This is a genomic window from Glycomyces albidus (assembly GCF_009451885.1).
Lineage (GTDB): Bacteria > Actinomycetota > Actinomycetes > Mycobacteriales > Micromonosporaceae > Glycomyces > Glycomyces albidus.
In genome coordinates this window covers 1-48,622 of the sequence record NZ_WIAO01000036.1, presented here as the reverse complement: position 1 = coordinate 48,622, position 48,622 = coordinate 1, and the positions used below count along the sequence as shown (strand labels likewise).

The following is a 48,622-nucleotide window of genomic DNA, read 5'->3' as shown; positions in this document are numbered from 1 at the left end:
ACCGTCAACGCCTACATTCGACCCTCGGCTACAAGACCCCCGCCGAGACCCTGGCCGAGTATTACGCTCGCGCCGCCTGAAACCCAACCGTTATGAGATCCGCGTCCAAGATCCTTGCTACACCTCAGTCAGCCTCTCCAGCATCTAGCGCTTGATCCGCGCCTCCCGCCTATCTGTTCGGCCGTCGACGGTGCGATGCCATCTTGCAGTTGCGGCAGCCATCGACCATCGCGATGGCCCGAGCGCGGAAATCGCGCTCAGCAGCCTCGTACGACCCGAATGGCTCGTTGTACTCGCGGACATCGAGCCACACCTGGAGGTGAAGCAAGGCATCGCAGCAGTAGTACCCGATGCCCTCGTCTTGGTAGTGCCAAAACAGCGCAAGGATGCCCGACAGTGCATCGGTGAACTCGCACTCCCCGGCCAAATACCTGGCGGCAATCTCCCCAACCCGTCGCTCGAGCACCGCTTTCAACGGCTCGATCCCGCACCCGAGCTGCTCCGCCACCACCGGAATGAGGTCCCGGATCTCAAGGCGCTCCTCACGATCGAGCCCGGCGAGATCCCGCAGAGCTGGCGAGTCAAGCCCGCGAACCAGCGCGTGCGCCGCCTCCATCGGCATATCGACCCCGGAATCGAAGCCGTGCAAGAAATCCTCGAACACACGCATCAACCGCTGCACGAACCAAGAATGCCTGGATGCCGACGCCATGGCGACCTGTTTCCGCCGCACCAACCGGGGCCCGCAACGCCGGTTCAGAGGTACGCCAAACCTCGGAGCGTCTGAGGGGATAAGACAAGGAGAGCAGTCCTCAACCTGAGGACCGCTCTTCTATCGAATGTCGGTATCTGTGAGCTTGCAACGACCTACTTGGACCCAGCGCCACAGGTCAGCGCTGACACAATCCGGCTCCCGGACCTGTTCAGGAACCTCACCCGAAATCCTGACCCACACCCTATCTCCGAACAGCCCAAGCCCCGCTCAACGAACGGCAAGCCTTGGGCGCTTGACCGCCGCCTCACCAGCGCCGACCGTGCCGCCATCGTGAGCGAGTACCAAGCAGGCGAACTCCAGAAGACCCTCGCAAAGAAGTACGGCATCAGCCTCTCCAGCGTTAAACGCCTGATCAGGGAAGCACGGTCCACAAATCTTCTTGCCGCGTTCGCGGGGCTCTGATGGGATGGCATGCAGGGCGCCGCTACCTCCGCGGCCCGAAACGGAGTCGCCATGCCGCAGCACCACCTCGCCCCGACCGCACTCGAGTCCATCGCAATGACAGCACTGGCCGAATACGACCTGCCCGAACCGCTCCACGTAGTGCCGATCCGAGTCCTGAACAACAGCGTCCACGAGGTGATCGCCGGTGACGACAGTCGATACGAACTGCGCCTCCACCGGCCCGGGGCCCGGCGCAGCGACCACACCCTCGCCGAACTGACCTTCCTTGCCGATGTCCATGCGCCCTTGGCAGCCGAGCGCGTCACGGTTCCCACACCGGTTCCCGCCGCCGACGGTCGACTCCTCGTCTCCCTCACACTGCCGCAGGAAGCGGGCGGCAGCGCGCCAGTGGAAGCGCACTGCGATCTGCTCACCTGGGTCGACGGCAAAGTACGCCGCCCCGGCGGCGGGCTCGGCGTCCGCGGTGTCTATCAGTTCGGCCGGGCCCTCGCTCACCTCCACCGTGTTGCCGAGAACTACACGCCCCCAGCCGGGTTCACCCTGCCGACTTGGGACGCCGCAGCGATGTTCACCGCCGAGCACTCGCCCTACAACTCCGGGCCAATCGACAAGTTCCTCAGCGGCGAGGACCTAGCCCTGTTCGAAACGGTCGCTGAACAGACTGCCGCCATCTTCACTGAACTCGGCAACGACAGCGAGTCCTTCGGACTGATCCACAACGATTTCATCCTCGGCAACTGCCATCCCGTTCGACGCCGCCCCCACAGCTGGGACATCGGTGTCCTGGACTTCGACGAGTGCGGCTGGGGCCACTACCTCTACGACCTTGCACCCCTGATGGGCAACCTGAGCGACTACGCCCACTTCGAGAAGCTCATGCATGCGTTCCTCACCGGATACCGCATCGCCCGGCCACTGCCAGAAGACCTCGAGACCCATCTGCCTGTTCTCATGGCCGCCCGCCATGCGAGCCACTGCCTGTGGGCAGCCGGCCTCGCGCGCCGCCCCGGTGTGCAGGAACTCGACACTACCGCCCACATCATCTACCGCATGACCGAAATCCGCCGCTGCCTCGCCCTCGGCCAGCGATAGATACCGACCAGCTGGAACACTCGACAGCAGCCACCGAGCTATACCGACCCGACAGAAGAGGCACCCAAGCATGGAAAGAGCGGTCACCGCATATGACCGCTTTAGGCCTCTATGTCTTATTCTGTGGAGCTGGCAACGGCCTACTTGAACCCCTCACCCCAGCTCAAGAAGCACATCATCCAGCTTCGCGGACTGTCATTCCGGAGCCATCCAAATCCTGACCGCACGAATCGCAGTACCACCAGCGACATGGCCTGGCGCTGAACCGCCGCCTGTCCGAGTCAACACGGGCAAGCATAATCGCCGAATACCGAGCTGGAGCCCGCCAGCAAACCCTGGCGGACCGCCACAGCATCAGCCTCTCCAGTGTCAAGCGCCTAGTTCATGCCATGCGGCTATGGGTTGATTTGGCACGCGGCCGATAATTCTCGCAGCTGCATGAGCATCGCTGAATCGAACCCGGAGTACTCGTCTATCCACCAGGGCAGATCGACTCCCTGCGGGGGTTTCTTGAGGTCGATGCCATGGAACTCTACCCAGCCCTTGTTTCCGCCGGAAAGCTCAAACTTAAGTACCCCTCCGCTAAATTCCGATCCCCTGAAATGGAAGTCGACCTTCTTGCAGAGTGAATTCACCCTGAATGTCCCGCCGTGGAACTCTGCTCCCCATGCGGAGAAGTGCCCGTTCTCAATACTGCCCAGATCAAAATCGACTAGGCCACCGTAAAACTCTAGCGCATCGAACGCGAACGTGACACCTCTGGTTCTCACAGATTTGAATCTGATTTCAGAGCTATGTATCTTCGCACCCGAGAACGAGATTTTTCCGCCAGGCAAGCTGAAGGTCTCATCGAATTCAATTACTGTTCCCGAAATTTTGCAATGTGAAAAATCAATAACGGATTCACGGGCAGAGCTATTTCTGAATATCAATTGCGAGTCGGTCAAGTTTGTATGAGAGAGATTCAGCTTGTCGATATGTGAAATAGAGAACTCGTATCTGAGGCCCGTCCAGTTTTCGATGGCGCCAGCGAGGGGATCTAGTCTTTTTCGAATTTCCGAAATTGCGAACTTTTGAAGTCGGTAGGAGGAGCTGGATTCCAAATCAGCGTCCGTACTGGTCGGACTTACATCGCCTTCCGAGGGAGAGGTGCTGGTGTGCAAGGGTTTCTGAATGAATGCGCACAACAGGTCGACGCACATCTGTCGCTGCTCGGGCCAATCATCTGCCAAAGATGCGAGTGCGATGATGCCTGCGGTCTGCGACATCTCGGCCTCTTCTCCAAGTTGCGCGCTTGCTTCTCTAAACCGATCATGCATCAGTCTTGTGTCTTCGCGCCGTTCTTCTCGTTCACCGAGCTGCTGGCGACGGTACGTCACAACAAGCGCAACTACTCCACCGATCCCACCGGTAACGAGAAGGGAGACCTTGATCAATTCCAGGCGAGCGGACTCACCTGAGATCGGAGGTAGTGAAGGTCCGCCCGCCACGGACCACAAGATTCCTCCGGTAACTACTGCACTCCCAGCAGCGAGGGTCAATACGAGCAGCACGTGGGCCAGCAAGGGGCGCTGAGTCCACTGAGCGTTGATCCATCGCAAGGAAGCCCTCACCCGCTTGAGGAGTGAATTCGGCTCATGCTTTCCCATATGCAATGTCTACAGCACCAGCAGGAGGATTCACTGGCCGGGCTGAAAGATCTACTCAACCAGGTCGGTCGGCCGCTCCAGACCCTGGCCGCTGGACCGCCGTCCACCCACGCTGTCACTGGAGGTGGACCAGACAAGCGTATGTGAGAGGTCGTCGCAGAGAGGCAGGGCATTGACCTCTCGTGCGGAGCATCCTGGCTGGCGTTGTGGGAGTTGGAAGGCCGACCCTTCGCGGTTTCGGAGCCGATCTAGCCCTTGCCAGGAGCTACCGACAGCACTCACACTTGGTGCATGACTTTGGAAGTCGGATTGTGGCGTGCGGATGAGAACGGTCTGACCCGGCTGTCTTCAAGCCGGGTCACGCTCGAATCGAAACTTGAAGACTACATCGAAGCCGATCCCGACATCCTCGGTCAACGCTTGATGCTCATCGGCCGCCAGGTGCCTACCGCCTACGGCGGCTCCATCGACCTGCTGGCCGTCGATGCCGAGGGAGCGGTGCACGTCCTCGAGCTAAAGCGGGACAAGACACCTCGCAATGTAGTTGCTCAGGTTCTCGACTACGGTTCCTGGGTATCAGAGCTGGACCACGCCCATATCGTCGAACTCTTCGACGCGTACCGTCCAGGAATCGCGTTTGACGAAGCCTTCGCAGAGCGTTTCGAAGGTGAGCCCCCGGACCAGCTCAACTCTGCTCAGGTGTTCACCATCGTCGCTGCATGGGTTGACCCCTCTACCGAGCGGATCGTGCGCTTCCTCAATGAGACCTTCAGCGTTCCCGTCAACGTCGTGTTCTTTCGCCACTTCGAAGACAACGGCACTTCGTACCTGGCCCGGACCTGGCTGGTGGCAGGTGAGGCCGCATCGGCTCCTCCCCACAACAAGACACAGCGCACGAAGGAGCCATGGAACGGACGGGACTGGTACGTGTCCTTCGGGGCGGGCGGCGACAGTCGCTCCTGGGACGACGCCCGCAAGTACGGGTTCGTCTCCGCTGGTAGCAGCCCGTGGTACTCAAAGACCCTCAAGGGCCTCCCGATCGGCGCGCGGATCTTCACCTGCATCCCCAAAACCGGATACGTCGGCGTTGGCATTGTCACCGGCGAGGCTGCACGGTTCGACGAAGCAGTGGTCTTCGTCGACGGCCAAGAGCAGAAGCTCGCCGGGCTCCCTCTTGCCGGCGGCTACCGTCACAACTCGGCAGGCGACACCGACGATGAGGCCGAGTATGTGGTTCCCGTCGACTGGAAGAAGACCGTCCCAGCCAGCCAAGCGATCTGGCGAACCGGCATGTTCGCGAACCAGAACTCGGCATGCCGATTGAGCAAACGGTTCACCATCGAAACAGTCGCTGCAGCGTTCGGCGTAGCTGCAGACGATCCGCTCTGACGGTGGTATCCCCAGGCTGCATGCCATCGATATCGCATCGCCGTTTGTGTCCTGGTCAAAATTCAGCGTCGCGAGTTCAAGCGAGTACCAGTCGCCGGCCTCGGTGAACCGGTGCGGCATTGAAGGGCGTCAGGAGCGCCATCGCGGCCGCATACCAAGCTGGCGCCCGCTGGCAGGTCCTCGCCGACCGATACGGGGTCAGCCTCTCCAGCATCAAGCGTTTGAACCGCGCCTCCCGCTTATCTGCTCGGCCGTCGACGGTGCGAGGCGATGGTGCAGGCACGGCAGCCGTCGACCATTGCGAGGGCCCGAGTGCGGAAGTCGCGTTCAGCGGGCTCGGCCGACCCGAAGGTCTCGTCATACTCGCGGACATCGAGCCACACCTGGAGATGTAGCAAGGCGTCGCAGCAGTAGGGCCCGATCCCCTTATCCTGGTAGCGCCAGAACAGCGCGAGGATCCCTGACAGCGCATCGGTGAACTCGCGCTCGCCGGCCAAGTACGCGGCGGCGATCTCCCGGACCCGCTGCTCGAACACCGCTTGCAACGGCTCGATCGCGAACCCCAGCTGCGCTGCCGTCGCAGTGACGAGATCCCGGATCTCAAGGCGCTCCTCGCGATCGAGCCCCGCGAGATCCCGTAGCGCTGGCGAGTCAAGCCCGCGCACCAGCGCGTGCGCCGCCTCCATGGGCACATCGACCCCCGAGTCGAAGCCGTACACGAAATCCTCGAAGACACGCATCAACCGCTGCACGAACCAAGAATGCCTGGACGCCGACGCCATGGCGACCTGGTTTCCGCCGTACCGACCGGGCCGGCAGCCCCGATTCAGAGGTGCTTCCAACCTCGGATCGTCTGAGGGGCTAAAGACAAGAAGAGCAGTCCTCAACATGAGGACCGCTCTTCTATCGAATGTCGGTATCTGTGGAGCTTAGGGGATTCGAACCCCTGACCTTTTCCATGCCATGGAAACGCGCTACCAACTGCGCCAAAGCCCCTTGATTGGCGTTCCAGAGGCGGTTAGACCTTGGAACCGGGACTAGTTTACACAGTGTTGGTCGGCGGTCCCAGGGTGGGGCGCGAGACCGGGGTCACGCTCGTGAGCTGGGGGGTTTGGTTCGCGTAGATGCGGGACTTCGGTCGGGGTGCGCCGGCACGGTCCGAAGTCCCGCATCCTGCTAGTCCCAGCTGAGGCCCGGCGCGTAGCGGCGGGGGCGGAGTTTGGCGATGAGTTGGGCGGCGACGTCGAAGAGGCGGCCGGTGGAGCCGGGCGGGCCGACGAGCTGGACCGTGGCGGGTGCGCCGTCGGAGCGCATGCCGACCGGGACGACCAGGGCCGGGAGGCCCGCGAGGCTGAACGGCGCGGTGAACGCGGCCGCGGAGGCCAGGTGGGTGACATTGGTGCGCAGCGGCTCCAGCGACCACTCCTTGGCCGCGGGCGGCGCCGAGGGCAGGCCCGGGGTGATGAGGACGTCGTAGTCCTCCAGGTCGAACCAGTCCTCGAGGTGGCGGCGGACGCGGTTGCCGTCGCCGAGGACGCCGCCGAACAGGCCGCGCAGGTAGGTGCGTTCGCCGACGGACACCAGGCGCTTGGTGCGCCGCTGGAGGCCGTCAGGGCCGCATTTGAGGCTGCGGAGGTACGCGGCGCACGTCCAGGCCCCCGAGGAGGCCGGCGTGAGCCGCGCGCCGAAGCGCGGCTTGGCGCGGAACGTGTCGTGGCCGAGGTCGGTGAGCGAGCGGACGGCCTTGAGCAGCCACTTCGTGGCGTCGTCGTCGACGCGGGCCGGCAGCGGGGCGATGTTCGTGGCGGCGATCCGCAGGCGGCCGGGGTCGCCGGTCGAGCGGGGCGCGCGGTGGGTGAGGGCCGCGTACGCGAGCGCCGCATCGTCGACCGTGGTGGCCATGACGCCGACGTGGCCGCCGAGCCAGTGGTCGGGGTCCGAGTTGATGTCCGCGGGGACGTGCTCGGGGCTGTAGGCGACGATCCCGCAGGCCGCGGCGGCGGTGCGGACGCCGCCCGCGGAGCCGGGGCCGTCGAGGCCGATGCCGATCGGGGCCGCGCCGGTGGCGACCGCGAGGGCGGTGCCGCCGGAGGGCCCGCCGATGCCGCGGTCGGGCCGCCACGGGTTGCCCGGGACGTTCCCGTCGTCGTCGGTGGCGGGCCACAGCCCGAGTTCGGAGGAGCGCCCGAACGCGACGACGACCGCGCCGGCGCCGCGGATGCGCTGCACCGCACGGTGGTCGGTGTCCGCTATCGGGAGGACCGCCGCGTTCGAGCCGAGCCGCGGGGCGTGCCCGGTGACCGGGAGCTGCTCGCAGACCACGACCGGGACGCCGGCGGCGGGCAGCGAGTCGCGGTTCTCGATCTCGTCGACGGCCGCGGCCTCGGCGAGCGACTCGATCTTGCGGACGCCGGTGAGGGCGGCGTCGGCCTCGCGGTGGTCCTCGATGCGGCGCAGGTGGTGGTCGACGACGAACGCCGCGTCCGCGTCGCCGCGCCGGACCGCCTTCGCTATCTGCTGCGCGGTGGTTCCCGACCAGCTCACTGATCGTCCTTTCTCGCGGGGGACTGGGGATCGAACTGGAGGACGATCGGGTCAGCCGAGCGCCTGGCGCAGGTCGGCCAGGAGGTCGTCGGCGTCCTCGATGCCGACCGACAGGCGGACGAGGTCGGCGGGGACCTCGAGGGCGCTGCCGGCGACCGAGGCGTGGGTCATCCGCCCCGGGTGCTCGATGAGGGATTCGACGCCGCCGAGGGACTCCCCGAGCGTGAACACCTCCGTGCGGGCGCACAGGTCGACCGCGGCCTGCTCGCCGTCTTTGTGGCGGAACGAGATCATGCCGCCGTACCGCTTCATCTGCTTGCCCGCGACGTCGTGGCCGGGGTGGCCCGCGAGCCCCGGGTAGCGGACCTCGGCGACCTTGGCGTGGCCGGAGAGGAACTCCGCGAGGATCTCGGCGTTGTCGCAGTGGCGGTCCATGCGGACGCCGAGGGTCCTGATCCCGCGCAGGGTCAGGAACGCGTCGAACGGTCCGGCGACGGCCCCCATCGCGTTGTGGTGGAAGGCGATCTTCTCGGCCAGTTCCTCGTCGCGGACGACGACGGCGCCGCCGACGACGTCGGAGTGCCCGCCGATGTACTTGGTGGTCGAGTGGACGACGACATCGGCGCCGAGCGCGAGCGGCTGCTGGAGGTACGGGCTCGCGAACGTGTTGTCGACGACGACGAGCGCGCCGTGGCGGTGCGCGAGCTCGGCGATCTGCTCGATGTCGGCGATGTTGAGCAGCGGGTTGGTGGGCGTCTCGATCCACACCAGCTTCGTGCCCTCGCACATGCAGGCGGTGACGGCCGCGAGGTCGGTGAGCGGGGCGGCGGTGTAGCGCAGGCCCCAGCGGGTCGCGACCTTGTCGAACAGGCGGAACGTGCCGCCGTAGGCGTCGTCGGGGATGATGACGTGGTCGCCGGGCGCCAGGAGCGCGCGGAGGATCGTGTCCTCGGCGGCGAGGCCGGACGCGAACGCGAACCCATGGGTGCCGCCCTCGATCGAGGCCAGGCAGGTCTCCAGGGCGGTCCGGGTCGGGTTGCCGGAACGGGAGTACTCGTAGCCGCCGCGCAGGCCGCCGACCCCGTCCTGCTTGTACGTGGAGGTCGCGTAGATCGGCGGTACGACCGCGCCCGTCAGCGGATCCGGCTCCTGCCCGGCGTGGATGGCGCGTGTGGAAAACCCGTGACCGTCATGCATGTCCCTAAGCTAGCCGACGCGAGTACCACTGGCTATGGATAGGCGCGCTATCGTGCAGACGACACTTACCACTTCCTTGCTTAGGAGATGCCTCATGGGCTTCGACGAAGTACACAAGATGGACATCACCGGCGACGGTGTCGACGAGACGGTCGGCGTGCGCCGCAACGAGGACGGCTCGGTCGAGTACCACGTGGACGTCGACGACGACGGCACCGCCGACCTGCTCGCGGTCGACAAGGACGGCGACGGGGTCATCGACCACGTCCTCATCGACCACGACGGCGACGGCAAGTACGACACCGCCGTCGTCGACGCCGACGGCGACGGCGAACTCGACGCCGTGGCCGAGAAGTAGACGACCCCTCGGCAGGAACGCCCTACTGACTTCGCACCGCGGGCGGCTCGGCAGTACGCCCGTCGGCGCACCGCAGGCTTCACGACCGGCGGCCGGCGAACGCCGCCGACCGGTCGGGGGTTCGCGGACACCGTCATGGCCGATCGGAAGCGGTATGTCCGCCTTCGGCCGTTCGCCGGTGTGCTGCGCCGATGCCGAGCCGTCCGCGGTCGCGCTCGGGGTCGCGTTCGCGTTCAGGTCCGCGTCGGACCCCCGCGTCATAGTCGAGACCGGGGGCGCCTGCGGATCGAGGAATCCTCGTTTCCGGCCGCCCGCCGGTCCCGGCCCGGCTCAGCTCTTGGCGGCGGCGCGTTCGGCGTCGGAGCGCTCGACGCAGAACTCGTTGCCCTCCGGGTCGAGGAGGGTGACCCAGCCGGAGCCGTCCTCGCGGCGGTGGTCCTCGTAGAGGGTCGCGCCGAGCGCGAGGAGCCGCTCGACCTCCTCGTCGCGGGTGGTGTCGGGGGAGATGTCGAGGTGGAGGCGGTTCTTGACGGTCTTGCCTTCCGGAACATCGATGAACAGCAGGCCGGGCTGCCCGCCGCCCGGGCCGATGTAGTTCTCCTCCTCCTCAGGCGAGTTCGGGAACTCGGGGTTCTCGACGTACCCGGTGACCTGCTTCCAGAACTGGCAGAGGGCGTAGCCGTCGCGGGCGTCGAACGTGACTTGATTGATCCTTGAAACCATCGGCCTACGCTATCGGTCGCGCTCGACACGTGGCGATCGTTATTCGCGCGTGACAGACTTGCCTGATGAGCATCACGCACCCGGTCCTGAAGCACCCCATCGAAGGCTCCCCGGGCCCCGAGGCGCAGTTCGCCTACTTCGGCATGGGCTGCTTCTGGGGCGCCGAGCGGCTGTTCTGGCGCGTCCCCGGCGTGTGGACGACCTCCGTCGGCTACATGGGCGGCAACACCGAGAAGCCCTCGTACGAAGAGGTCTGCACCGGCCTGACCGGCCACGCCGAGGTCGTGCGGGTCGTCTACGAGCCGGGGAAGGTCGACTACGACGACCTCCTCAAGGTCTTCTGGGAGAACCACGACCCGACGCAGGGCATGCGGCAGGGCAACGACATCGGCACCCAGTACCGGTCCGTCGTCTACACCACGACCCCGGAGCAGCAGGCCGCCGCCGAAGCGAGCAAGGAGGCGTTCGAGCCGGTCGTGCGCGGCGCCGGACTCGGCCCCATCACCACCGCGATCCTCCCCGCCGGCCCGTACTGGCTCGCCGAGGACTACCACCAGCAGTACCTGCACCACAACCCGAACGGGTACTGCAACCACGGGCCCAACGGCCTGTCCTGCCCGGTCGGCGTCGTGAAGGCGCAGACCGAGGTCGAACCGCCCCGCGCCCGCTGACGCGGCTCCCCGCCGCGGGCGTGCGCCGCCGGTAGGCTGCCCCGGAGTCGTCCTGTTCCGGCCGACCGCACCGCCCCGGGGAGCCGCAATGAACCGGACCGCCGTCCTGCTGTTCACCCGCGACCTGCGCGTCCATGACAACCCGACGCTGGCCGCCGCATGCCGCCTCGCCGACCGGGTCGTCCCGCTGTACGTGGACGACCCGGGGCGGGCCTCGAACCCGAACCAGCGTCGGTTCATGCTCGAATCCCTGGACGATCTCCGGGTGTCACTGCGCGCCGCCGGCGGGGACCTCGTCGTCCGCCGCGGCGCCACCGCGGCGCAGGTCGCAGCCGTGGGCGAGGCGACCGGCGCCGATCTCGTCGTCTGCGCCTCCGACGCCGGGAGGTTCGCCGCCGGCCTGCGCGAACGCCTCGCCGACGTCGCCGAACTCCGCGTCGCGCCCGGCCCGGCCGTAGTCGAGCCGGGCCGGCTCCTGCCTTCCGGCGGCGGCGACCACTACCGGGTCTTCACCCCGTACTGGCGGGCCTGGTCGCAGGCTCGATGGAGGGGCGTCGAACCCGAACCCGAGCGCCTGCGCACCCCCAACCTCCCCGACTCGGACGAACTCCCGCCCGCCGATGCCACCGCGACGCACCTGCCGCCGGGCGGCGAGCGCGCCGCGCTCGCGCGCCTGGACGCGTGGGCGCCCGGCTCGGACGACTACCCCGACCGGCACGACGACCTCGCCGGCGACCGGACTTCGCGCCTCAGCCCTTACCTCGCCCTCGGCTGCCTGTCGGCCCGCGAACTCGCGGCCGACCCGCGTCTGCCCGAAGCCCTGGTCCGGCAGTTGTGCTGGCGCGACTTCCATCTCCAAGTCCTGGCCGCGTTCCCGTCGCTCACCGACGTCCCGTACCGGCGCGGGGCCCGCGACGACTGGGAGTCCGACCCGGCCGCGCTCGAGGCGTGGCGGCGGGGCGAGACCGGCGTCGGCATCGTCGACGCCGGGATGCGTCAGCTCCTGGCCGAGGGCTGGATGCACAACCGGGCCCGGCTCATCACCGCCGGATACCTCGTCAAGACGCTCGGGCTCGACTGGCGCGCGGGCGCGGCCTGGTTCGCGCGCCACCTGGTCGACCTCGACGAGGCGAACAACTGGGGGAACTGGCAGTGGACCGCCGGGACCGGCAACGACACCCGGCCGAACCGCGGGTTCAACCACGAGCGGCAGGCGGCCCGATTCGACCCCGACGGGGCCTACCGTCGCCGCTGGGCGCCGTCGTGAGGCGGCGCCTCCCGGCCGGAGCCGGCCGCTTTCATCGCCTCGGTGCTGACTTCGAGGAAGCGGGCGACGACCATCCGCTCCTCGGCGGTGAACCCCGCCCACGATTGCGCGAACGCGATCGCCAGCGGCGTGAACAGGTGCCGGTTCGCCTCCACGGCCGCCTCGGGCACGTTCAGCGCCACCCGGCGGCGGTCCCCGGCGGGGCGCGAGCGCTCGACGTGTCCGAGGGTCTCGAGCCGGTCGATGAGCGCCGTCGTGGCCGAGGGGCTCAGTCCCAGCTCCCGCGCGAGCGCGCCCGGTGACATCGGCTCGCCGCGCCGTGCGGCGTCCATGACCACCAAGAGCGCGTTGACGTCGGTGCGGTGGAGCCCGTGCACGGCCCCGAACCGCTCGGCGTACCGGTCGGACTCGACGGTGAGGGTCTGGAGGAGCCGGGTGAGGTCCAGGTCGGTCGGCGCGTCGTCACCGCCGGTGTCGCTGGTCATGGGCGAGGTTCCTGTCCGTGTCGGTGGTCGACCTGTATCTTACTATTTCGATCATCGAAATATATGTCGATGGAAGCACCTGCTGCTGGACGAGGAGACCGCATGGCCCCCGAACGACCGCAACCCGTCAGCCGACTGCGCTGGCTCCTCCCCGCGCTGCTCGCGCTCGCCTGGCTCGCCGTGGGCGGCCTCGCCGGGCCGTTCGCCGGGAAGCTCAGCGAGGTCGCCGTCAACGACGGCTCCGCGTTCCTCCCGTCCTCAGCGGAATCCACCGAGGTCAGAGAGGCGCAGGCGGCCTTCGACGACACCGAGGCGACCCCGGCGGTCATCGTGGCCGAACGCAGCGGCGGCCTCGGTGAAGCCGACCTCGCCTACCTCGCGGCCGCGAGCGCCGCCCTCGCCGAACTCGAGTTCAACGCCGGCCCGCCGATCCCGCCGCAGCTCTCCGGGGAGACCCCTCCCGAAGCGGCGCAGACGGTCGTCCTCATCGACGCCGCCGCCGACGAATCCGAGGCCGTCGCATCGATCCGCTCGCTCCTCGACGAGGGCCGCCCGGACGGGCTGGACGTGCTCGTCACCGGCCAGGCCGCACTCGGCGCCGACCTCGGCGAGGCCTTCGGCGGCGTCGACGGCCTCCTCCTGCTCGTGGCCGCCGCCGTCGTCGCCGTGATCCTCGTCCTCGTGTACCGCTCCCCCCTGCTGCCGGTCCTCGTCCTGCTCACCTGCGGGTTCGCACTCGCGGCAGCGAGCGCCGCCGTCTACGCGCTCGCCGACGCCGGCGCGATCGACCTGAACGGGCAGAGCCAGGGCATCCTGTTCATCCTCGTCTTCGGCGCCGCCACGGACTACGCGCTGCTCCTGGTGTCCCGCTACCGCGAGGAGCTGGCCCGGGAGGTCCCCGGCGGCCGGGCCGACCGGTTCACCGCGGTCCGCCGCGCCCTGCGCGCCACGATCGAGCCGATCGCCGCATCGGCGGGCACGGTGGTCCTGGGCGTGCTGTGCCTGCTGTTCAGCGAGCTCGAGTCGAACCGGGGCCTCGGCCCGGTGGCGGCCATCGGGATCGGCGCGGCGTTCCTCGCCGCGGTGACGTTCCTGCCGGCGGTGCTGGCGCTGTTCGGGCGGGCCGCGTTCTGGCCGCGCCGCAGCGGCGGCGCCCGCCGCTCGCGCCTGTGGTCGAACGCGGCCGGGCTGGTCGCGCGCCGCCCGCGCGCCGTGTGGGCGACGACGGCCGCGGGCCTGGTCGTCCTCGCGGCGTTCATGGTGCAGCTCCGCGCCGACGGCACCGCCCAGACCGAGGTGTTCCTCACCGACGTCGACTCGGTGGCCGGTCAGGAGGTCCTCGCGGAGCACTTCCCGGGCGGCTCGGGCGCGCCCGCGGTGATCGTCGCGAACGAGTCGCGGCTCGACGCGGTGCTCGCCGCCGCCGACGTGGACGGGGTCGCCGCGGCCGCCCCGGCCGTCGACGAGTCGGGCGAGGTCCGGGTCGTGGACGGGCTCGTGGAGATCGAGGCGGTCCTCGAGGACGCGCCGGACAGCGACGCCGCCATGGCCGCCGTGGAGCGCCTGAGGGAGTCGGTCCACGCCGTCGACGGCGCCGACGCCCTCGTCGGCGGCCCGACCGCGATCCAGCTCGACACCCTGGCGACCTCCGAGCGGGACCGGGCGGTGATCATCCCGATCGTGCTCGCGGTGATCCTCCTGGTGCTCATGGCCCTGCTGCGGTCCATTGTGGCGCCGCTGCTGCTGACCGCGACGGTGGTGCTCTCCTTCGGCGCCACCATGGGCGTCTCGGCGCTGGTGTTCAACCATCTCCTCGGGTTCCCCGGCGCCGATCCGACGGTCGTCCTCTTCGGATTCGTGTTCCTCGTGGCCCTCGGCATCGACTACAACATCTTCCTGATGACGCGCGTCCGCGAGGAGTCCGGGCGGATCGGCACGAAGGCGGGGACGCTGCGCGGCCTGGTCGCCACCGGCGGGGTCATCACCTCGGCGGGGGTGGTCCTCGCGGCGACGTTCTCGGCGCTCGCGGTCCTGCCGATCCTGTTCCTCGCCCAGATCGCGTTCGTCGTGGCCTTCGGGGTGCTCCTCGACACCGTCGTGGTCCGCTCCCTGCTGGTCCCGGCGCTCACCGTCGACATCGGCAGGGCCGTCTGGCGCCCCTCGAAGCTGGCCCGGGTAAGGCCCCTCAGCCGAAAGTAAGGGGCCTGAGGGCCCGGCGGCCCCGAACTAAGGAAGGCGAGGGCCGCTTCGACGCGGACGCCCGATGCGTTGCCCCGGGCCTCAGCCGGAGCATTGGTGTCAGGCCGGAAACGCCGGCCACCGACACCGAAGGAACGAAGATGAACGACTTCGACCTGCACTACCTGCACTACGCCCGCTCCGAGGAGCTCCGCAAGGAGGCCGAGAACGAGCGCCAGGCGCGCCGCATCCTCAAGGCCGCGAAGGAGACCCGCCGCGGCGGCAGCCACGTCCGCCACAGCGGCGTCGCCGACCGCGTCGTCCGCGCGCTGGGCCTGCGGCACGGCGACGAGACCCGGGGGGAGGACGCCGGCTCCGGCTCCTCCCCCCGAAAAGAGCGGGCCTCCGTGTCCTAAGGGCGTGTCATGATTGCAGACATGCCGCGCCTAGGTTCCGACCTCCCGCTCTTCGCCCGCGACACCGAGCTCGCGACGCTGCGCGACGCGCTCGACGCCGCCAAGCAGGGCCGGCCGGCCACGGTCCTGGTCTCAGGGGACGCGGGGGTCGGGAAGACCCGGCTCCTCCACGAGTTCAACGACAACGCCGGTGACGGTGTCCTCACCGTCACCGGCCACTGCCTCGACACGGCCGACTCGGCCCTCCCCTACCTGCCCTTCGCCGAGATCGTCGGCGCCCTCGCGCGCGAGCACCCCGACCTCGCGACCGCCCACCCCGGCCTCCGTCCGCTCCTCCCCGGCCACCCCGGCACGGCCGAAGGGGACCTCGGGCGGCTCGGCCTCTTCGAGGCGTTCCACGCCGCCCTCGCTGACCTCGCCGCCGACTGCACCGTCGTCATCACCCTCGAAGACCTCCACTGGGCCGACCGCTCCAGCCGCGACCTCCTCGCCTTCCTCACCTCCCGCCTCACCGGCCAGCGCCTCCTCATCCTCGGCTCCTACCGCGCCGACGCCGTCCACCGCGGCCACCCCCTCCGGCCGCTCCTGGCCGAACTGGTGCGCCTCCCGGCCGTCCAGCGCCTCCAGATCGACCCGTTCGACGCCCAGCACGCCGCCGACTTCGTGCGCGAACTCAACACCGGGCTCGACGACGTCTCCGTCGCCAAGATCGCCGCGGCCTCCGAGGGGAACGCGTTCCTCGCCGAAGAACTCGCCTCCGCCGAGACCCACACGGTCACCTTCGAGCTCGCTGAGGTTCTCCTCTCGCGCCTCGAGCGACTCCCGGACGCCGCCCGCGGCGTCGTCCGCCTCGCGTCGGTCCTCGGCCGCCGGTTCACCTACCGCCGCTTGAACGCCGCCGCCTGGTCGATGCTCGACGAGACCGGCCTGCGCCACGAGCGCGAACTCGACGAGGCCCTGCGCGCCGCGATCTCGCACGGCATCATCGTCCAGAAGAGCCCCGACACGTACGCGTTCCGGCACGCCCTCCTCGGCGAGGCCGTCTACTCCGACCTCCTTCCCGGCGAACGCATCCGGTACCACCAGAAGATCGCCGAATCCCTCGCCGGCGACAACGGCAAGGGCGCCGAGGCCGAACTCGCCCACCACGCGTACGAGTCCGGCGACCTGCGCTGCGCGCTCGCGGCGTCGGTGCGCGCCGCCGAAGAGGCCGTCGAACTCGCCGCGCCCGCCGAAGCCCTCCTCCACCTCGAACGGGCCCTCGCCCTGTTCGAGCGCGTCCCCGCCGCGCAGCGGCCCGAAGGCGTCAGCGAGCTGCGGCTCACCCTCCGCGCCGCCGCGAACGCCGAGGCGTCCGGCGAGATCAAACGCGCCCAGTCGTACTCGGCCGCCGCGGTGCGCCTCGCCGACGCCTCCGGCGACCCCATCCTCGGCGCCTCGACCCGCCGCAAGTACGCCAAGCACCTGCTCACCATCGAAGGCGACGAAGCCGAAGCCCAGCGAGTCGCCTGGGAGGCTTGGGAACTGGTCAAGGACGAGCCGCCGCGCGCGGTCAAGGCCTGGGCGCAGGCCGTCGTCGCCCGCACCTGCTGGGCCAACCGGAAGCACCAGGACGCCTCGACCTGGGCGGCCCGCGCCATCGCGACGGCCGACACGGTGATCGAGTCGGGCGAACCCGACGAGCGCGGCGGGGCCCGCGCGGCGAAGGCCGACGCGATCCTGACCGAGAGCATGGCCGCGTTCCGGTTCGGCGGCCTGTCGGTCGAGCGCACCATCGCCCGCAGCGCCGAGGCGCTCGACCTGGTCCGGGGCCTCACCTGGCACGAGGTGGAGCTGCGCGCGCACTTCAACCAGGGCCTGGTCCTGGTCGAGCACGCCCGGGTCCCCGAGGCGCTCGAGCACTTCGACCGCGGCATGGAGCGGGCCCGGCGCACCGGCGACAAATGGAGCACCTGGGGCCTCGAGATCGCCGTCCGGCAGGTCATCTGCAACTACATGCTCGGCCGCTGGGACGAGGTCGACGCGAACGGCGAGATGGCCTCCAGCGTCCTGCCCGGCGTCGTGCTCACGCGCCTCGCCGCCGCCGTCCTGCTCGTGGACGTCGCCCGCGGCCGGTTCGAGACGGCCGACCGGCGCCTGGACTACCTCGCCGACCGGTGGCAGATCGACGGCCAGGTCCTCGCCCTCTCCTCGCTGTGCGGCGCGGAACTCGACCGCTGGCGCGGGCGCCCGGCCGACGCGGTCCGCCGCGTCGAGCGCGCCACCGAGTGGATGAGCCGCATGCGAGGCTACTACCTCGCCGGGGTGTCGGTGTGCGCGGCGGGCATCGGCGCCGCCGCCGACCTCGCCCGCGAACGGCGCCAGGACGGCGATGCCGCCGGCGCGAAGGACGCGGTCGCCGCGGGTGAGCGCCTCGTCGAGCGCGCTCGCTTCTTCCTGGAGCACGGCCAGCCGCTCTCCGGCACGCTCGGACCCGAGGGCCGGGCCTGGGTCGCCCAGCTCGACGCCGAGGAGTCGCGCCTCTACGGCGACGGCGACCCGGCACTGTGGCGGGCGGCCGCCGACGCGTTCGACTACCGCAGGGCCCTCGCGGCCGACGCGGGCGAGGACGCGCCGAAGACCGACCCGGTCCCGAAGCTGAGCGAGCAGGAGCGGCTCGACCTCGCGCTCGCCGACCCGCTCGCTGCGGGGGTGCTCGCGATGGTCGAAGGCGACCGCGACGCCGCTCCGGCCCTGGACTGGGCCGAGCCGTACCGGCAGGCGTACGCGCGCTGGCGGCTCGCCGAGGCGCTGCTCGCCGCCCCGGGCGCGGACGCGCGGGTGCAGGCCGCGGAGGCGCTGTTCGCGGCGAAGCGGACCGCGATCGAGCTCGGTGCCGAGCCGCTGCTCAAGGAGGTGTGCGCGCTGGCCGAGCGGGCCCGCCTCGATGCCGCGATGCCGACGTCGAGCCCGTTGACGCCGAGGGAGCTCTCGGTGCTGCGCCTGGTCGCGCGGGGCCTGACGAACCGGCAGATCGGCGCCCAGCTGTTCATCTCGGAGAAGACCGTGAGTGTGCACTTGTCGCGGGCGATGGCGAAGCTCGAGGTCGCCGGCCGCGCCGCCGCGGTGAACGCCGCCCACCTCCGCGGCTACCTCGCGGAAACGGGCTGAGACCGCGCCCTGGGGCGGTCATGGCCGGGCCGCCCGGGGACTGGGACGAGTACGACACCGAGCTTGATGCGGTGTGCGGGTAGGCATGGGGGAGGACCCGGGTCCGCTCCGTGAAGCCGGCCGAGCCGCGGGGACGCAGTGCGTGAAGGCGGCCCGCGCGGGTCGGCCCGGCAGCGCTCGAATCGGGGACCGGCGGGACCGGGACCGATCGGGGTGGGGCGGTGCGGCCGAGTTGCGGCCGCCGCCGCCGGTTTCGATACCCCGGGTTGACTCCGGCGGGCCGCATAGTCCCAAAGGTGTATGCGGGTTGTCTCCTCCGGCCCGATGCCGCGGCCGGGCCGCGCCGCGAACATTGCGTGCATGAAGCGGCGTAAAGCACTGAAGTGGACCCTCATCGGTGTCGGCGGCGGCGTGGGCGTGATCGCCCTCGGCGGGGCCGGGAGCCTCGCGTACCTCTACTCCGACGCGAGACTCGACACCGCCGGGAAGGTCGACTTCGCCAACCCCCTCGGCATCCCCCCGCTCGCCGAATCCTCTCCCGACCCCTCGGGCGCCCGCGTGTTCAACCTCGAGATCAAGGCCGGCGCCACCGCGCTCAAACCGGGCCGGGAGACCGAGACCTGGGGGATCAACGGGGACTTCCTCGGTCCGACCATCCGCGCGAAACGCGGCGAGGAGATCGCCTTCTCCGTCTACAACGGACTCGACGAGGGCACCTCGATCCACTGGCACGGCATGCACCTGCCCGCGGTCATGGACGGCGGACCGCACCAGGAGATGGAACCCGGCGGCGACTGGACTCCCCAGTGGACGATCAACCAGCCGGCGGCGACCCTCTGGTACCACCCGCACCCGCACGGCCGCACCGGCGCCCACGTCTACCGCGGCCTCGCCGGGATGTTCATCGTCGACGACGAGGAGTCCGAGGCGCTCCCGCTGCCCTCCGAGTACGGCGTCGACGACGTGCCGATGATCGTCCAGGACCGGAACTTCGACGGCGACAACCAGTTCAAGGACGGCGGCTCGTTCCTGAGCACGCAGGGCATCCTCGGCGAGGAGATCACCGTCAACGGCACCCTCGGCCCCTACTTCGACGTCACGACCCGCCTGGTGCGGCTGCGGCTGCTCAACGGCTCGGTCTCGCGCCTGTACAACTTCGGATTCGCCGACGACCGCCCGTTCTCGCTCATCGCCACCGACGGCGGCCTGCTGCCGACCGCGTGGGAGACGAACCGGCTCCAGCTCTCCCCCGGCGAGCGCGCCGAGATCGTCGTCGCGTTCGAGCCCGGCGAGACCGCCGTCCTCCGCTCCCACCCGGCCGACGAGGGCTACACGGCACCGCTCGGGCGCTTCAACGGCGCCGACGACCGCCTCGACATCTGCGAGTTCCGGGCCGCCGAGACGCTCGCCGACGAGACGTCGATCCCCGAGGCCATGGGCACCGCGCCCGACCTCGACCCGTCGGAGGCCGCCGAGGAGCGCTCGTTCTCACTCTCGGGCTTCAGCCAGATCAACGGCGAGTCGATGGACCTCGGGCGCATCGACTTCGGCGTCCGCGAAGGCACCGTCGAGGTGTGGGAGGTGAGCAACGCGGACGGCTACATGCACAACTTCCACGTGCACGACGTCCAGTTCCAGGTGCTCTCGGTCGACGGCGCCGAGCCCCCGGAGCGGCTGCGCGGCTGGAAGGACACGATCCAGCTCGTCCCGCAGCGCAAGTACCGGCTGGCGCTGCGGTTCGCCGACTACACCGACCCGAACCTGCCGTACATGTACCACTGCCACATCCTCGCCCACGAGGACACGGGAATGATGGGCCAGTTCGTGGTCCTCGGCGAGGGCGAGGCGATCGGGCAGGTCCCGGGGCCGGTCCACTCCCACGGCTGACAGTCGTCCCCGCGACCGGGGTGCGCGGCCCGGGCGGGAGCGCGGAGCAGCCGCCGGCCCGGACCGCGACACAGGACAGGCGGCGCCGGTCCGGCCGCATCCGTAGGCACCACGGGGCCGGGCCGACGCCGCCGCAACGACTTCGGGGAAAGGGAAAGGGATCGGGGGGAGCGGGCCTCGGAATCAGGTTGCGCCCGAGGCGGTCTCGTCCGCTAGAGGCTGGAGTTGGCGATGTGCTTGGCGATCGCGGGCAGGTCGACGTTCTCGGTGAACTCGAAGCGCACCTTGCCGAGCCCGGAGAACCACAGGTCCAGTTCGCCGTCGTTGTCCATGAGGCCGTCGGTCTCCACCGAGTACGCCTGGATCCGGTTGTAGGGCAGGGACGCGTAGTCCTTCTTGCGGCCAGTGATGCCCTGGACGTTCACGGCGATGACGCGCTTGTCGGTGAAGACCACGAAGTCGCGCACGCCTTCGAAGGTCAGCACCACCGACTCGCCGTCGGCGAGCAGCGGGGCGACCTCGTCGCGGAACGCGGGGTCGTCGGTGACTTTGAGCTTGAACACTGAACCGTTGTCGAAATCGATCATGCGGGCAGGATATAGCCTGCGCCCCAAGCGTGCGTCAACGCGGATACTCCTGCGCCGCAAGGGCCGTCGCCTGCGCTACGACCACTTTGAGCGACCGGCCGAGCGCGGCGGCCGCCGCGGCGGCGTCCTCGTACTCGACCGAGGCGTTGACGACCTCGCCGCCCTCGAGCGCGATCTTCACCCCGATCGCATGACCGTCCACATCGACCCGAGTGTACCGGCGTTCGAGCGCGTACTTGTCGATCTCGTAGGAGCGCATGCCGATCGTGGTGGTGTGCCGCACGAGCGCCGAGCGCACCGCGGCGACGGCGTCGGCCCGGCAGAGCACGTGGACCGTGTGCGCCGGGCGGCCCTTCTTCATGAGGATCGGCGTCAGCCACGCGTCGGAGGCCCCCGCATCGAGCAGCGCCGCGAGGGCCGAAGGCCACAGGCGCGGATCGAGGTCGTCGACATTCGTCTCGATCACGACAGGCGTGCCCGACGGAGCACTCTGGCGGGCATCGGATTCGAAGTGCGGACCGTGGTGACGTCCTTGCGCTCCAGCGGCATCGGACTGTTGTCCGTCAGCTCGGGCTGCGGAGTCGCTGGGGCTGCGGTGGTCATGATCGACATCGCGGTCGCGGTCGCGGTCGTGGTCGTGCCCGTGGCCGTCGGCGTGTCCGCGTTCAGGAGCCGGTGCGCCCGCACCCCCGCGATGGACGTGCGCCGCGCGGCGGGGCGCCTCGATCTCGCGGCCGACCACGATCCGCAGCAGGTTCGCCCGCTCCTGCGGGTCGCGGCCGCCCGCGCCGGCGCCGACGCGCTCCACGACCATCTCCGGCAGCGGCCCGTACCCGGTCGCCGCGGCCGCGATGATCGCCGCGCCCGTCGGCGTGCACGCCTCGTACGGCACCGCCCCGACGACCGGCGCGCCCGCGTCGGCGAGCACCCGCAGCACCGCCGGAGCCGGCAGCGGGATCGACCCGTGCGAACCCCGCGTCGTACCGCCCCCCACCGTCACCGTCGAAGCGGTCAACCGGGCGACCCCCAGCGACGCCAGTCCCGCGGCCGCGCCCACGATGTCCGCGATCGAGTCGAGCGCGCCGACCTCGTGGAAGTGCACGTCCTCGGCGTCGATCCCGTGCGCCGCGGCCTCCGCCGCCGCCAGCCGCGCGAACGCGTCCAGCGCCAGCCTCCGGGCCTCCTCGTCGAGCGGCGCGCCCTCGAGCATCCCCCGGATCGACCGCCAGCGCCGGTCGTTCGCGGCCGCCCCGAACTCGACGTCGACCTTCACGGCCGCCAGGCCGTGCCGTGCGGTGCGCCCGGCGCGCAGCCGGATCGGCTCGGTCCCGAGCGCGTCGACCGCGTCCTGCATGAGCGCCAAGGGGACCCCGGCGTCGACGAGGGCGCCGAGGAGCATGTCGCCGCTGGCTCCCGCCGAGCAGTCGAGCCACGCGATCGTCATCGCGCCGCCTTGGCGCCCAGGATCCGTGCCGCGGCCATCGCGGCACCGAACCCGTTGTCGATGTTCACCACGGTCACGCCGGGCGAGCACGAGTTCAGCATCGTCAGCAGCGGTGCGAGCCCGCCGAACGCGGCCCCGTACCCGACCGACGTCGGCACCGCGATCACCGGCGCGGACACCAGGCCGGCGACGACGCTCGGCAGGGCCCCGTCCATCCCGGCCACCACGATCACGCAGACCGCCTCCCGCAGTTCGGGGAGCTTGTCGAGGAGCCGGTGCAGCCCGGCCACGCCGACGTCGGCCACCAGCCGGGCGTCGAGGCCGTTCGCGAGGGCAGTGATCTCCGCCTCATGGGCGACCGGCAGATCCGAGGTCCCGGCACAGACGACCGCGAGCGGCCCGGACTCGGGCTCGGGGAAGGCCCCGACCGCGCACACGCCCGCGCGGACGAGCACCTCGTCGCCCAACGCGTCGAGGACCGCCGCCTCGCAGGCCGCGTCGCAGCGGGTCGCGACCGCGACGCGCCCCGGGTGGGCCTGACGCAGCGCCGCGAGCGCCTCGACGACCTGCTCAGGGGTCTTGCCCGCCGCGTACACGGCTTCGGCCGTCCCCGTCCGGGCCGGCCGTCCCACGTCGATCTTCGCCCACCCCAGGTCCCGGTAGGCCCCCTCCTCGTAATGCACGCCCCTATCCTCCCTCCCGCCCGTCACCGGCCGCCACCCGAACCGGCCGGGCCGCGCGACCCCCCGATCCCGGTCCGGCCGGCCGCGTCCAGGGAACAGGGCGTCGGACAACGGTCACCGAGCGTTCACCGGAACCCGGGCGTGTTCACCGCCGACATGTGCGCCTGTCACCGTTGTGCGGCCGCCGCGTCGTCCCCACCGTCTATCGTTCAAAGGGTGTCCCAGCCGCTGATCGCCGCCCACCGCGGCGCGAACGAATTCCTTCCGGAGCACTCCCTCGCCGCGTTCCGACAGGCGATCGTGGAGGGCGCCGACGCGTTCGAGTTCGACATCCGCCTCACCGCCGACGGGCACCTCGTCCTGCACCACGACCGGACGATCAAACGCACCTCCGACGGCAAAGGAGCGGTGGCCGACCTCACACTCGCCCAGTTGCGGGAGTACAACTTCGCGCACCGCTTCCCCCACTGCGCCGGCAACCCCGAAGCCGAGCGGATCCCGACCCTCGAGGACCTCTTCGGCCTCGTCGTCGACTCCGGCAAGCACATCCGGCTCCTCATCGAGGCCAAGCACCCGTGCAAGTTCGGGCCGCGCCTCGAGCTGCGGCTCTGGGAGACCCTGCGGCGCTGGCCCGGCCTGGACGTCACCGTCATGTCGTTCTCGCGCGCCGCGCTCAAGACCTGGCGCGGCCTGGACTCGGACACGCCTCTGGTGTGGATCTTCGAGTACCCGTTCCGCCGTCCCCCCGAGGGCGTGCAGGTGCTCAGCTCCCGGGTCGACTACATCGACTCGACCCCGGACTTCGTCGAACGCAGCCACGAGGCCGGGTACGAGGTGTACACCTGGACGGTCAACGACGCCGACACCGCGCACCGCATGGCCGGCCTCGAAGTCGACCTGATCTTCACGGACCGGCCGGCGGCCATCCGGCAGACCCTCACCGGCTGACACGCGCCCCGCGCCGCCGAACCCCTCTGTCGAGCCGTCGCACGGGAAGTCCGTCCCGCCGCGTCCCCGCTGCACGAAACTGAGGACAGGCCGGTCAAGCAGGGACATATCCCACGGGCGCCCAAGACCCGTAATGCTGGCGTCGCGCCTTTGTAAAAGGTAGGTTGCTGTATAGCCTCCGACCGGTAGCGAGGAAGGAAGGGGACCGCGATGCCAGCTGCGATACCGGCGCCCGAGCGGCTGCGCGTCCCCCACCAGTCCGGGGCGCCCGGCCAGGTGCGCCGGTGGCTGCGCGAGTCGCTCCCCGACCTCCCCGACGAAGCCCGCGACGACCTCCTCGTGTGCGCGACCGAGCTCGTCTCGAACGCCGTCCGCCACGCCCGGCCGCTTCCCGGCAACGAGGTCTGCGTCGCGTACGCCCTCGGGCCCTCGGACGTCGAGGTCCGCGTCATCGACGGCGGCTCCCGCACCCGCCCGCACGTCTGCTCGGTCAACCTCGACTCCGCCCACGGCCGCGGCATGTTCATAGTGTCCAAACTGTCCACCGACTGGGGGGCCCGGACGCTCGGCGACGGCACCCAGGAGGTCTGGGCGAGGATCCCCCTCCGCTGACGCGGCTCGGCGTCCGATCGCATGGCGGTCGGGCCCTCCTGGCGCGCTCGCCGCCGGAGTTCCGCGATGCCGCTCCCGCACGCGCCGGCCGGAAATCGATCGGCGCCAGTGCGATCGGGGCGCCGCGACGGGGCCTGCGATCGCGCACGCGGCCTTCCGAAGCCGTGCGGCTCCCGTTCCCGCCCGCCGTGGAACCGGTGCCGCCGGCGACCGCCGACCGGTGCCGCGAGCCCCGCCACCGTACGCTGGGCGGGTGTCGAACCGTCCGCTCTTCATCGACCTCGCCTTCTACGCCGCGGCCGCGGTCTTCGCGGGCGCCACCGCCCTGTGGACCACCCTCGAACCGCACTCGCAGTGGGGCGCCGTCGCCTTCGGCGGCTACCTGCCCGCCGCGATCTGCGCGGGCGTGCTGCTCACCCAGACCGGGACGGTGTGGCGCGGGCGGGCGCTCGTCGCGGCGGGCACCGCGGCCGCCGTCACCGCGATCCCGCTGGTGTTCATGGCCGTCGACCGCGCGAGCGGCGTCACCGGACGCGCCCAGGAAGAGGTCCTCGTCGTCGAATCCTCCGGCGAGCGACTCCTCGACACCGGCAGCCCGTACCTCCACGCGGACGCCATCGCAGCGCTCGCCGAGCCGCTGCTCGGCTACAACCCGTACCAGCCCGGCATGGCCGTCTTTGGGCTGCCCGCGGCGGTCTTCGGCGGGCACTGGTGGACGGACGCGCGGATCTGGTTCCTCCTCGCGGCCGCGGCCTGCGCCGCCGCGGCGGTGAACCTGCTGCGCCGCCGCCCAGGCGAACTGGGCGCCGGCAAGGGCCCGCTGCTGCGCGCCTTCCAGGCCACGTTCGTGTTCCCGGTGTGCGCCTTGACGTTCGCGACCGGCGGCGACGACATGCCCGTGGTCGCGCTGATCGTCCTCGCCCTCGCGTTCGCCCACCGCGACCGCCCGCTCGCCGCCGGCCTGGCCGTCGGCGCCGCGGCGGCGCTGAAGCTCTTCGCATGGCCCGCGGCCGTCGTCATCGGCTTCCTCATGTACGCCTCGCATTCGTCGCCGGAGCCGCGACACGGCGGCCTGCCCCGCTATCTCGCGGGCTTCGCGCTCCCCGTCGCGGTCACGATGCTGCCGGTCCTCGCCGTCGACGCGCGCGGGTTCTTCGACAACGTCATCGCCTTCGGGCTCGGCCGCGGTGTGGTCGCCTCGCCCGCGCAGTCGCCGCTGCCCGGGTTCCTCATCGCGAACCACGTCCCCGGCGGCGAGCTCATCGCACCCGGGCTGCTCGGCCTGGCCGCGCTCGTGATCGCGGGGCTGCTGTGGACGCGGCCGCCGGCGTCCGCCGCGTCGGCGGCCCTGTGGTGCGCGGCCGGACTGTCGACCGCGTTCCTGCTCATGCCGTCGACGCGCTTCGGGTACCTGCTGTACCCGGTGGTGCTCCTCGGCTGGTGGCTGCCGCTGCGCGACGCCATCGCCGGATCGGCCCACGGGACGCTGTTCGCGGGCGTCGCGAACGAGGCGGTCGACGAACTCGAGCACGAGACCGGCCCCGGACCGTCGCTCGCGGTGGAGTGGTGGCGCTGACGAATGGCGGCGCTGACGCGCGGCTAGACCGCCATGTCGACGAAGCGCGACAGGTGCAGCTGGGCCGCCACGGTGATCGTGTCCGTGGCGCCGTTGCGGTGCTTGGCGACGATGAAGTCGGCCTCGCCGGCGCGCGGGGACTCCTTGTCGTAGTAGTCCTCGCGGTGCAGGAGGATGACGACGTCCGCGTCCTGCTCGAGCGAACCGGATTCGCGGAGGTCGGAGAGCTGCGGGCGCTTGTCGGTGCGCTGCTCGGGCCCGCGGTTGAGCTGGGCGACCGCGATCACCGGGCACTGCACCTCCTTGGCCAGGAGCTTGAGCCCGCGGCTGATCTCGGAGACCTCCTGCTGGCGCGACTCGACCTTCTTCGGCGAGGTCATGAGCTGCAGGTAGTCGACGACGATGAGCTTGAGGTCGTGGCGCTGCTTGAGGCGGCGGGCCTTGGCCCGGATCTCCATCATGGTCATCGACGCGGTGTCGTCGACGAACAGCGGCGCCTCGGAGATGTCGCCCATGCGCTTGGCCAGGCGGGTCCAGTCGTCGTCGGACAGGTCGCCCGAGCGCAGGACGTGCATGGGCACGCGCGTCTCGGCGCTCAGCAGCCGCATGACGATCTCGAGCTTGCTCATCTCGAGGCTGAACAGGGCGGCGGCGTGCCGGTGGTGGAGCGAGGCGTGCCGCATGAAGTCCATTGCGGCCGTGGACTTCCCGGCGCCCGGGCGGCCGGCGACGATGATGAGCTGGCCGGCCTGGAGCCCCGAGAGGAGCCGGTCGAGGTCGGCGAACCCGGTGGGGATGCCGGTCATGACGCCCTGGTTCGCGCCGATGGCCTCGATCTCGTCCATCGCCGGCTGGAGGAGGTCGGACAGGACCGCGAAGTCCTCGCTCTGGCGGTTGTCGGTGACCTCGTAGACGGCCTGCTGCGCCAGGTCGACGAGGTCGTCGATGTCGCGGCCGCCCTGGCCCCCGCCGTACCCGTACTGGACGACCTTGGTGCCGGCCTCGATGAGGCGGCGCAGGATCGCCTTCTCCTTGACGATCTTCGCGTAGTACCCGGCGTTCGCGGCCGTGGGCACCGTGTTGAGCAGATCGTGGAGGTAGGGGCCGCCGCCGATCTTGGCGAGGTCGCCGGTGTCGGCGAGCGCCGCCGCGATCGTGACGGCGTCGGCGGGCTCGCCGTTGCCGAACTTCTCGATGACGGCGTCGAAGATCATGCCGTGGGAGGGCTTGTAGAAGTCGCCCGGGCCGAGGATCTCGATGACGTCGGCGATCGCGTCCTTGCTCATGAGCATGCCGCCGAGGACCGACATCTCCGCCTGGAGGTCCTGGGGCGGGGTGCGCTCGTAGGTGCGCGCGGCGCCGCCGAAGGGGTCCTCCGGAGGCGTGTCGAAATAGGAGCCGTTGGCGCCGTTGGGGCCCCGCTGCGAACCGTTGGAGCCGCGCGAGAAGACGCCGTCCGTCGACACGTCGGTCATGTCCTCCACCCCCTCGGTCACCGTGCGTTCATGGAGACAGTACCGCCCGCATACGACAGAAGGGCGGCGTCAATGACGCTATGTCGCGCCGGGCACGGTTGCAAACGACCCTGTGGACAACCTGTGGACAAGGCTGTGGACAACCTGTGGATAACTAGGTGCGGGCCTGTGGACAACCTGTGGACAAAGACGCGAAGTCGGCTCGGATCCGGTGCGGGAGCTGCGGATACGTCATCCACCGGCTGTGGATGGAAATCCGTTCGTGCCAACTTGGCACTAGAGTTGGGAGCGGACCCCGGCACGGATCAGAAGAGAGACCGGCTCATGACCGCTCCGCAGCGCCCCGAACGCAGGCCCCGCCTCGACCCCGAAGGGGACGACCGGCCAGGCGAGCGCGCGTTCACGCCGACGTTGCTGGTGACCCTCGCCTGGTACGCGGTGCCCGCGCTCGTCTACCTGACGTGGGTGCTGTGGCAGCCGCCGGTCGACGCGAACTGCGCCGACACCGGCTGCACGGCCGCCGCACGCATCGGCGCGGCCGTCTCGGGCGGCTGGGCCTGGACGCTCTCGTCGCTGACCGCGAGCCTCCTTGTGGCCGTGCTGCTCCGGCTCCCGCGCGCGGGCTGGCGCGCCGGCGTGGCCGGCTCGGCCGCCGCGATCCTCGGCGCCGGCCTGGTGACCGTGACACTGCGGACCGCCGGATGGGTGATCTGAGCGGACCGTGCGGACACGGCGAAGGCCCGCGACCGGTCACCGGTCGCGGGCCTTCGCTCCCGCCTGCTACTCGCGGCGGTACGCCCCTACTTCTTGCGGCGCTTCGCCGGGGTGACCTGAAGCTTGAACTTCGCGGTCACCTCCGGGTGCAGCTTCACCGTGACGTCGTAGGTGCCGACCGACTTGATGGTCGACGCGAGCTCGACGCGGCGGCGGTCGATCTTCGGGCCGCCGGCCTCGTCGACGGCCTTGACGATGTCGGCCGCGGTGATGGAGCCGAACAGGCGGTCGCCGTCGCCGGTGCGGGCGACGATGTGGGCGTCCGTCTGCTTGAGCTGCTCCGCCACCGAGCGGGCCTTGTCCAGGTCGTGGATCTGGCGGGAGGCACGCGCACGCTGGATCGCGTCGACCTCCTTCTGACCGCCCTTGGTCCACGCGATCGCAAAGCCCTGCGGCAGCAGGTAGTTGCGGCCGTAACCGGGCTTGACCTCGACCACGTCACCGGCCGAACCGAGGTTGGGCACCTCATGAGTCAGGATGATCTTCATGTTGCTCATGTCGCGCTCCTTCCTTAGCGGGTCTGGCTGGTGTACGGGAGCAGGGCCATCTCGCGGGCGTTCTTGACGGCCGCGGCGATCTGGCGCTGCTGCTGGGTGGTCACGCCGGTTACACGGCGGGCACGGATCTTGCCGCGGTCGGAGATGAACTTCCGCAGCAGCGCCGTGTCCTTGTAGTCGACGTAGGTGATGCCCTCTTTTTCAAGCGGGTTGGGCTTCTTCTTCGGCTTCCGCAGGGGAGCCGATTTCGGGTTGGCCATGTGTCTGTCTTGCCTCTTACTCGAGATCGTTCCGAGCGGCGCCGCCTGACGGCGGCCGCCCGGTTAGAACGGCGGGTCCTCGTCGAAGCCGCCGGCACTGGCGCCACCGCCGGCCGGGGCCGCCGAGGCCCAGGGGTCGTCGGGCATCGACGCGCCGGCGCTGGCGCCGCCGCCGCCCCCGAAGGAGCGGCCGCCGCCTCCGCCGCCGGCCGAGCCGGACCGGTTGAGCTTCGCGGTGGAGAACCGCAGCGCGGGGCCCACTTCCTCGACGTCGAGCTCGTACACAGTGCGCTTCTCGCCCTCGCGGGTCTCGTAGCTGCGCTGCTTGAGCCTGCCCTGCACGATCACGCGGGTACCGCGCGAAAGCGACTCGGCGACGTTCTCGGCGTACTGGCGCCAGACGCTGCAGGTGAGGAACAGCGCCTCACCGTCTTTCCACTGGTTCGACTCCTTGTCGAACGTGCGCGGGGTCGATGCGATGCGGAACTTCGCGACGGCGGCACCGGACGGCGTGTAACGCAGTTCGGGGTCGTCGACGAGGTTGCCGATAACCGTGATGACTGTCTCTCCTGCCATGACCTATCTCCTTGACGGTCTCGCAGTTGCAGGGTCGGGTTACCGAAGCTCCGGTCGCAGCACCTTGGTCCGCAGCACCGACTCGCTGAGCCGGAGCTGACGGTCCATCTCCGCGACGGGACCGGGCTCGGACTGCAGGTCGACGACGGCGTAGACGCCCTCGTTGCTCTTGTTGATCTCGTAGGCGAGACGGCGACGGCCCCAGACGTCGATCTTGTCGACGGCTCCCCCGGCGTCCTTGACGCCCTTGAGGAACTTCTCCAGCGTCGGGCCGACCTGGCCTTCCTCGATGTTGGGTTCGAGGATCACCATGAGTTCATAGTGCCGCAAGATCGCTCCACCTCCTTCGGTCTCAATCGGCTGCGGTCTCTCCGCAGCAGGAGGAATCACTTGCGCGCTGCCCAGTGGGCAACCTGGCAATCGTACCTGCTTACAGGCGGTGCGGCCGGGCCGCTCCGCCTGTGGTGTGACGGTACCCGCCGGGTGCGACAGCGGCGGCGGCGACACCGCCCCGAAACGGTCCGGGCGTCCGGTTCGGGGGAGGGCCGCGCCGGGCCCGGTCCGCGGCGCGGGCCGCGCTAAGTTGGGAGGCGTGACATCGGAGTTCCACTACACCGACCTGCTTCCCACCGGTCCGGACACCACTGAGTACCGCCTGCTCACCGAGGACGGGGTGAACACGGTCGAAGCCGCCGGGCGGCGGTTCCTCACCGTGGAGCCCGAGGTCCTCACGCAGCTCGCCGCCGAAGCCGTCAAGGACATCTCGCACTTCCTGCGCCCCGCGCACCTGGCCCAGCTCCGCTCCATCCTCGACGACCCCGAGGCCAGCGGCAACGACCGGTTCGTGGCGATGGACCTGCTCAAGAACGCGAACATCGCCTCCGGCATGGTCCTGCCGATGTGCCAGGACACCGGCACCGCGATCGTCATGGGCAAGCGCGGCCGCCACGTCCTCACCGACGGCCGCGACGCCGAGCACCTCTCGCGCGGCGTGTGGCAGGCCTACCGCGACCTCAACCTGCGCTACAGCCAGATGGCCCCGCTGACCATGTGGGACGAGAAGAACACCGGCTCGAACCTGCCCGCGCAGATCGACCTGTACGCCGAGGGCGACGACGCGTACAAGTTCCAGTTCATCGCCAAGGGCGGCGGCTCCGCCAACAAGTCGTTCCTGTTCCAGGAGACGAAGGCGATCCTCAACCCGGACGCGATGATGCGCTTCCTCGAGGAGAAGCTCCGCCAGATCGGCACCGCCGCGTGCCCGCCGTACCACCTGGCGATCGTCATCGGCGGCACCAGCGCCGAGTACGCGCTCAAGACCGCGAAGTACGCCTCCACGAAGTACCTCGACTCGATGCCGACCGAGGGCTCCCCGCTCGGGCACGGCTTCCGCGACGTCGGCCTGGAGCAGGAGGTCCTCGAGCTCACCCGCCGGTTCGGGATCGGCGCCCAGTTCGGCGGCAAGTACTTCTGCCACGACGTGCGCGTGATCCGGCTGCCGCGCCACGGCGCGTCCCTGCCCGTGGCGATCGCCGTCTCGTGCTCGGCCGACCGCCAGGCCATGGCGAAGATCACCGCCGAGGGCGTGTTCCTGGAGCAGCTCGAGCGCGACCCGAGCAAGTACGTGCCCGAGGTCCGCGAGGACGACCTCGAGGACGACGTGGTGCGCATCGACCTGAACCGGCCCATGGCCGAGATCCGCGCCGAACTCTCGAAGTACCCGGTGAAGACCCGCGTGTCCCTGACCGGGACGCTCGTCGTCGCCCGCGACATCGCGCACGCGAAGATCAAGGAGCGCCTCGACGCCGGCGAGCCGATGCCGCAGTACCTGAAGGACCACGCGGTCTACTACGCCGGACCCGCGAAGACCCCCGAGGGGTACGCCTCCGGGTCGTTCGGCCCCACGACCGCGGGCCGCATGGACTCGTACGTCGACCAGTTCCAGGCCGCGGGCGGCTCGTTCGTGATGCTCGCCAAGGGGAACCGCTCGCAGCGCGTCACCGACGCGTGCAAGGAGCACGGCGGGTTCTACCTCGGCTCGATCGGCGGCCCCGCCGCGAAGCTCGCGCAGGAGAACATCAAGGCCATGGAGGTCCTGGAGTACCCCGAGCTCGGCATGGAGGCGGTCTGGAAGATCGAGGTCGAGGACTTCCCGGCGTTCATCGTCGTCGACGACAAGGGCAACGACTTCTACGAGGCCACCCGCAAGCCGGTCCTGACCGTGGGCCGCCGCCGGCACATCACCGTCACGTAGGCCTTCGGACGCGAGGCCGCCGACCCTTGGGTCGGCGGCCTTTGCCGTTGCGCCCCTCGGCACCGGGTGGGCGCTGGGACTGCGCACGACGTTTGTCCGGATCGGTGCGAACGGACAGAACCGATCGGCCGCACGGCGAAATCGCGGGGCGGGAGCTGTCGCCGATGTCCGTCCGCGAGCGGTTTCGGGGGTTGCCTCGCCGCTCCCGAAGGCCCGCAAACCCACTGGTAGGCCGCAATCCGGGAGAACCGCGGGGACCGCGGGGCCGCGCCGTCGCGGATACGCTCCCATCACCGCTACCGACCGGTAGACCTCCCTCACCCCGGAACCCGCGATGATCGAGCACTTCTCCCACGGCTACACCACCCTCCCGGTGGCGTTCCTGGTCTCCATGACCGGATCCGCCCTCGGCCTCCTCCTCGCCCGGCACGCCCGCCGCCACGACCGGCTCCGCCGCCGGGCCCTCTGGCTCAGCGTCGCCGCGTTCGCCATCGGCGGCACCGGCATCTGGGTCATGCACTTCGTCGCCATGCTCGGCTTCGCGGTCCGCGACGCCGCGATCCTCTACGAGCCGTGGACGACCGCCCTCAGCGCCCTGATCGCCGTCGCGGTCGTCGCCTGCGGCCTCTTCGCGATCGGGCTCGGCCGCTACACGCCGCCCAAGCTCGCGGCCGCCGGCGCGCTCACCGGCCTCGGCGTGGCCGCCATGCACTACACGGGCATGGCCGCCGTCAGCGCCGACGTCGAGCTCGACTACCACCCCGGGTACGTCGCCGCCTCCGTCGCGATCGCGATCGCCGCGGCGACGACCGCGCTGTGGCTCTCGTGGCGGCTCCAGCGCGCGTCCTCGATGTGGCTGGCCTCGGCGGTCATGGCGCTCGCGGTGAACCTCATGCACTACACCGGGATGCTCGGCGTGCGGACCGGCGGCGAGGCCGGGGAGCCGCCGACCGGCGTCGACGCCGTCGACCTGGTCTTCCCGATGGCCGCACTGACCGCGCTCGTGCTCCTCTTCCTGGTGTTCACCGTCGTCATGGTCCCCACCGACGAGGAGATGCGCGCCGACCGGCACCTCGCCTCGCTCCAGCGCCGCACGACCGACCGCCCGGTCGCCGGGCGCAGGCCACCGCGCTACTGACGGCGCGGACCGGCCCCGCCTCGCGGCGGGACCGGTCCGCTTGCGGGGAAGCAGCCGTCAGCCGACGGTGTTCGCGAACCGGTAGCCGTTCGTGGCGTCCCAGTTGATCGACCAGGTCATGGCCCCGCCCAGGCCCGGGTAGGCCTGGTCGGGCACGAAGTTCCCGCAGTTCTGGCGGGTCTCCAGGCAGCGGATCGCGTCGTTGACCATCGCCGGGTCCACATACCCGGAGCCGGCGGCGCTCGGGACGGCCGGCAGGCCGAGGCCGACCTGGCTCGGGTCGAGCCCGGCCTCGAGCTGGATGCACGCCTGCGCGGTCAGGAAGTCGATGTCGCCCTGGGCGTACACCTGGCCGTCGCAGCCGAGCATGGTGCCCGAGTTGTAGTACTGCATGTTGACGATCGTCAGGATGTCCTTGGTGTTCACCGCGAGCCGGTAGTACCCGGCCGAAGTGGACTGGAAGTCGATCGTCTGCGGCGCCATCGTGTAGGTGAAGCCGGGCTTGGCGGCGCTGATCTGGCGCAGCGCGGTCTCGATCGCGCCGGCGTCGATCCCGTGCTCGAGGTCGATGTCGACGCCGTCGAAGCCGTACTCGTTCATGAGCGCGACCACGGAGTTCGCGAAGGCCGCGGCGGTCGCCGCGCTGTTGATGGTGACGTTGCCGCGCTCGCCGCCGACCGAGACGATCACCTCGCGGCCCTGGGCCTGGATCGCGTCGATGTCGGCCTTGAACTCGGCCTCGGTGTACCCGGCGTTCGCGAGGCTCGAGTCGAGCGCGAAGTCGACCTGGCCCGGCGTCGCGGTCGACTCGGCGAAGGCCACGGCGATGATGTCGTACGCGGCGGGGACCTCGTTCAGCTCCATGACGCCGGAGCCGTTGTCGAAGTTGTGCCAGTAGCCGGTGAGCAGGCGGTCGCCGTTGCCGGGGCCGCCGGTGGGCGGGTCGGTCGGCTCCTCGGTGGTGGGCGGCTCCGCCCCGTCGCAGGCGCCGAGGTCCTCCCAGACGCCCCACTGGCCGGTGGTGCCGGGGGTCTCGCCGGTGGTCCACCACTTGGCGCGGTACTCGCGGTCCTGGTGGCTGACGCGGTCGCCGCCGACGTAGACCGCGCTCCTCTGCCACGGCGCGCCTTCGCATGCGGCGACGGCGGACGCGCCGCCGGCGAAGGCGACCGGCAGGGCCGCGGCGCCCGCCGCGGCGAGGGTGGCGGCGGCGATGACCGCCGCGGTGCGTAGGCGTCGCAAGGGACCTCCATATATTTAAAGATTCCTAAATGTATCCCTCTCATCGTGTCGGTCGTCACGGTGCTTGTCAAGGGTTCCGGGCACGGAAAAATCCGACTCGCCCGGTTTGCGGACCGCTTGACGGTGGCCCGCAACCGAACGAGTCGGATTCCTTACTGTTCGCTATGCCGCGCCGCGCCGGCGCCGGGTCTCGGCCTGCGCCTGGAGGCGGCGCTCGCGCTTGCCGCGCGCGAGCTCGGTCTCGAGCGCGTCGAGCGGGCCGGCGAAGCCGTCGGCGAACCGTTCGAGCCACGCGCGCACGCGATCGAGCCCGGCGTCGTCCACGCCGTAGATCCGGCGGGTCCCCTCGGCGCGCACGGTGACCAGCCCGGCCTCGCGCAGCACCTTGAGGTGCTGGGAGACCGCCGGCTGCGAGATCGCCCCGCGCCCGCCGGAGAGCAGTCCGTTCAGGGCCCCGACGATCGCCCCCGCGGGCCGCTCCCCCTCGCCGAGGAGCTCCATGATCCGGCGGCGCACCGGGTCGCCGAGCGCGTCGAACGCGGCGTCGGTGCTCACGCTTCCGGGGACTCCTCCGGCAGCGTCGTGTAGAACCCGACGACGGCCTCCGCGGCGGCCTGGGCCGCCTCGGGGTCGTCGCCGTCGGCGATGGCCGCCTCGGCCCAGGCCCCGGCGAGGAGGCGCGCGTAGGCGACGCCCTCCGGGCTGACCATGAACGCCTCGAACGCGGCCGGGTCGAGCGGGACGCCGGTCGCGAGGTGGACGCCGAGGCCGTGGATGGCGCCGTCCCAGCCGACGCCGACCGCGCCGGGGCCGAACTGGCGCCACATCTCGGGGTCCACGGGCGCCTCGTGGACGAGCTCCAGAGAGGTGCCGCCCTCCAGCTTGCTCAGGCGCACCTCCAGCCACGACATCCCGCCGCCGAACTCCCAGGTGACGGCGAGGGAGTCGGGGGCGTCGCAGCGTTCGACGACGCCGCCGGCGTTCCCCTCGAACTGGTAGCGGCCGCCGACTTCGAGGTCGCCGCTGACGGGCAGGAACCACCGCGGCAGCCGTTCGGCGCTGGTGAGGGCGTCCCAGACGTCGGCCTGGTCGGCGCGGTAGGCGCGCCTGGCGACGAGCACTTTGGTCGGTTCGCCGTCGCGCTCGCCGGTGCGGATCTCGCGCGTCACCAGGCCGGCGGACGCGATCGGATCGGTGGGATCGGTCATGGCACCTCCTTGTATAAGTTGCTACTTATATTACGAGGCGGAGAGGGGCGCGTCAACCGAACCGGGAGATCCGGCCGTGAACGCGAACCGGCGCCGCCCGGGGGCGACGCCGTGCCGAAGCGCTCAGCGCTCCACGTAGCCGAGCAGGTCCTGCCTGGTCAGCACCCCGACCGGTTTCCCCTCGGCGAACACCATGAGCGCGTCCCGGTCCTGCAGGGCCGCCACGGCCCGCTCGACCTGCTCGCCCGAGCCGATCGTCGGCAGCGGCTCGCCGATGTGCCGCTCGATCGGGTCGTGCAGCGTCGCCTTCCCCCCGAACAGGGCGTCCATCAGGTCCCGCTCCGCGACCGCCCCCGCGACCTCGCCCGACGTCACCGGCGGCTCGGCCTTGAGCACCGGCATCTGGCTCACCCCGAACTGGCGCATGATGTCGATCGCCTCGCGCACCGTGTCCTGCGGGTGCACGTGGACGAGCTCGGGGATCTCCCCGCCCTTGCCCGCCAGCACCTCGCCGACCGTGGTCTCCCCGGAGGCGCCCAGGAACCCGTACTCGGTCATCCACGCGTCGTTGAAGATCTTCGACAGGTAGCCGCGCCCGCCGTCGGGCAGGATCACCACGATCACGTCGCCGGGGTCGGCCTCGCGGGCCACCGCGAGCGCCCCGACCACGGCCATCCCGGCCGAGCCGCCCACCAGCAGGCCCTCCTCGCGGGCGAGCCGGCGCGTCATCGCGAACGACTCGGCGTCGGTGACCTCCACGATCCGGTCGGCGATCCCCCGGTCGTAGTTCGCCGGCCAGAAGTCCTCGCCCACGCCCTCGACCAGGTAGGGGCGGCCCGTCCCGCCCGAGTACACCGACCCCTCCGGGTCGGCGCCCACGACCTGGACGCGCCCGCCCGAGACCTCCTTGAGGTACCTGCCGATCCCGGTGATCGTCCCGCCCGTGCCGACGCCCGCGACCAGGTGCGTGATCTTTCCGTCGGTCTGCTTCCACAGCTCGGGGCCGGTCTGCGCGTAATGCGACGCCGGGTTCGCCGGGTTCGAGTACTGGTCGGGCTTCCACGCCCCCTCGATCTCGTCGATGAGCCGGTCCGAGACCTTGTAATAGGAGCGCGGGTCTTCCGGGTCGACCGCGGTCGGGCAGACCACGACCTCCGCGCCGTACGCCTTCAGGACGTTCCGCTTGTCCTCGGAGACCTTGTCGGGGCACACGAACACGCAGCGGTAGCCGCGCTGCTGCGCCACCATCGCCAGGCCCACGCCGGTGTTCCCGCTGGTGGGCTCGACGATCGTGCCGCCGGGCCGGAGCGCCCCGGAGGCCTCGGCCTCGTCGATCATGCGCTGGGCGATGCGGTCCTTGATGGACCCGCCGGGGTTGAGGTACTCGATCTTGGCGAGCACGGTCGCGGCCACGCCCTCGGTGACCGAGTTGAGCTTCACCAGTGGGGTGTTGCCGATGAGGTCCAGGACGGATTCGAAGTACTGCATGCACTCAGCCTAGGCCCGAAACCGGAGCGGAGGCCGGAGGCCGGAAGGCGCGGAGCATCGGCTCCTCGATGGGGAGCGAACCGCCGACGGTCCCGGTGTACGCGACATCGGGGTAGGGCTCGGGCATCACGAACCGCTCACAGCTGCCGAGGTGAGCGGCGCGGGGCCGTGCGCGGCGGGCATGCGCATGCCGGGCGACGAGCGAAGTCACAGCGCCCCAGACCCGAGGGAAGGCGGCGCCTCGCCGACGACCAGCGTGATCGAGCCGTCGTTCGGGGACATCGAAGCCGCGGCCTCCGGCGGTGTGCGGAACCGCGATGCGCGTGCGGCGGCCGCCGCACGGACACCCTGACGCCCTTTGTCGCAGGGTGCCGCATCGTGCACGGCGGTCGCGATCGCGAACGCCGGTCCCGCAGCGTGGATACGATCGGCGGTGGTGGCGCCCGGACCGGACCGACCGGCGAAAATCAGGGCGCAGAACCTCTTACGCAGCAGCACCATCTACGAACCAGGGAGACACAGGCATGAGCACCGCCGACATCGGCGTGGTCGGGCTGGCCGTCATGGGCTCGAACCTCGCCAGGAACTTCGCCCGGCACGGCTTCACCGTCGCCGTCTACAACCGCACGTACGCCAAGACCGCCGAGCTGATCGACTCGCACGGCGACGAAGGCCACTTCGTGCCGTCCGAGGAGCTCGCCGACTTCGTCGCCTCCCTCAAACGCCCCCGCAAGGCCATGATCATGGTCCAGGCCGGCAACGCCACCGACGCCGTCATCGACCAGCTCGCCGCCCTCATGGAACCCGGCGACATGATCATCGACGGCGGCAACGCCCACTTCGAGAACACCCGCCGCCGCGAAGCCGCCCTCCGCGACAAGGGACTCCACTTCGTCGGCACCGGCGTCTCCGGCGGTGAGGAAGGCGCCCTCCTCGGCCCCGCGATCATGCCCGGCGGCTCCGAGGAGTCCTACGAGTCCCTCGGCCCGATCCTCGAGGCCATCGCCGCCAAGGCCCCCGACGGCACCCCCTGCTGCACCCGCCTCGGCCCCGACGGCGCCGGGCACTTCGTCAAGATGGTGCACAACGGCATCGAGTACTCCGACATGCAGCTCATCGGCGAGGCGTACGACCTCCTGCGCCGCGGCATCGGCATCGAACCCGCCGACCTCGCCAAGATCTTCGCCGAATGGAACGCCGGCGACCTCGACTCCTACCTCATCGAAGTCACCGCCGAAGTCCTCGGCCACACCGACGCCGCCACCGGCAAGCCCCTCGTCGACGTCATCGTCGACCAGGCCGGCCAGAAGGGCACCGGACGCTGGACCGTCCAGAACGCCCTCGACCTCGGCGTCCCCGTCACCGGCATCGCCGAAGCCACCTTCGCCCGCGCCCTCTCCTCCGGCGTGAAGCAGCGCGAAGGCGCCGTCGACATCCTCACCGGACCCACGCTCAAGGCCGAGTTCCCCGACACCTTCGTCGACGACGTCCGCCAGGCCCTCTACGCCTCCAAGATCGTCGCCTACGCGCAGGGCTTCGACCAGATCGCCGCCGCCTCCGCCGAATACGACTGGGGCATCGACCTCGGCTCCTGCTCGGCCCTGTGGCGCGCCGGCTGCATCATCCGGGCCCGCTTCCTCGACCGCATCACCGAGGCCTGGCGCTCCGACCCCGAACTCCCGACCCTCCTGGCCGCGCCCGAGTTCACCAAGATCGTCACCGACGCCCAGGACGCCTGGCGCCGCGTCGTCGCCACCGCAGCCCTCGCCGGCATCCCCACGCCGGGCTTCTCCTCGGCGCTGGCGTACTACGACGGCCTGCGCTCCCGCCGCCTCCCGGCGGCCCTCATCCAGGGCCAGCGGGACTTCTTCGGCGCGCACACCTACAAGCGCGTCGACCGCGACGGCACCTTCCACACCGACTGGTCGGGCGACCGCACCGAGCACGAGGTCTAAAGGCCCCTAGCGCGAAACGGCGCCCCCGCTCGAACGAGCGGGGGCGCCGCCGCGTGCAGGCGCGGAATCCGGCGCCGCTTCACGGGACGGTCGCGGCGCGCGGTTCAGGCCCCGGTCGCGAACCAGGGGCCGTAGGACCCGCCCAGATTGACCGGCTCGGCGGGGACGTCGCCGTCGCGCAGGCGCTTGACGAGCGACACGAGCAGCCCCGGTTCGAGCATCCCGTCCGAGGAGCCGCACTCCTCGACCGGCAGCCACCGGAAGCGGAGGTCCTTCTCGTACCCGACGTCGACGAGCATCCGCGGCTCGAACCGCTCGACGCGCAGAAACAGGTACCAGTTCTTCTGCACCAGCAGCCGCCGGTGCAGGAAGCAGACGTAGACGCCGAACCCGACCGGGCCCGCGAGGGCGGCGGGATCGACGGCGAGCGCGGTCTCCTCGTACAGCTCGCGCGCGGCCGCGGACGCGGGATCCTCGCCGGCCTCGATGCCGCCGCCGGGCGTGAACCAGCGTTCGACGCCTTCGCGGCAGCGGTCGCCGCCGATGTGGAGGACCGTGTCGTCCGGGGCGAGGAGGATGACGCGGGCCGATTCCCGGTACTTGGCGCCGGTCGCCGACTCGATGCCCGTCGGGCCGGCGCTCACCGGACGGAGGTGTCGGCGGTGCGGCTGCCGGCGGGCTGGAGGCGGAGCGGCTCGGCGGGGACGTCGCCGGCGATGAGGCGCTTGATGAGGTGCAGGAGCGGGTCGAAGGGGACGTCGTGGCCCTCGGCGGCGGCGAGCTCGTCGATGGCCGCCCACCGGAACTCGAGGTCCTGCTCGTAGGCGTCGCCGCCGGAGACGCGCGCCTCGAACCGTTCGACACGGGTGAAGAACAGGTAGTTGTCCTGGGTGAAGATCTCGCCGTCGCGGGCGCGGCTGAAGGACCGGCGGGCCACCGGACCGGTTACGTCCTCAGGCGCGACGCGCAGGCCGGTCTCCTCGAACAGCTCGCGCACGGCGGCGTCGAGGGGGGTCTCGCCGGGGTCGATGCCGCCGCCGGGCAGGAACCAGCGGGCGGGGCGTTCCGCGGTCGCGGACCGGCCGATGAACAGGACCGCGTCCTGTTCGTCGATCACGATGCACCGCGCGCCGTACCGGTCGATTCGGGTGGGTTCGTTCGTCGCGCTCACCGGTCAAGTATGGGGGCACGCTCGGTAGTCGTCCAGCCCCTATCGGTGTCCCACGTCCAAGCGCCCCACGGGATCCGAAGCGGCGCAGGCGGTCTCGGACCGTCCAGGAGGTCCTTGAGCAGGGCGGCCGGGCCGGCGGGGAACACGAGCGCGTCGACCGCCTCGACCTCGGCGACGCTCATCCACCGCGCCGCCGTGAACTCGCGCCGCTCGATCGCTTCCAGTCCGTCGCGGACCGGCTCGAAATGCGGCACCCGCACGAAGAAGTACGCGTCCTCCGAGTCGATCACCAGGTCGGGTCCGTCAGACCAGATGCCGGCGGTCTCGGCGACGACCGGCCCGAGGCCGCCGGTGAGCCGCAGCCCGGTCTCCTCGAACACCTCGCGGACCGCGCCGGCCTCCAGGCTCTCGCCCGCCTCGAGGCCGCCGCCGGGCGTCACGTAGTACTCCACGCCAGGACCCATGTAGTCGCGGCTGTGGAACAGCAGCACCCGCTCGTCCTCGTCCACGAGCAGCACCCGCGCGCACCGGCGCCGCACGATCCTCGGTTCCGCGCCCATCCCCCGAGTATGGGGCCCCGCCGCGGGCCCGGCAACACCGAAGCCTCCGGCGGGAGTCGGGGGCACCAAAACCGCTCCGGAGGGAGTCAGTCGATGATGTCGTTGACCGATGGCGCGTTCACTGCGCGTTTCAGCCATGCCTTCAGCAGTGCGAGGTCCTTGCAGTCCTCGATCCGGCGGCGCTGGCCCGTGCTCATGTGGAGCCCGCGCGCCTCGATGACCAGGAGCAGGGACTCGGCCGCGTTCTTGACCTCGCCTTTGGCTTCGCCTCTGGCCTCGCCTCTGGCCTCGCCCCTGGCTTCGCGGTCGGCCAGCAGCTTGCTCTCGTACGGGTACGTTTCCTTCTGCACCAGTGCCTCCAGGATCGAGCGGGGCCCCTCTTCGAGGTGGCTCAGCATGTAATCAGCGTAACGTGCGGCGACGTCGACAGGGAGCGCTGCGAGCTCCTCGCTCGCCGCCGAGACCAGTCGGGCGATGTCGGCGGAGCCGCCGTGGACGATGGTGCCGAGCACCATCTGCTCGGCGAGTTCACCGGTGCCGGTGACCGTCGTCAGTTTCGGGTAGTTGTCGGGTCCGAGCACCAGTGGCCGGAAGACGAATCCGGGGTGCCCGGTGTCGATCGGCTCGGCGGCCCAGTCGGCGACCGAGGAGCTCGGGCAGACGACGACCAGCGCGACCGGTGCGCCGATGCGGTGGCGGATGTTCACCTGGTATGCGGGCCAGGAGAACTGCTTGCGCTTGTCCTTGCCCTGCTGGACCTCGACGACGATGCCCATGCGGGCCTCGCCTCCCTCGCGGCAGAGGACGACGTTGTCGCAGTTGAGGTCGCGGACCTCGGGGTCGGTCGCGGATTCGGAGTAGGGGACCGCCTCGTCGAAATCGGGGAGGTGCAGTCCGAGCAGTTCCTCGGCGATCTCGACCGCGAATTGCGGCCGCTCGCGGAGCAGTTTCAATGGGGAGTCGTGTGCATTCGTCGTCACGCGATCAACGGTACGGAGTCGCTCCGACACGAGCAGTGCACGTAACCCGGCTCGCGTTTTCGTAAGCGACGGGCTTCACATTCGGGCACGGGTCGGCCCGCGGCGGGGGTGCCCTGTCCGCCGCGGGCCTGGTCTCCTGAAGCAGTGCAGCCGCGGCGAAGCGCGGTCTCCAGGCCGGACCGCGATGAGCGGTCCGGCCGACAGGGGGTCTTACGCGACCGCCGGCTCCGGGGCCGCGGGAGCCCTGCGCTCCTCCAGGAGCTTCTTGGAGAGGCGGCCCGACGCTTCGGCGACGCCCATGATCGCCATGGCGTTGATGACGTGCAGGCCGAAGATGAGCTGGCCCGCGAGCGTGCCCTGGACGCTGACCAGGACGATCACGGACTGGAGCACCACGAGGCCCAGCACGCCCGCGGACATGCCGACGAGCTTCCCGCCCGCGCGCGCGAGCGCCGCGAACAGGATGCCCAGCAGCGCGACCACCGCGATGACCCGGCCGTTCATGATGTGCAGCGAGTACGCCTCGTCGGGGGAGCCCGTCCCGCGCGCGCCGAACCCGGCCAGGAAGAACTGGATCCCGATCAGCAAGTGCAGCAGGATCGTCCAGATCCGGTAGAACCTAAGCATCGACATTCCTCGTTTCGATTTCGTCTTGGACGGCGTCGACGGCGTTCATCGCGCCGAACGTCATCAGATGGACCAGGCAGTGGTCCGTGAACACCTCGCCCCGCCATCTGTCCACATCGGACGAAGAGACCGAGCCGGGAGCGAGCGCCGCCGCGACCGCCAGCCGCGCCCCGAGCCGCGCCTCGCCGGGCAGGAGCTCGACGCCCGCCGGGTCCGGGGCCCGGTCGCCGACCTCGGTGCCGTACACGCCGACCGTCCGGGCGACCGCCTCGACGGCCTCGGCGCTCAGCAGCATCGACCCGTACGAGGCGTACGCCCGGAGCGTCCCGTACGCGGTCCCCACGGGCGAGTCGCCCGCCCAGCCGGGGACCCGGACCGTCAGGTCCTTCGCCCAGTCCGGGCGGTCCGCCAGGAGCGGCAGGGTGGCGCCCGGCTCCAGGTCGGCGGCGACGAGCTCGCGGACCAGCCGCGACCCGACCGAGCGTCCGAGCTTCGTCGTGAGCACCGGGTTCGGGGAGTCGTTGGGTGCGAAGACCTTCACCAGGCGCGTGATCAGTTCGAACACGAGCGCCGTGCCGATGAACCGCGGCGCGGCCTCCGCCGGGAACGGGCCCTCCGCGGTGGGGTCGAGCGCCCAGTCGGCGAGCGCCGCCCACTCGCGGGGCGGCTGCTTCGCGCGCAGCCCTTCGGCGAGCGCGCCTTCGCCGACCGCGTGGAGCATCGTCGCATGCGCGTCGATGCAGAACCGGCACTCGTTGCGGACGGCGATCACCGTCGCGACGACCTCCTTCGCCTTCCGCTCCTCGGGGCCGCCGACGAGCAGGGACTCGCGCAGCAGCGACCACACGGGGGCGAGCAGCTCCGGTGCGGGCGAGTAGAGCGTCAGGGCCGGTCCGAGCACGCCCAGTTCCGCTTTGACCTGCCGGTACACCTCCGCGACCGCGCCTCCCGCGTGTCGGGGGTCGACCGGGGTCACGAGCTTGACGGTAGGGGCCATGGGGGTTCCTCCTCGGTGGAATCCGGGCGGCCGACAGGCCGCCGCACCACTCCAGGCTCCCGTCCCGCGGCCCCCGCGTCGTCCGCCCCGGGCGGGCATTCGCGGCCGCGACGCGCGCAGCACCGGCCCGCGCCGCGTACACCCTGGGCGGTACGCCGGGCCTGCACCGCGAGCCGACGCCGCCGCTCCGCGCCGCCCATAGAATCGGTGGCATGTCGAATCCCCCCGAGCGCCGGCTCTCCGGCAGGCGCCTCGACCTCCTGGTCACCGCGGTCATGCTGGCCGACACGCTCGCCGCCGGCCTGATCGTGGACGTCCGCGACGGGATGCCGACGTGGGGCTGGCTGCCGCTCATGCTGGGGCCCCTGGTGTTCCCGCTGTGGCGGCGCCACCCGCGGCTCGTCCTCGTCGTCAGCGTCGGCTCGGTCCTGGCCTCCGGGCCTCTCGGGGTGGGGCCGCTGGCCGTGGTCCCGGCCCTGGTCGCGATCGCCGTCGCCATGTACACCGGGTACCGGGCCATCAGCGTCTCCACGGTGCTCGCCCTCTCGGCGGCCACCGCGGTCGGGAACCTCTACAACGCGGGCTGGGAGCTGGACGCCCAGGTCGCCGAGCGGACGCTCCTCGTCGTCGGCTGGCTCCACGTGGCGCTCATCTCGGGTCTGTCGCGGCGCCAGCGGGACGCCTACATGGCCGAGGCCGAGCACACCCGCGAGGAGGCGGTGAAGCGCAAGGCCGCTGACGAGCGGGTCCGGATCGCCCGGGAGCTGCACGACTCGCTCACGCACTCGATCTCGGTCATCCGCGTCCAGGCCGGCGTCGCGATCCACTTGGCGCGCAAGCGCGGCGACGAGCCGCCGCCGGCGCTGGTGGCGGTCGAGGAGGCCGCGAAGGACGCCACCCGCGAGCTGCGCGAGACCCTGACGATGCTCCGCGACGACGACGGCCACCGCCTCGGCCGCGTCGCCGACCTCGCCGACCGCTACCGGGGCCTGGGATTCACGATCGACGTCGACTGCGAGATCGACTGCACCGCAGTCGATCCGGAGGTCGACCACGCCGCGTACCGGATCGTCCAGGAGGCGCTGACGAACGCCGTCCGCCACTCCTCGGGCGACGCCGTCCGGGTGCGGGTGCACCGCGAGGACGACGCGATCGCCGTCGAGGTCGCCGACAACGGCTCGCCCGGCCGCATCGTGCCCGGCCGGGGCCTCACCGGCATGCGCGAACGCGTCGACGCGCTCGGCGGCTCCCTGCATGTCGGACCCGGCGGGTACGGTTTCACCGTCCGGGCGACGCTCCCCGCCCCCGAACCGACCGCCGCGGCCGACGCGGAGGGCCTGCCCGAATTGGAGGGGTCGCGGTGATCCGGGTGCTGCTCGCCGACGACCAGCCGCTCATGCGCGGCGGCTTCAGGGCGCTCATCGACGCCGAGGACGACATGACGGTGGTCGCCGAGGCCGCCGACGGGCCGACCGCGGCCCGTCTCGCCGCGGAGACCCTCCCCGACGTCGCGCTGCTCGACGTCGAGATGCCCGGCGGCGACGGCATCGGCGCGGTGCGCGCGATCGCGGCCGACGACCGGCTCGCCGACGTCCGCGTCGTCATGCTCACCAACTACTCCTTCGACGCGTACGTGTTCGACGCGCTCCGCGCCGGCGCCGCCGGGTACCTCGTCAAGGACACCGAGCCGGAGGAGCTGCTGCGGTGCGTCCGCGCGGCCGCCGCCGGCGAGACGCTCCTGTCGCCGCAGATCGCCGCGAAGCTCGTCGCCGAGTACGTCGCCCACCCGCCGTCGCGACTGGCCGGGCAGGTCGAGGGGCTCACCTCGCGCGAGACGGAGATCGTCGCGCTGGTGGCGCGCGGGTTGACGAACACGGAGATCGCCGAGCGGCTGTTCATCAGCCCCGCGACCGCGAAGACGCACGTGCACCGGGCGATGATGAAGCTCGCGGTGCGCGACCGGGCGGGCCTGGTGGTCTTCGCGTACGAGTCGGGGCTGGTGCAGCCCAAGGGGACCGCTTAGGCCTCGGGTGCGGCGCTGGGTTCGGCGGCCTCGCCCTGCGCGGTTCCGGCGGTGTCCGTCTCGGGGTCGGCGGTGGCGTTGTACTCGAAGCCGAACAGCAGTGCCGCGTTGGTGATCCACAGCCACACCAGGAAGACGATGACGCCGCCGAGCGCGCCGTAGGTCTTGTCGTAGTTCCCGAACAGCGCCACGTAGAGGCCGAATCCGATCGAGGCGGCGATCCACAGCACCACCGCGAGCGCCGCCCCGGGCGCGCGGAGGCGCAGCCGGGTGCGCTTGGCGGGGGCGAGCCAGTACAGGAGCGCGACGATCACGATGACGAGCACGAGGATCAGGGGCCATTTCACCCAGGTCCACACGGTGGCCGCGGCGCCGTCGGCGCCGACGGCCCGGCCGATCGCGCGCGCGACGGTCCCGCCGGTCGCGGCCACGATCCCGGCCACCGCGGTCAGGGCGCCGACGACGATGGTGAGGACGATCCGCACGATGAGCACCGTCCACCACTTGCGGGTCTCCTCGGTCTCGTTGACCTCGTTGAGGGCCCGCGAGAACGCGGCGACGTAGTTCGACGCGGCCCACAGGGCCGCGAGGAGGCCGAAGGTCGCGAGGACCCCGGCCGCGCGCGGGTTCATCTGGAGCCGCGCCACGGCGTCCTCGATGATCGTGCGCGTGTCTGGCGGCACCACCGACCCGATCCCCTCGATGAGCGACGCGGTCGCGTCCTCGTCGAGGAGGCCGATGAGCGAGGTGCCCACGAGGATCGCGGGGAACAGCGAGAGCACTGAGTAGTATGTGAGCGCCGCGGCGTCGTCGCCTCGGCTCTCCGAGGCGTATCGCTTGGCGGCTTTGACGATTGAGCGTCCACCCATCCCTCCACCGTGCCAGTCCCGGTGCGCGGGCGGGGCGGTTCGGCCGAACTCGGACGAACTCGGTCTACCGATCCGGCGGTCCGGCCTCGCGACCGGCGCCGGGTCCGGTGGTGAGGGCCCAGATGACGAACACGTCGATAGCGATGACGACCGTCGCCCACAGCGGGTACTGGGCGGCGAGGAAGCACTGGTGCATCGCCGAGACGACCGCGACCACGAGCCCCGCGTAGGCGGCGCCGCGGAGCCGCCCGAGCCGCCGCGACCGCACCGCCCCCACCTGCACGACGCCGGTTCCGATGGCGGCCAAGCCGATCGCGACGTTGACCCAGCCCCAGCCGGGGTTGTCGGCGCGGTACCAGTAGCCGGTGACCGCGAACGCGACGCCCGCAGCGGCCGCATACCCGATGGCGACCTGCCAGGCGCCCGCCAGCAGGAGCAGCACCCCCGCCGCCGGAGAACCGGAGGCCCTGCGGCGAGGAGCCCAGTCCTCTCTGGTCATACGCGGTCCCCCTGGACGTGGACGTCCGCGGCGCCGCCGCGCCGCTCCGCACACAGCTTAGGCGACGCCGGTCTCCGGGCGCGGCTTCCACACTCGACGCCCGGCCCGGCCTTCACGCGCCGCCGGGGCCTGTGACGCGCCGCAGCCAGTTGCCGAGCAGCGCGCTGCCGTCCTCGGTGAGGATCGACTCGGGGTGGAACTGGACGCCCTCGACGTCGACGCCGCGGTGGCGCAGGCCCATGACGGTCCCGTCGTCGCTGGTCGCCGTCACTTCGAGGGGGTCGCGGACGCTCGCGGGCTCGACCGCGAGGGAGTGGTACCTGGTGGCGGTGAACGGGTTCGCGAGCCCGGCGAACACGCCGGAGCCGTCGTGGCGGATCGGGGAGGTCTCGCCGTGCCGCAGTTCGGCGGCGCGCGAGACGACCGCGCCCCAGTGCTCGGCGATCACCTGGTGCCCCAGGCACACGCCGAGGACGGGGATCTCGCCGGCGAACCGGTCGAGCAGGTCGTGGCCGAGCCTCGCCTCGTCGGGCCGGCCGGGCCCGGGCGAGAGCAGCAGGCCCGCCGGCCGCAGCCGCACGGCTTCGTCCACATCGGTCTGATCGGAGCGGCGCACGTCGACGCGGGCCCCGAGGGCCCGCAGGTAGGAGACGATGGTGTGGACGAAGGAGTCGCGGAAGTCCACCACCAGGACGCTCCCGGTCACGGTGCCGCCCCGGTGCTCACCCGTCGTCCTCCGCGGTCGGGGACTCGGCGGTCTCCCAGTCCTCGGGGTCGAACTGGGTGTCGAGGCAGTCCACGCCGGGCGTGCAGGTCGGTGACGCGTCGCCGCCGTCCTCGGGCTGCTCCACGTCCACGCCGCCGCCGGCGGGGTCGATGTTGCTCCACGGCATGTGCGGGCGCACGGCCGGGAACAGCACGAACCACAGGAGCGCGAAGGCCCCGGCGGTGAGCGCGAGCGAGCCGATGATCTTGCCGGGCAGGCCGAACGGGAGCCTTCTCCAGATCCATCCGTACACGTCAGACCTCCGGATCCACGGCCGCGTCGGGGAGTTCGCCGTCGGCGTCGCGCTCGATGGTCTCCACCAGCTGGCTGTAGACGACGTACCGCTCGTAGTTGTCCCACAGCGGGTGGCAGGTGAAGAGGGTCAGCCAGTAGTCCTCGTCGCCGGGTTCGGCGCCGGGGTCGCGCGGGACGGGCGCGGTGATGTCCACCTGCGTCTCGTTGACGACCTCGCTGTCCTGGACCTCGTAGACGTAGAAGTTGTCCTTCGTCTCGATGACGACCTTGTCGCCGGGCTCGAGGTCGCGGATGTTCTGGAAGATCGCGGGCACGTTGTGGCCGGCGAGGGTGAAGTTGCCCTGCTCGCCGGGCATCGCGCCGTCGAGGTAGCGGCCGGGGGCGTACTCGATGTCGGCCGGTTCGGTGCCCTCGACGAGGGTCCAGGACTCGGCGCGGATGTCGGGTGCCCACATGCGGGCGAACGCGTCGCCGAGCTCGGGGACCGGGGAGCCCTCCTCGCCTTCGGCCTCTTCCTGCCAGATGGTGTCGAGGTCGGCGGAGAGGTGCTCCTGCTCGTTGTTGATCTCGCCGGAGACGCCGAAGACCTCGTAGCCGGCGTAGAGGAGGACGATCGCGCCGAGCGTGATGAGCACTTCCCCGAGGCCGCGCACGGTGGTGCGGACGCCGCCGTCGCCGCGGTGGCGCTTGACGGTGCGCTTCTTGCGGGCGGCGCTGTCGGCGCCGGGCGGCGCGGGGACGTCGTCGGCGGGGATCACCGGGAGGATCGCGGTGCCGTCGGGTTCGGGTACGAGCGGGGCCTTGGCGAGCTTGGGCGGCCGCAGCGCGGTCGTCGCGTCCGGGTCGTCGGGGGCCGGGGGGCGCGCGCCCGCCGGAGGCCGGTTGTTCGGCATGGGCACGCTGGCCCGGCCGGGGCTCGGCGTCCGCGGCGGGCTCGGCTGCTTGGGCGGTCCGGCGGCGGGACCCTGCGGC

Annotated in this window: 50 protein-coding genes and 1 tRNA gene; 19 read left to right on the top strand and 32 right to left on the bottom strand. The window is 70.8% G+C overall.

The annotated features are described in order from the left end of the window. Window positions 1–169 precede the first annotated feature (169 nt). Window positions 170–682 carry a hypothetical protein gene (locus GFD30_RS21785; RefSeq protein WP_153027274.1) on the bottom strand — a complete coding sequence of 171 codons (513 nt, stop codon included), beginning with the start codon at window positions 680–682 and terminating at the stop codon, window positions 170–172. Window positions 683–871: 189 nt separating this feature from the next. Here GFD30_RS21785 and GFD30_RS21780 point away from each other — a divergent pair, with 189 nt between their 5' ends. Both GFD30_RS21780 and GFD30_RS21775 read left to right on the top strand, forming a co-directional pair. Continuing rightward, complete coding sequence (locus GFD30_RS21780) at window positions 872–1,177, top strand: hypothetical protein (RefSeq protein WP_153027273.1); 306 nt, start codon at window positions 872–874, stop codon at window positions 1,175–1,177. A gap of 51 nt (window positions 1,178–1,228) precedes the next feature. Next, window positions 1,229–2,272 (top strand): phosphotransferase enzyme family protein, encoded by a 1,044-nt coding sequence (locus tag GFD30_RS21775; protein ID WP_194202063.1) that lies wholly within the window; start codon window positions 1,229–1,231, stop codon window positions 2,270–2,272. 395 nt (window positions 2,273–2,667) lie between these two features. Here the strand turns inward: GFD30_RS21775 and GFD30_RS21770 are convergent, their stop codons facing one another. After that, window positions 2,668–3,921: a hypothetical protein gene (locus GFD30_RS21770; protein WP_153027271.1), complete on the bottom strand. Its 1,254-nt coding sequence runs from the start codon at window positions 3,919–3,921 to the stop codon at window positions 2,668–2,670. A gap of 291 nt (window positions 3,922–4,212) precedes the next feature. On the opposite strand from GFD30_RS21770, the gene GFD30_RS21765 reads away from it, so the two are divergent. Next, window positions 4,213–5,310: a PDDEXK family nuclease gene (locus tag GFD30_RS21765; protein ID WP_153027270.1), complete on the top strand. Its 1,098-nt coding sequence runs from the start codon at window positions 4,213–4,215 to the stop codon at window positions 5,308–5,310. A 239-nt stretch (window positions 5,311–5,549) separates the two neighbouring features. On the opposite strand, the gene GFD30_RS21760 is transcribed toward GFD30_RS21765, so the two are convergent. The 4 genes from GFD30_RS21760 to GFD30_RS21745 form a co-directional block, all read right to left on the bottom strand. Next, window positions 5,550–6,062, bottom strand: coding sequence for a hypothetical protein (locus GFD30_RS21760; RefSeq protein WP_153027269.1), 513 nt, complete (start codon window positions 6,060–6,062; stop codon window positions 5,550–5,552). A 171-nt stretch (window positions 6,063–6,233) separates the two neighbouring features. Next, window positions 6,234–6,306, bottom strand: a tRNA-Ala gene (locus GFD30_RS21755). A gap of 180 nt (window positions 6,307–6,486) precedes the next feature. Beyond that, window positions 6,487–7,854, bottom strand: a complete 1,368-nt coding sequence (locus GFD30_RS21750) for an amidase (RefSeq protein WP_153027268.1) — start codon at window positions 7,852–7,854, stop codon at window positions 6,487–6,489. A 51-nt stretch (window positions 7,855–7,905) separates the two neighbouring features. Further along, window positions 7,906–9,051: a cystathionine gamma-synthase gene (locus GFD30_RS21745; protein WP_153027267.1), complete on the bottom strand. Its 1,146-nt coding sequence runs from the start codon at window positions 9,049–9,051 to the stop codon at window positions 7,906–7,908. 94 nt (window positions 9,052–9,145) lie between these two features. Between GFD30_RS21745 and GFD30_RS21740 the strand changes: the two genes are divergently transcribed. After that, window positions 9,146–9,409 carry a hypothetical protein gene (locus GFD30_RS21740; protein WP_153027266.1) on the top strand — a complete coding sequence of 88 codons (264 nt, stop codon included), beginning with the start codon at window positions 9,146–9,148 and terminating at the stop codon, window positions 9,407–9,409. A gap of 330 nt (window positions 9,410–9,739) precedes the next feature. Here the strand turns inward: GFD30_RS21740 and GFD30_RS21735 are convergent, their stop codons facing one another. Next, complete coding sequence (locus GFD30_RS21735; protein ID WP_153027265.1) at window positions 9,740–10,132, bottom strand: VOC family protein; 393 nt, start codon at window positions 10,130–10,132, stop codon at window positions 9,740–9,742. Window positions 10,133–10,197: 65 nt separating this feature from the next. On the opposite strand from GFD30_RS21735, the gene msrA reads away from it, so the two are divergent. Both msrA and GFD30_RS21725 read left to right on the top strand, forming a co-directional pair. Then, window positions 10,198–10,803 carry a peptide-methionine (S)-S-oxide reductase MsrA gene (gene msrA, locus GFD30_RS21730; RefSeq protein WP_153027264.1) on the top strand — a complete coding sequence of 202 codons (606 nt, stop codon included), beginning with the start codon at window positions 10,198–10,200 and terminating at the stop codon, window positions 10,801–10,803. Window positions 10,804–10,891: 88 nt separating this feature from the next. Beyond that, window positions 10,892–12,070: a cryptochrome/photolyase family protein gene (locus GFD30_RS21725; RefSeq protein WP_153027263.1), complete on the top strand. Its 1,179-nt coding sequence runs from the start codon at window positions 10,892–10,894 to the stop codon at window positions 12,068–12,070. On the opposite strand, the gene GFD30_RS21720 is transcribed toward GFD30_RS21725, so the two are convergent. Beyond that, window positions 12,043–12,555 (bottom strand): MarR family winged helix-turn-helix transcriptional regulator, encoded by a 513-nt coding sequence (locus GFD30_RS21720; protein WP_153027262.1) that lies wholly within the window; start codon window positions 12,553–12,555, stop codon window positions 12,043–12,045. The genes GFD30_RS21725 and GFD30_RS21720 overlap by 28 nt on opposite strands. Window positions 12,556–12,657: 102 nt before the next feature. Between GFD30_RS21720 and GFD30_RS21715 the strand changes: the two genes are divergently transcribed. The 4 genes from GFD30_RS21715 (at window position 12,658) to GFD30_RS21700 (ending at window position 20,186) form a co-directional block, all read left to right on the top strand. After that, window positions 12,658–14,754, top strand: coding sequence for an MMPL family transporter (locus tag GFD30_RS21715; RefSeq protein ID WP_153027261.1), 2,097 nt, complete (start codon window positions 12,658–12,660; stop codon window positions 14,752–14,754). Window positions 14,755–14,894: 140 nt separating this feature from the next. Next, window positions 14,895–15,149, top strand: a complete 255-nt coding sequence (locus GFD30_RS21710) for a hypothetical protein (protein ID WP_153027260.1) — start codon at window positions 14,895–14,897, stop codon at window positions 15,147–15,149. Window positions 15,150–15,170: 21 nt separating this feature from the next. Beyond that, entirely contained in the window at window positions 15,171–18,299 is a 3,129-nt protein-coding gene (locus GFD30_RS28080) for a helix-turn-helix transcriptional regulator (protein ID WP_194202062.1), read from the top strand. A gap of 360 nt (window positions 18,300–18,659) precedes the next feature. Beyond that, window positions 18,660–20,186 (top strand): multicopper oxidase family protein, encoded by a 1,527-nt coding sequence (locus GFD30_RS21700; protein ID WP_153027258.1) that lies wholly within the window; start codon window positions 18,660–18,662, stop codon window positions 20,184–20,186. Between the two features lie 212 nt (window positions 20,187–20,398). Here GFD30_RS21700 and GFD30_RS21695 read toward each other — a convergent pair whose 3' ends face one another. From GFD30_RS21695 to larB, 3 genes are read right to left on the bottom strand one after another with little or no spacing between them, the layout of a single operon-like run. Then, window positions 20,399–20,773 carry a PH domain-containing protein gene (locus tag GFD30_RS21695; protein WP_153027257.1) on the bottom strand — a complete coding sequence of 125 codons (375 nt, stop codon included), beginning with the start codon at window positions 20,771–20,773 and terminating at the stop codon, window positions 20,399–20,401. 34 nt (window positions 20,774–20,807) lie between these two features. Next, the gene (gene larC, locus GFD30_RS21690; protein ID WP_153027256.1) at window positions 20,808–22,217 is read right to left on the bottom strand and encodes a nickel pincer cofactor biosynthesis protein LarC; all 1,410 of its coding nucleotides are present in this window, start codon (window positions 22,215–22,217) and stop codon (window positions 20,808–20,810) included. Continuing rightward, window positions 22,214–22,900, bottom strand: coding sequence for a nickel pincer cofactor biosynthesis protein LarB (gene larB, locus GFD30_RS21685; RefSeq protein ID WP_322633487.1), 687 nt, complete (start codon window positions 22,898–22,900; stop codon window positions 22,214–22,216). Before larB ends, larC begins: the two co-directional genes overlap by 4 nt. Before the next feature lie 216 nt (window positions 22,901–23,116). Here larB and GFD30_RS21680 point away from each other — a divergent pair, with 216 nt between their 5' ends. The 3 genes from GFD30_RS21680 to GFD30_RS21670 all read left to right on the top strand — a co-directional run bounded on the left by GFD30_RS21680 (window position 23,117) and on the right by GFD30_RS21670 (window position 26,036). Then, entirely contained in the window at window positions 23,117–23,848 is a 732-nt protein-coding gene (locus GFD30_RS21680) for a glycerophosphodiester phosphodiesterase (protein WP_194202061.1), read from the top strand. Between the two features lie 210 nt (window positions 23,849–24,058). Then, entirely contained in the window at window positions 24,059–24,460 is a 402-nt protein-coding gene (locus tag GFD30_RS21675; protein ID WP_153027254.1) for an ATP-binding protein, read from the top strand. Window positions 24,461–24,713: 253 nt separating this feature from the next. Beyond that, window positions 24,714–26,036: a glycosyltransferase 87 family protein gene (locus GFD30_RS21670; RefSeq protein ID WP_322633486.1), complete on the top strand. Its 1,323-nt coding sequence runs from the start codon at window positions 24,714–24,716 to the stop codon at window positions 26,034–26,036. Window positions 26,037–26,059: 23 nt separating this feature from the next. Here the strand turns inward: GFD30_RS21670 and dnaB are convergent, their stop codons facing one another. Further along, the gene (dnaB, locus tag GFD30_RS21665) at window positions 26,060–27,532 is read right to left on the bottom strand and encodes a replicative DNA helicase (protein WP_322633485.1); all 1,473 of its coding nucleotides are present in this window, start codon (window positions 27,530–27,532) and stop codon (window positions 26,060–26,062) included. Window positions 27,533–27,835: 303 nt separating this feature from the next. Between dnaB and GFD30_RS21660 the strand changes: the two genes are divergently transcribed. Continuing rightward, a complete protein-coding gene (locus tag GFD30_RS21660; protein ID WP_153027253.1) occupies window positions 27,836–28,225 on the top strand; it encodes a hypothetical protein in 390 nt (129 codons plus the stop codon). An 86-nt stretch (window positions 28,226–28,311) separates the two neighbouring features. Here the strand turns inward: GFD30_RS21660 and rplI are convergent, their stop codons facing one another. The 4 genes from rplI to rpsF form a co-directional block, all read right to left on the bottom strand. Then, complete coding sequence (rplI, locus tag GFD30_RS21655; RefSeq protein WP_153027278.1) at window positions 28,312–28,773, bottom strand: 50S ribosomal protein L9; 462 nt, start codon at window positions 28,771–28,773, stop codon at window positions 28,312–28,314. A gap of 23 nt (window positions 28,774–28,796) precedes the next feature. Further along, window positions 28,797–29,042: a 30S ribosomal protein S18 gene (rpsR, locus tag GFD30_RS21650; protein ID WP_106362737.1), complete on the bottom strand. Its 246-nt coding sequence runs from the start codon at window positions 29,040–29,042 to the stop codon at window positions 28,797–28,799. A gap of 63 nt (window positions 29,043–29,105) precedes the next feature. Beyond that, a complete protein-coding gene (locus tag GFD30_RS21645; RefSeq protein ID WP_153027252.1) occupies window positions 29,106–29,618 on the bottom strand; it encodes a single-stranded DNA-binding protein in 513 nt (170 codons plus the stop codon). Window positions 29,619–29,657: 39 nt separating this feature from the next. Continuing rightward, complete coding sequence (gene rpsF / locus GFD30_RS21640; RefSeq protein WP_153027251.1) at window positions 29,658–29,948, bottom strand: 30S ribosomal protein S6; 291 nt, start codon at window positions 29,946–29,948, stop codon at window positions 29,658–29,660. A 262-nt stretch (window positions 29,949–30,210) separates the two neighbouring features. On the opposite strand from rpsF, the gene GFD30_RS21635 reads away from it, so the two are divergent. Both GFD30_RS21635 and GFD30_RS21630 read left to right on the top strand, forming a co-directional pair. Further along, a complete protein-coding gene (locus GFD30_RS21635; RefSeq protein WP_322633484.1) occupies window positions 30,211–31,872 on the top strand; it encodes a fumarate hydratase in 1,662 nt (553 codons plus the stop codon). Window positions 31,873–32,206: 334 nt separating this feature from the next. Beyond that, on the top strand, window positions 32,207–33,010 hold the full coding sequence (locus GFD30_RS21630) for an MHYT domain-containing protein (RefSeq protein WP_153027249.1): 804 nt from the start codon (window positions 32,207–32,209) through the stop codon (window positions 33,008–33,010). 57 nt (window positions 33,011–33,067) lie between these two features. Here the strand turns inward: GFD30_RS21630 and GFD30_RS21625 are convergent, their stop codons facing one another. From GFD30_RS21625 to GFD30_RS21605, 5 genes are all read right to left on the bottom strand, one after another. Beyond that, window positions 33,068–34,252 carry a glycosyl hydrolase family 18 protein gene (locus GFD30_RS21625; RefSeq protein ID WP_153027248.1) on the bottom strand — a complete coding sequence of 395 codons (1,185 nt, stop codon included), beginning with the start codon at window positions 34,250–34,252 and terminating at the stop codon, window positions 33,068–33,070. Between the two features lie 162 nt (window positions 34,253–34,414). After that, the gene (locus GFD30_RS21620; RefSeq protein ID WP_322633483.1) at window positions 34,415–34,807 is read right to left on the bottom strand and encodes an ArsR/SmtB family transcription factor; all 393 of its coding nucleotides are present in this window, start codon (window positions 34,805–34,807) and stop codon (window positions 34,415–34,417) included. Continuing rightward, window positions 34,804–35,460: an SRPBCC family protein gene (locus tag GFD30_RS21615; RefSeq protein WP_153027247.1), complete on the bottom strand. Its 657-nt coding sequence runs from the start codon at window positions 35,458–35,460 to the stop codon at window positions 34,804–34,806. Before GFD30_RS21615 ends, GFD30_RS21620 begins: the two co-directional genes overlap by 4 nt. A gap of 123 nt (window positions 35,461–35,583) precedes the next feature. Beyond that, window positions 35,584–36,948: a cystathionine beta-synthase gene (locus GFD30_RS21610; protein WP_153027246.1), complete on the bottom strand. Its 1,365-nt coding sequence runs from the start codon at window positions 36,946–36,948 to the stop codon at window positions 35,584–35,586. 207 nt (window positions 36,949–37,155) lie between these two features. Next, the gene (locus tag GFD30_RS21605; protein ID WP_153027245.1) at window positions 37,156–37,449 is read right to left on the bottom strand and encodes a hypothetical protein; all 294 of its coding nucleotides are present in this window, start codon (window positions 37,447–37,449) and stop codon (window positions 37,156–37,158) included. A 23-nt stretch (window positions 37,450–37,472) separates the two neighbouring features. On the opposite strand from GFD30_RS21605, the gene gndA reads away from it, so the two are divergent. After that, window positions 37,473–38,903: an NADP-dependent phosphogluconate dehydrogenase gene (gndA, locus tag GFD30_RS21600; RefSeq protein ID WP_153027244.1), complete on the top strand. Its 1,431-nt coding sequence runs from the start codon at window positions 37,473–37,475 to the stop codon at window positions 38,901–38,903. Between the two features lie 104 nt (window positions 38,904–39,007). On the opposite strand, the gene GFD30_RS21595 is transcribed toward gndA, so the two are convergent. The 6 genes from GFD30_RS21595 to GFD30_RS21570 form a co-directional block, all read right to left on the bottom strand. Then, window positions 39,008–39,547, bottom strand: coding sequence for an NUDIX domain-containing protein (locus tag GFD30_RS21595; protein ID WP_322633482.1), 540 nt, complete (start codon window positions 39,545–39,547; stop codon window positions 39,008–39,010). After that, window positions 39,544–40,074 (bottom strand): NUDIX hydrolase, encoded by a 531-nt coding sequence (locus GFD30_RS21590; RefSeq protein ID WP_153027243.1) that lies wholly within the window; start codon window positions 40,072–40,074, stop codon window positions 39,544–39,546. The genes GFD30_RS21595 and GFD30_RS21590 overlap by 4 nt, the downstream gene beginning before the upstream one ends. After that, a complete protein-coding gene (locus GFD30_RS21585) occupies window positions 40,071–40,634 on the bottom strand; it encodes an NUDIX hydrolase (RefSeq protein ID WP_194202060.1) in 564 nt (187 codons plus the stop codon). Before GFD30_RS21585 ends, GFD30_RS21590 begins: the two co-directional genes overlap by 4 nt. Before the next feature lie 86 nt (window positions 40,635–40,720). Further along, window positions 40,721–41,614 carry a hypothetical protein gene (locus GFD30_RS21580; RefSeq protein ID WP_153027241.1) on the bottom strand — a complete coding sequence of 298 codons (894 nt, stop codon included), beginning with the start codon at window positions 41,612–41,614 and terminating at the stop codon, window positions 40,721–40,723. A 210-nt stretch (window positions 41,615–41,824) separates the two neighbouring features. Further along, entirely contained in the window at window positions 41,825–42,241 is a 417-nt protein-coding gene (locus GFD30_RS21575) for a DUF6220 domain-containing protein (protein ID WP_153027240.1), read from the bottom strand. Beyond that, window positions 42,234–43,238 (bottom strand): carboxymuconolactone decarboxylase family protein, encoded by a 1,005-nt coding sequence (locus tag GFD30_RS21570; protein ID WP_194202059.1) that lies wholly within the window; start codon window positions 43,236–43,238, stop codon window positions 42,234–42,236. Before GFD30_RS21570 ends, GFD30_RS21575 begins: the two co-directional genes overlap by 8 nt. Window positions 43,239–43,450: 212 nt before the next feature. Between GFD30_RS21570 and GFD30_RS21565 the strand changes: the two genes are divergently transcribed. Together GFD30_RS21565 and GFD30_RS21560 are read left to right on the top strand one after the other, a co-directional pair. Next, entirely contained in the window at window positions 43,451–44,602 is a 1,152-nt protein-coding gene (locus tag GFD30_RS21565; RefSeq protein WP_153027238.1) for a sensor histidine kinase, read from the top strand. After that, the gene (locus GFD30_RS21560) at window positions 44,599–45,261 is read left to right on the top strand and encodes a response regulator transcription factor (protein ID WP_322633481.1); all 663 of its coding nucleotides are present in this window, start codon (window positions 44,599–44,601) and stop codon (window positions 45,259–45,261) included. The genes GFD30_RS21565 and GFD30_RS21560 overlap by 4 nt, the downstream gene beginning before the upstream one ends. Here the strand turns inward: GFD30_RS21560 and GFD30_RS21555 are convergent. From GFD30_RS21555 to GFD30_RS21540, 5 genes are all read right to left on the bottom strand, one after another. Beyond that, on the bottom strand, window positions 45,258–46,130 hold the full coding sequence (locus GFD30_RS21555; RefSeq protein WP_194202058.1) for a YihY/virulence factor BrkB family protein: 873 nt from the start codon (window positions 46,128–46,130) through the stop codon (window positions 45,258–45,260). The genes GFD30_RS21560 and GFD30_RS21555 overlap by 4 nt on opposite strands. A 64-nt stretch (window positions 46,131–46,194) precedes the next feature. After that, window positions 46,195–46,629: a DUF7144 family membrane protein gene (locus GFD30_RS26405; RefSeq protein WP_194202057.1), complete on the bottom strand. Its 435-nt coding sequence runs from the start codon at window positions 46,627–46,629 to the stop codon at window positions 46,195–46,197. A gap of 112 nt (window positions 46,630–46,741) precedes the next feature. Then, a complete protein-coding gene (locus GFD30_RS21550) occupies window positions 46,742–47,335 on the bottom strand; it encodes an anthranilate synthase component II (RefSeq protein ID WP_322633480.1) in 594 nt (197 codons plus the stop codon). 16 nt (window positions 47,336–47,351) lie between these two features. Further along, a complete protein-coding gene (locus GFD30_RS21545) occupies window positions 47,352–47,648 on the bottom strand; it encodes a hypothetical protein (protein WP_153027236.1) in 297 nt (98 codons plus the stop codon). A gap of 1 nt (window position 47,649) precedes the next feature. Continuing rightward, a partial coding sequence (locus tag GFD30_RS21540) for a class E sortase (protein ID WP_227996811.1) occupies window positions 47,650–48,622 on the bottom strand: 973 nt, incomplete at its 5' end.

Excerpts from the sequence above, each read along its gene's own strand:
- msrA (WP_153027264.1), top strand. The coding sequence starts at position 10,198 with ATGAGCATCACGCACCCGGTCCTGAAGCACCCCATCGAAGGCTCCCCG.
- GFD30_RS21605 (WP_153027245.1), bottom strand. The coding sequence starts at position 37,449 with ATGGTGCTGCTGCGTAAGAGGTTCTGCGCCCTGATTTTCGCCGGTCGG.
- rpsR (WP_106362737.1), bottom strand. The coding sequence starts at position 29,042 with ATGGCCAACCCGAAATCGGCTCCCCTGCGGAAGCCGAAGAAGAAGCCC.
- GFD30_RS21745 (WP_153027267.1), bottom strand. The coding sequence starts at position 9,051 with ATGCATGACGGTCACGGGTTTTCCACACGCGCCATCCACGCCGGGCAG.
- GFD30_RS21570 (WP_194202059.1), bottom strand. The coding sequence starts at position 43,238 with ATGGCCCCTACCGTCAAGCTCGTGACCCCGGTCGACCCCCGACACGCG.
- GFD30_RS21725 (WP_153027263.1), top strand. The coding sequence starts at position 10,892 with ATGAACCGGACCGCCGTCCTGCTGTTCACCCGCGACCTGCGCGTCCAT.
- GFD30_RS21775 (WP_194202063.1), top strand. The coding sequence starts at position 1,229 with ATGCCGCAGCACCACCTCGCCCCGACCGCACTCGAGTCCATCGCAATG.
- GFD30_RS21675 (WP_153027254.1), top strand. The coding sequence starts at position 24,059 with ATGCCAGCTGCGATACCGGCGCCCGAGCGGCTGCGCGTCCCCCACCAG.
- GFD30_RS21630 (WP_153027249.1), top strand. The coding sequence starts at position 32,207 with ATGATCGAGCACTTCTCCCACGGCTACACCACCCTCCCGGTGGCGTTC.
- gndA (WP_153027244.1), top strand. The coding sequence starts at position 37,473 with ATGAGCACCGCCGACATCGGCGTGGTCGGGCTGGCCGTCATGGGCTCG.
- GFD30_RS21735 (WP_153027265.1), bottom strand. The coding sequence starts at position 10,132 with ATGGTTTCAAGGATCAATCAAGTCACGTTCGACGCCCGCGACGGCTAC.
- GFD30_RS21770 (WP_153027271.1), bottom strand. The coding sequence starts at position 3,921 with ATGGGAAAGCATGAGCCGAATTCACTCCTCAAGCGGGTGAGGGCTTCC.
- GFD30_RS21720 (WP_153027262.1), bottom strand. The coding sequence starts at position 12,555 with ATGACCAGCGACACCGGCGGTGACGACGCGCCGACCGACCTGGACCTC.
- GFD30_RS21615 (WP_153027247.1), bottom strand. The coding sequence starts at position 35,460 with ATGACCGATCCCACCGATCCGATCGCGTCCGCCGGCCTGGTGACGCGC.
- GFD30_RS21695 (WP_153027257.1), bottom strand. The coding sequence starts at position 20,773 with ATGATCGATTTCGACAACGGTTCAGTGTTCAAGCTCAAAGTCACCGAC.
- GFD30_RS21710 (WP_153027260.1), top strand. The coding sequence starts at position 14,895 with ATGAACGACTTCGACCTGCACTACCTGCACTACGCCCGCTCCGAGGAG.
- GFD30_RS21700 (WP_153027258.1), top strand. The coding sequence starts at position 18,660 with ATGAAGCGGCGTAAAGCACTGAAGTGGACCCTCATCGGTGTCGGCGGC.
- GFD30_RS21555 (WP_194202058.1), bottom strand. The coding sequence starts at position 46,130 with ATGGGTGGACGCTCAATCGTCAAAGCCGCCAAGCGATACGCCTCGGAG.
- GFD30_RS21645 (WP_153027252.1), bottom strand. The coding sequence starts at position 29,618 with ATGGCAGGAGAGACAGTCATCACGGTTATCGGCAACCTCGTCGACGAC.
- larC (WP_153027256.1), bottom strand. The coding sequence starts at position 22,217 with ATGACGATCGCGTGGCTCGACTGCTCGGCGGGAGCCAGCGGCGACATG.
- rplI (WP_153027278.1), bottom strand. The coding sequence starts at position 28,773 with ATGAAGATCATCCTGACTCATGAGGTGCCCAACCTCGGTTCGGCCGGT.
- GFD30_RS21715 (WP_153027261.1), top strand. The coding sequence starts at position 12,658 with ATGGCCCCCGAACGACCGCAACCCGTCAGCCGACTGCGCTGGCTCCTC.
- GFD30_RS21660 (WP_153027253.1), top strand. The coding sequence starts at position 27,836 with ATGACCGCTCCGCAGCGCCCCGAACGCAGGCCCCGCCTCGACCCCGAA.
- GFD30_RS21765 (WP_153027270.1), top strand. The coding sequence starts at position 4,213 with ATGACTTTGGAAGTCGGATTGTGGCGTGCGGATGAGAACGGTCTGACC.
- GFD30_RS21565 (WP_153027238.1), top strand. The coding sequence starts at position 43,451 with ATGTCGAATCCCCCCGAGCGCCGGCTCTCCGGCAGGCGCCTCGACCTC.
- GFD30_RS26405 (WP_194202057.1), bottom strand. The coding sequence starts at position 46,629 with ATGACCAGAGAGGACTGGGCTCCTCGCCGCAGGGCCTCCGGTTCTCCG.
- GFD30_RS21740 (WP_153027266.1), top strand. The coding sequence starts at position 9,146 with ATGGGCTTCGACGAAGTACACAAGATGGACATCACCGGCGACGGTGTC.
- GFD30_RS21575 (WP_153027240.1), bottom strand. The coding sequence starts at position 42,241 with ATGCTTAGGTTCTACCGGATCTGGACGATCCTGCTGCACTTGCTGATC.
- GFD30_RS21585 (WP_194202060.1), bottom strand. The coding sequence starts at position 40,634 with ATGGGCGCGGAACCGAGGATCGTGCGGCGCCGGTGCGCGCGGGTGCTG.
- GFD30_RS21610 (WP_153027246.1), bottom strand. The coding sequence starts at position 36,948 with ATGCAGTACTTCGAATCCGTCCTGGACCTCATCGGCAACACCCCACTG.
- GFD30_RS28080 (WP_194202062.1), top strand. The coding sequence starts at position 15,171 with ATGCCGCGCCTAGGTTCCGACCTCCCGCTCTTCGCCCGCGACACCGAG.